Annotated in this window: 51 protein-coding genes and 1 tRNA gene (1 of these 52 running past the window's edge); 25 read left to right on the forward strand and 27 right to left on the reverse strand. The window is 47.4% G+C overall.

Annotation, left to right across the window (positions count from 1 at the left end):
- Nucleotides 1-113: 113 nt before the first annotated feature.
- From GWG06_RS22510 to GWG06_RS22540, 7 genes are all read right to left on the reverse strand, one after another.
- Nucleotides 114-3494, reverse strand: a complete 3381-nt coding sequence (locus GWG06_RS22510; RefSeq protein ID WP_127036086.1) for an ATP-binding protein — start codon at nt 3492-3494, stop codon at nt 114-116.
- The gene (locus GWG06_RS22515; RefSeq protein ID WP_160716163.1) at nt 3472-4065 is read right to left on the reverse strand and encodes a DUF4194 domain-containing protein; all 594 of its coding nucleotides are present in this window, start codon (nt 4063-4065) and stop codon (nt 3472-3474) included. Before GWG06_RS22515 ends, GWG06_RS22510 begins: the two co-directional genes overlap by 23 nt.
- A gap of 4 nt (nt 4066-4069) precedes the next feature.
- Entirely contained in the window at nt 4070-5533 is a 1464-nt protein-coding gene (locus GWG06_RS22520) for a DUF3375 domain-containing protein (protein ID WP_127036082.1), read from the reverse strand.
- 132 nt (nt 5534-5665) lie between these two features.
- A complete protein-coding gene (locus GWG06_RS22525; RefSeq protein WP_160716165.1) occupies nt 5666-6574 on the reverse strand; it encodes a bestrophin family protein in 909 nt (302 codons plus the stop codon).
- Nucleotides 6575-6584: 10 nt separating this feature from the next.
- The gene (locus tag GWG06_RS22530) at nt 6585-7286 is read right to left on the reverse strand and encodes a LytR/AlgR family response regulator transcription factor (protein ID WP_160716167.1); all 702 of its coding nucleotides are present in this window, start codon (nt 7284-7286) and stop codon (nt 6585-6587) included.
- Complete coding sequence (locus GWG06_RS22535; RefSeq protein ID WP_160716169.1) at nt 7283-8302, reverse strand: sensor histidine kinase; 1020 nt, start codon at nt 8300-8302, stop codon at nt 7283-7285. The genes GWG06_RS22530 and GWG06_RS22535 overlap by 4 nt, the downstream gene beginning before the upstream one ends.
- A 10-nt stretch (nt 8303-8312) precedes the next feature.
- Nucleotides 8313-9488 (reverse strand): hypothetical protein, encoded by a 1176-nt coding sequence (locus GWG06_RS22540; RefSeq protein WP_160716171.1) that lies wholly within the window; start codon nt 9486-9488, stop codon nt 8313-8315.
- Nucleotides 9489-9738: 250 nt separating this feature from the next.
- Here GWG06_RS22540 and GWG06_RS22545 point away from each other — a divergent pair, with 250 nt between their 5' ends.
- Entirely contained in the window at nt 9739-10362 is a 624-nt protein-coding gene (locus GWG06_RS22545) for a redoxin domain-containing protein (RefSeq protein ID WP_160716173.1), read from the forward strand.
- Here the strand turns inward: GWG06_RS22545 and GWG06_RS22550 are convergent, their stop codons facing one another.
- A complete protein-coding gene (locus tag GWG06_RS22550; protein ID WP_160716175.1) occupies nt 10363-11646 on the reverse strand; it encodes a serine hydrolase domain-containing protein in 1284 nt (427 codons plus the stop codon).
- A gap of 550 nt (nt 11647-12196) precedes the next feature.
- Between GWG06_RS22550 and GWG06_RS22555 the strand changes: the two genes are divergently transcribed.
- From GWG06_RS22555 to GWG06_RS22570, 4 genes are all read left to right on the forward strand, one after another.
- Nucleotides 12197-12886: a helix-turn-helix transcriptional regulator gene (locus GWG06_RS22555; protein WP_127036069.1), complete on the forward strand. Its 690-nt coding sequence runs from the start codon at nt 12197-12199 to the stop codon at nt 12884-12886.
- A 78-nt stretch (nt 12887-12964) separates the two neighbouring features.
- Nucleotides 12965-13867 carry a helix-turn-helix domain-containing protein gene (locus GWG06_RS22560; protein ID WP_160716177.1) on the forward strand — a complete coding sequence of 301 codons (903 nt, stop codon included), beginning with the start codon at nt 12965-12967 and terminating at the stop codon, nt 13865-13867.
- A gap of 78 nt (nt 13868-13945) precedes the next feature.
- On the forward strand, nt 13946-14398 hold the full coding sequence (locus GWG06_RS22565) for an SRPBCC domain-containing protein (RefSeq protein ID WP_160716179.1): 453 nt from the start codon (nt 13946-13948) through the stop codon (nt 14396-14398).
- Nucleotides 14399-14403: 5 nt separating this feature from the next.
- Nucleotides 14404-14643: a hypothetical protein gene (locus GWG06_RS22570; RefSeq protein ID WP_202183097.1), complete on the forward strand. Its 240-nt coding sequence runs from the start codon at nt 14404-14406 to the stop codon at nt 14641-14643.
- Here the strand turns inward: GWG06_RS22570 and GWG06_RS22575 are convergent, their stop codons facing one another.
- Both GWG06_RS22575 and GWG06_RS22580 read right to left on the reverse strand, forming a co-directional pair.
- Entirely contained in the window at nt 14644-16275 is a 1632-nt protein-coding gene (locus GWG06_RS22575; protein ID WP_160716181.1) for a sodium/sugar symporter, read from the reverse strand. It lies immediately after the preceding gene.
- Nucleotides 16276-16412: 137 nt separating this feature from the next.
- Complete coding sequence (locus tag GWG06_RS22580) at nt 16413-17300, reverse strand: inositol oxygenase family protein (RefSeq protein WP_127036059.1); 888 nt, start codon at nt 17298-17300, stop codon at nt 16413-16415.
- Nucleotides 17301-17404: 104 nt separating this feature from the next.
- Here GWG06_RS22580 and GWG06_RS22585 point away from each other — a divergent pair, with 104 nt between their 5' ends.
- Entirely contained in the window at nt 17405-18418 is a 1014-nt protein-coding gene (locus GWG06_RS22585) for a LacI family DNA-binding transcriptional regulator (RefSeq protein ID WP_160716183.1), read from the forward strand.
- Between the two features lie 29 nt (nt 18419-18447).
- Here the strand turns inward: GWG06_RS22585 and GWG06_RS22590 are convergent, their stop codons facing one another.
- A complete protein-coding gene (locus GWG06_RS22590; RefSeq protein ID WP_160716185.1) occupies nt 18448-19161 on the reverse strand; it encodes a hypothetical protein in 714 nt (237 codons plus the stop codon).
- 282 nt (nt 19162-19443) lie between these two features.
- Here GWG06_RS22590 and GWG06_RS22595 point away from each other — a divergent pair, with 282 nt between their 5' ends.
- A complete protein-coding gene (locus GWG06_RS22595) occupies nt 19444-20304 on the forward strand; it encodes a sigma-70 family RNA polymerase sigma factor (RefSeq protein WP_160716187.1) in 861 nt (286 codons plus the stop codon).
- Between the two features lie 9 nt (nt 20305-20313).
- Here the strand turns inward: GWG06_RS22595 and GWG06_RS22600 are convergent, their stop codons facing one another.
- Complete coding sequence (locus tag GWG06_RS22600) at nt 20314-20943, reverse strand: hypothetical protein (protein ID WP_160716189.1); 630 nt, start codon at nt 20941-20943, stop codon at nt 20314-20316.
- 748 nt (nt 20944-21691) lie between these two features.
- Here GWG06_RS22600 and GWG06_RS22605 point away from each other — a divergent pair.
- Entirely contained in the window at nt 21692-21961 is a 270-nt protein-coding gene (locus GWG06_RS22605; RefSeq protein WP_160716191.1) for a hypothetical protein, read from the forward strand.
- A 150-nt stretch (nt 21962-22111) separates the two neighbouring features.
- Here the strand turns inward: GWG06_RS22605 and GWG06_RS22610 are convergent.
- The 4 genes from GWG06_RS22610 to GWG06_RS22625 all read right to left on the reverse strand — a co-directional run bounded on the left by GWG06_RS22610 (nt 22112) and on the right by GWG06_RS22625 (nt 25000).
- Nucleotides 22112-22198, reverse strand: a tRNA-Ser gene (locus GWG06_RS22610).
- Between the two features lie 89 nt (nt 22199-22287).
- Nucleotides 22288-22980, reverse strand: a complete 693-nt coding sequence (aqpZ, locus tag GWG06_RS22615; RefSeq protein WP_127040667.1) for an aquaporin Z — start codon at nt 22978-22980, stop codon at nt 22288-22290.
- 166 nt (nt 22981-23146) lie between these two features.
- Complete coding sequence (locus GWG06_RS22620; protein WP_160716193.1) at nt 23147-24187, reverse strand: asparaginase; 1041 nt, start codon at nt 24185-24187, stop codon at nt 23147-23149.
- 42 nt (nt 24188-24229) lie between these two features.
- Nucleotides 24230-25000 (reverse strand): TatD family hydrolase, encoded by a 771-nt coding sequence (locus GWG06_RS22625; RefSeq protein WP_160716195.1) that lies wholly within the window; start codon nt 24998-25000, stop codon nt 24230-24232.
- 98 nt (nt 25001-25098) lie between these two features.
- On the opposite strand from GWG06_RS22625, the gene GWG06_RS22630 reads away from it, so the two are divergent.
- Nucleotides 25099-25995: a hypothetical protein gene (locus GWG06_RS22630; protein ID WP_160716197.1), complete on the forward strand. Its 897-nt coding sequence runs from the start codon at nt 25099-25101 to the stop codon at nt 25993-25995.
- A gap of 141 nt (nt 25996-26136) precedes the next feature.
- On the opposite strand, the gene GWG06_RS22635 is transcribed toward GWG06_RS22630, so the two are convergent.
- Nucleotides 26137-26760: a polysaccharide deacetylase family protein gene (locus tag GWG06_RS22635; RefSeq protein WP_127040655.1), complete on the reverse strand. Its 624-nt coding sequence runs from the start codon at nt 26758-26760 to the stop codon at nt 26137-26139.
- Nucleotides 26761-26828: 68 nt separating this feature from the next.
- Between GWG06_RS22635 and gltX the strand changes: the two genes are divergently transcribed.
- A complete protein-coding gene (gene gltX / locus GWG06_RS22640) occupies nt 26829-28358 on the forward strand; it encodes a glutamate--tRNA ligase (protein WP_160716199.1) in 1530 nt (509 codons plus the stop codon).
- Nucleotides 28359-28547: 189 nt separating this feature from the next.
- Here the strand turns inward: gltX and GWG06_RS22645 are convergent, their stop codons facing one another.
- Entirely contained in the window at nt 28548-30215 is a 1668-nt protein-coding gene (locus tag GWG06_RS22645) for a glutamine--tRNA ligase/YqeY domain fusion protein (RefSeq protein WP_160716201.1), read from the reverse strand.
- 109 nt (nt 30216-30324) lie between these two features.
- Between GWG06_RS22645 and GWG06_RS22650 the strand changes: the two genes are divergently transcribed.
- The 6 genes from GWG06_RS22650 to fumC all read left to right on the forward strand — a co-directional run bounded on the left by GWG06_RS22650 (nt 30325) and on the right by fumC (nt 36243).
- Nucleotides 30325-30744, forward strand: coding sequence for a cobalamin B12-binding domain-containing protein (locus GWG06_RS22650; protein ID WP_127040646.1), 420 nt, complete (start codon nt 30325-30327; stop codon nt 30742-30744).
- A gap of 86 nt (nt 30745-30830) precedes the next feature.
- Nucleotides 30831-31628: a hypothetical protein gene (locus GWG06_RS22655; protein ID WP_160716203.1), complete on the forward strand. Its 798-nt coding sequence runs from the start codon at nt 30831-30833 to the stop codon at nt 31626-31628.
- Between the two features lie 102 nt (nt 31629-31730).
- Complete coding sequence (locus GWG06_RS22660) at nt 31731-32498, forward strand: porin family protein (protein ID WP_160716205.1); 768 nt, start codon at nt 31731-31733, stop codon at nt 32496-32498.
- A 29-nt stretch (nt 32499-32527) separates the two neighbouring features.
- Nucleotides 32528-33709 carry a S41 family peptidase gene (locus GWG06_RS22665; protein WP_127040637.1) on the forward strand — a complete coding sequence of 394 codons (1182 nt, stop codon included), beginning with the start codon at nt 32528-32530 and terminating at the stop codon, nt 33707-33709.
- 180 nt (nt 33710-33889) lie between these two features.
- A complete protein-coding gene (locus GWG06_RS22670) occupies nt 33890-34666 on the forward strand; it encodes an enoyl-CoA hydratase/isomerase family protein (protein ID WP_127040634.1) in 777 nt (258 codons plus the stop codon).
- Nucleotides 34667-34842: 176 nt separating this feature from the next.
- Nucleotides 34843-36243, forward strand: coding sequence for a class II fumarate hydratase (gene fumC, locus GWG06_RS22675; RefSeq protein WP_127040631.1), 1401 nt, complete (start codon nt 34843-34845; stop codon nt 36241-36243).
- A 140-nt stretch (nt 36244-36383) separates the two neighbouring features.
- Here the strand turns inward: fumC and GWG06_RS22680 are convergent, their stop codons facing one another.
- From GWG06_RS22680 to GWG06_RS22710, 7 genes are all read right to left on the reverse strand, one after another.
- Entirely contained in the window at nt 36384-39248 is a 2865-nt protein-coding gene (locus GWG06_RS22680; RefSeq protein WP_160716207.1) for a TonB-dependent receptor, read from the reverse strand.
- A 337-nt stretch (nt 39249-39585) separates the two neighbouring features.
- Nucleotides 39586-40236, reverse strand: coding sequence for a lipoprotein signal peptidase (locus tag GWG06_RS22685; RefSeq protein WP_127040625.1), 651 nt, complete (start codon nt 40234-40236; stop codon nt 39586-39588).
- A 60-nt stretch (nt 40237-40296) separates the two neighbouring features.
- The gene (locus GWG06_RS22690) at nt 40297-42807 is read right to left on the reverse strand and encodes a bifunctional UDP-N-acetylmuramoyl-tripeptide:D-alanyl-D-alanine ligase/alanine racemase (protein WP_127040622.1); all 2511 of its coding nucleotides are present in this window, start codon (nt 42805-42807) and stop codon (nt 40297-40299) included.
- Between the two features lie 56 nt (nt 42808-42863).
- A complete protein-coding gene (locus GWG06_RS22695) occupies nt 42864-43802 on the reverse strand; it encodes a TerC/Alx family metal homeostasis membrane protein (RefSeq protein WP_160716209.1) in 939 nt (312 codons plus the stop codon).
- A 182-nt stretch (nt 43803-43984) separates the two neighbouring features.
- Nucleotides 43985-45691, reverse strand: coding sequence for a gliding motility-associated ABC transporter substrate-binding protein GldG (gene gldG, locus GWG06_RS22700; protein WP_127039593.1), 1707 nt, complete (start codon nt 45689-45691; stop codon nt 43985-43987).
- A 153-nt stretch (nt 45692-45844) separates the two neighbouring features.
- Nucleotides 45845-46582: a gliding motility-associated ABC transporter permease subunit GldF gene (gene gldF, locus GWG06_RS22705; protein WP_127039596.1), complete on the reverse strand. Its 738-nt coding sequence runs from the start codon at nt 46580-46582 to the stop codon at nt 45845-45847.
- A 63-nt stretch (nt 46583-46645) separates the two neighbouring features.
- The gene (locus GWG06_RS22710) at nt 46646-47863 is read right to left on the reverse strand and encodes an IscS subfamily cysteine desulfurase (RefSeq protein WP_276529322.1); all 1218 of its coding nucleotides are present in this window, start codon (nt 47861-47863) and stop codon (nt 46646-46648) included.
- A gap of 112 nt (nt 47864-47975) precedes the next feature.
- Between GWG06_RS22710 and mce the strand changes: the two genes are divergently transcribed.
- Entirely contained in the window at nt 47976-48377 is a 402-nt protein-coding gene (gene mce / locus GWG06_RS22715) for a methylmalonyl-CoA epimerase (RefSeq protein ID WP_127039599.1), read from the forward strand.
- 688 nt (nt 48378-49065) lie between these two features.
- Here the strand turns inward: mce and GWG06_RS22720 are convergent.
- Nucleotides 49066-50340 (reverse strand): UDP-N-acetylmuramoyl-tripeptide--D-alanyl-D-alanine ligase, encoded by a 1275-nt coding sequence (locus tag GWG06_RS22720; RefSeq protein WP_160716211.1) that lies wholly within the window; start codon nt 50338-50340, stop codon nt 49066-49068.
- A gap of 94 nt (nt 50341-50434) precedes the next feature.
- Between GWG06_RS22720 and GWG06_RS22725 the strand changes: the two genes are divergently transcribed.
- The 5 genes from GWG06_RS22725 to apaG all read left to right on the forward strand — a co-directional run bounded on the left by GWG06_RS22725 (nt 50435) and on the right by apaG (nt 53114).
- The gene (locus tag GWG06_RS22725) at nt 50435-50800 is read left to right on the forward strand and encodes a hypothetical protein (RefSeq protein ID WP_160716213.1); all 366 of its coding nucleotides are present in this window, start codon (nt 50435-50437) and stop codon (nt 50798-50800) included.
- A gap of 18 nt (nt 50801-50818) precedes the next feature.
- Nucleotides 50819-51367, forward strand: coding sequence for a YceI family protein (locus GWG06_RS22730; protein ID WP_127039608.1), 549 nt, complete (start codon nt 50819-50821; stop codon nt 51365-51367).
- A gap of 18 nt (nt 51368-51385) precedes the next feature.
- Nucleotides 51386-52330, forward strand: coding sequence for a DUF5777 family beta-barrel protein (locus tag GWG06_RS22735; RefSeq protein WP_160716215.1), 945 nt, complete (start codon nt 51386-51388; stop codon nt 52328-52330).
- The gene (locus GWG06_RS22740; protein WP_160716217.1) at nt 52318-52644 is read left to right on the forward strand and encodes a DUF4157 domain-containing protein; all 327 of its coding nucleotides are present in this window, start codon (nt 52318-52320) and stop codon (nt 52642-52644) included. The genes GWG06_RS22735 and GWG06_RS22740 overlap by 13 nt, the downstream gene beginning before the upstream one ends.
- Before the next feature lie 83 nt (nt 52645-52727).
- The gene (apaG, locus tag GWG06_RS22745) at nt 52728-53114 is read left to right on the forward strand and encodes a Co2+/Mg2+ efflux protein ApaG (RefSeq protein ID WP_127039616.1); all 387 of its coding nucleotides are present in this window, start codon (nt 52728-52730) and stop codon (nt 53112-53114) included.
- A gap of 8 nt (nt 53115-53122) precedes the next feature.
- Here the strand turns inward: apaG and gldB are convergent, their stop codons facing one another.
- A complete protein-coding gene (gene gldB / locus GWG06_RS22750; RefSeq protein WP_160716219.1) occupies nt 53123-54142 on the reverse strand; it encodes a gliding motility lipoprotein GldB in 1020 nt (339 codons plus the stop codon).
- Between the two features lie 236 nt (nt 54143-54378).
- On the opposite strand from gldB, the gene GWG06_RS22755 reads away from it, so the two are divergent.
- The 3 genes in view from GWG06_RS22755 to serS are tightly spaced (at most 47 nt apart) and all read left to right on the forward strand, a layout consistent with a single transcriptional unit that may run on beyond the window.
- Nucleotides 54379-55062: a porin family protein gene (locus tag GWG06_RS22755; RefSeq protein ID WP_160716221.1), complete on the forward strand. Its 684-nt coding sequence runs from the start codon at nt 54379-54381 to the stop codon at nt 55060-55062.
- Between the two features lie 31 nt (nt 55063-55093).
- Nucleotides 55094-56761, forward strand: a complete 1668-nt coding sequence (locus GWG06_RS22760) for an NAD+ synthase (RefSeq protein ID WP_160716223.1) — start codon at nt 55094-55096, stop codon at nt 56759-56761.
- 47 nt (nt 56762-56808) lie between these two features.
- Nucleotides 56809-57671, forward strand: the 5' portion of a protein-coding gene (gene serS / locus GWG06_RS22765) for a serine--tRNA ligase (RefSeq protein WP_160716225.1). The gene runs 406 nt beyond the window's last position; only the first 863 of its 1269 coding nucleotides appear in the window; it begins with the start codon at nt 56809-56811; the stop codon falls past the right edge of the window.

Genomic DNA, 57671 nt, shown 5'->3' on the forward strand with positions numbered 1-57671 from the left:
GATCTGCGAATTACGAATGAGGAGCGAAGATCTAAGCGGATAAAGAATTTACTTCTTCGCTTAGATCTTCGCTCCTCATTCGTAATTCGCAATTCGTAATTCGTAATTCCTGCCTAAGCTAGTTGCTCAAACTCTTTCTTCTTCTCTCCGTATTCTTCCATGGTAAAGTTGTATACCACGGAGTCGCGTTTGTTTTTGTTGGAAACGAAGTGACATGCATGGATATACGGTTCTGCGATGTTGAGTTTATCCAGCGGGGTTACTACCAGGAGTTGCAGGTTAAGCTGTCCGCAGTATTCCATGAGGTAGTGACTCTTTTCAGGGTCAAGTTTGCTGAAGGCTTCGTCTACGGTGATAAAGCGCAGGCTCCGGTGTTGCCTGTTGGATTCATTGATACCGAACTGGTAGGCGATGGCCGCGCCGAGAATGGTATAGGTGAACTGGGCTTTTTCGCCCCCGGAGAGGCTGGCAGTATCTTCGTAATACTTGAAGGCTTTGTTATCAGCGATATAATACTCCTTGGCGCCGAAATCCAGCCAGTTGCGGACATCAGTTACCTTGCGGCGCCATGCCTCGTTTTGCTGCAGTTCGGTGATCAGTAATTTGATGTTTTCAAAGAGTTGTTCACCGTAGGCGTCATCTTTTTCGAGGTGATATTTCAGGGAGTCGGGTACGGCACTGCTGAGTTTGTCCTTGAAGTTCCTGATCTCCACATCCCTTACATGGCGGCATTCCAGCTGCAGGTAGGTATCCGGATTTTTGTTGAAGGTAATGTTACGCAGCGGTTCGTTCAGGTCATCCATTACTTCCCGGATGAGGTCTTCCTGTCCGTATATCCATGCCCGGTAGTTAGTGATGGCATTGAGCATGCTGGTGTCCATGTATTTACGGAAGCGTTCCTTGTGTTCAATGAGGCGCTGGTATTTGATGTTCTCGTAGAGAGAGGTGAATTCATCCAGGTATTTTACATGCGGCTGCAGGTCGCTCACGTCACCGAGCCAGTCAGGATATTCATCGTGGATGGCTTTGGAAGGCATGACAAAGGTGGCCAGCTGCCGTGTAATTTCGGATTCTTTTTCAGCGGATTGCCGCATGGCGTCGTGCAGCGTGGTTTTCAGGCTTTCGTCTGCACGTTTGCGTTGTGTGGCGAGTTCCTGCATGGTTTGTGCAGGGTCGGTGATAGCCAGATCTGACAGGTAATCCAGGGCACGTTGCAGGGAGATGTCATCCAGCTTGTTTACTTTCAGCAGTTTGAAGTAGCGTTGCTTTTCAGCCGCTTTATCGTCCAGGCGGCCTTTTTCCTGCAGTATCCTTTCCTTCTCTTTTTCTTTGCCGTAGATCTGGGCGGTGGCATCGTCCAGCTGCTGGCAGATCACCTGATATTTATCGCTGGTCTGCAGCAGTTGTGTTTTCTCGCGGGAGATGGTTTCGATGATACCTGCGTGCGACTGCCAGCTGATCTCGCTGTAGTTACGCAATGATAAGAATGCGCTCAGCAGTGAGGTGATGCCGGCAATATCCCGGCGTTTGTTTTCCAGTGCGGAAATGCTGTGCTGCAGGGAATCTATGTTTTTATTGCATTCATCCTGTTCATCTTTGAGCAGGCGTAATTTGTTTTTGTTGTTCCAGCCAAGTACGTAATTGTTTTGCTGGGAGCGGTTCGGGCGGTCATCTTTCTCATGGCGTGTAGCCTGCCGCGTTAATCCTTTGGAGGTAACGGCCTTGCGTGAGCGGTTGAAAACGGCCATGTCGTCCGTACAGGTATAATCAAACTGGTCGAGGAGTTGTTTCATCAGCCAGTCCTTGAATTCCGTACCCGGTTTAATATCTATTTTCTGCAGCAGACTTTCCTTTTCGCCAGGCATCCGCAGCATCGTATATGTTTCCTCTTCAATTTTATGATATACGAGCCTTGTCTGCAGATTGTTATCATTGATATACCTGTTGATGTCAGTGATATAATCTTCCGGTACCAGCAGGCGCAGGCCGAAGTTGTGCAATACTTTTTCTATGGCGTTTTCCCAGTGGCTTTCCTTATCTTTTACCTTGATGAGTTCACCGGCGAAAGGAAGATCTTCTTCGGCAATATCCAGCATATCCGCGAGTTGCTGCCGGATACGGATCAGTTCATAGGGGATGTTGTTTTTGCGGTGGAGATAGGAATCTATCTCTTCTTCCAGGCGGGTAGCCTGTGTGCGTTCGGCAGCAAGACTGCTTTTATAGTGAAATGCTTCTTCCTGGAGGGTATCCAGTTGTTTATCGTGTGCGGCCTTGAGCTGTTCTGCACCCGCGATGTTGTCATGAAACTGTTGTTCATCGGGGTTGGGAGCCAGTTCAAATTTTTCTGCCAGCACGTTGTATTCTTCCATCTTGTTACGTTTCACTTCGAGTGATTTCTGTTCGTAGTGAATCGTTTTTTCGATGGAGCGTAGTTGTTCATCCACGCTGTTATTGGCTTTCTGCGCAATGAGTTCGTCTTTGCGGAGTTGCAGTGTTTTCAGCTGATCATTCACGGAGGCGAGGGTGCTGGCAGTTACTTCCTGCTCTTGTTGCAGTACCTGCAGTTCTTTTTCCAGGAGGTCTTTTTCCTGTTTGTTAAACCAGGCGGGAAGGATGTCCTGTACAAGTTGCAGATCGCGGTTTTTATCCTGCAGTTCCTGCCAGGCGGCGCGGTTCTCTATGATGGGTTCCAGCATCTTCAGCTGCGTTTCATCCTTGCGGATGGCGCGGTGGCTGGTAAGCAGGCTGTCATAGTTCTCCCGCAGTTTGAGAAATTCTCCTTCCGCATCGGTTTCTTCCAGCATCTGGCTGCGGATGAAGGTATTCAGATCACCGAGTACCTTGATACCTACGGTCTGGTTGAAGAGGGAAAGGGCTTTCTCGCTTCTCAGTCCGAAGATATTGCTGAACAGGGCGGCATATTCCTTAAAGCTGTCGGTGATTTCCGTTTTCGGATATTCCAGCCGCAGTTTCTTTTTCCAGTCTCCTTTCAGATCAAATTTACCATTGCCGAAATGGTCGTTGATATTGAGTTTATGGGGAGAAACGATATATTGTCTTTTCAGTTCTCCGGAATACCATCTGACCTGCACGAGGGTGATCTGGTGCATGGTGGCGGCATTGTAGAAATAGGCCAGCAGCACCGAGTACGGATTGTTTTCCTTGTGGCGGAGCTGTTCTGTTTTTGACTGGAGGGATTCTTCGGAGAATGTTTTCCCGTAGTATCCCCAGAAGTAGGATTCTTCTCCACGGTCTTTCCGTTGTTCTGTACCGGATGACTGGTTGTAGAAGCGTTTTCCGGCTGGCACCAGGAGTGTCAGCAGCGCATCGATCAGCGTGGTTTTGCCGCTGCCGTTGGCGCCGGTGAGCAGGGAGGTGTTGCCGTTGGTATTAAGTCTGTATATTTTATTATGAAACGTGCCCCAGTTGTATATCTCCAGGTATTGTAACCGGAACCCGCTTTCCTTTGAATCACTGTTGAACAGGGTTGACATGCAGTTTTAATTTTGATTTTATTTCTTCCAGTTTCTCGTTGTTGACCAGTGCCTTGATGATCCTTTTTACCTCGTACTGATGCAGTTCCTTGTTGGCTGCGTCTTCCCGGATGGCTTTCAGAATACCTATGTTCAGCAGGCTGTTGATAGGTTTGTTAAGATCTTTGAGCAGTTTGGATTTATTGTTGCGTTCTTTGAAGAAAAGGGTGAGTCTTTCCTTGATTTCTCTTTGTGTCATGAACAACCGGGTACCGTTGCCCTTGATATCGAATTCATCGAGGGCTTCGCGCAGAACAATGCAGAGGAGCGTAGCTTCGTAGGTAAGCCTTGTTTTGCGCATGAGGCGCGGCAGCGGCTTCTCGTTATCCTCGGAGGCTTCCGGCTGTGCGATGCGTGCAAATCCGTCGCTTTCATTGATAATAAGCTGCAGACCTACCTGCTGCAGGTATTTGCTGAGTTCTGTCTGCCATCCCAGGAGGTCTTTCCAGTAAGTTTTATCTTCTTCATAAACAGGTCCCTGCATGAGTTTGAGGAACACGTGTGCAAAGGGAGATATATTGGTGTTAGTCATACTTCTAGTTTTGATTGTTTGTGAACAGTACCATCGGCATGTTGATGGTACGGTTGCCCAGCGATACCGGGTCCTGTGTTTCCAGGATGATATGGCTGGAGGACTGGCTGGCGATGGAGAAATAGGTAATCAGTTCGGTAAGACCTTTTTCTGCGCCATAGATTTCTACCAGTTCCTTCAAACTGATCTGTTTTTTGTTTTGCAGTTGGGTGTTGATCCGGTTTTCCAGCATCGTGCGGTCGATGTTGAAATGATTGAAGAGCGAGTTCATATCTTCGGCGGAGAACTCGTCGCCACCGATGCCTTCGGGGAATTCCACATCCGGGAAGGCTTTCTTTTCTTCTGCCAGATCCCAGCGGTCCAGCAGGTCCAGCTCGGGATCGCTTTCGATGTCAATAAAAAATTCTTCGCCGGGGGCATTGTCCAGGGCCTGAAAGGCCAGCTGCCGTATTTCGTTAATCAGCTCTACCGCCTTGCGGTGGTCGGTGAGATTTTTTTCACTGAGTACGCGGCTGAGTTTATCGCTGAGTTTTTTATTGGCGTCGATTACTTTTTTCCCCGACGCGTGGAGGAACTGTTTCAGCTTTTTGAGGAAGCGGTCGTTTTTGTATTCGATGTTACGGTCTTCCAGCAGTACATAGAGCTTTTCTATCAGCTCCCGCATTTCTTCCTGTTTATTTTCATCCATCAGGAACTGCCAGAAGGAATAGAAGCTTTTGCCCTGGTCTTTTTGGCGCAATGCCTCGAAAGAATCGAGGGTATAGGCCAGGAGTGCTCCTTTGGCAATATCCCGTTCACTTTGTTTGCGGTATATTTCCTGAGTGATCTGTTCGAAGTTCTGTTCTACTTCCTTGAAATCGCTGAGCAGTTCGCGGGCCATCCGGTTTACATCGTAGAAGCGTTCTTTGATCTGGGTATCGTCAAACACCTGTACTTTACCGGTAATGGTAATGGCTTTTATCTCCTGTTCTATCTCAAATTTCTTTTTTTCCAGCTCCTGAATCCTCTGTTGCGGGTCTTTGTTGCTTTGGTCTATCAGCTCCTTGAGTTTGGAGAAAATGTCCTTAAAGCGGCTTTCGGTGCCCACAAATTCGCGTTTCTGCAGGGTGGATATCCAGTGCATCACCTTCTCCATGTCGCTGCTCAGCTCATGGATGTCATTGCCGTCATCGTCCGGATATTTGCGCAGGAAGCCTTTATTGCTCCATTGCTCAATATATTTTTTAGCCTTTTCGTCATCATGTTCAAAGAGGCTGGTAGCGTCTATTTCATCGTCTGCGGCCCTGTACCCGGTAGCTCCCAGGTAGTCGGACAAACGTGTCACCAGTTCCACATTGGAAATGGTGGTATGGTTTTTTTCCTTGAATGTTTGGTGAAAAAATGACAACATCATTGGCGCGCTACGTGCCCGAAGTATCTTTAACGTGACAGACTGGGCATATAGATTACATAATTGATCATAAGTCATGGGGGTAAAAATAAGGAATTACGAATTACGAATGGCGAATTACGAATGTGGAGCGAAGATTTAAGCGAAAACCATGCTTTACCCGCTTAAATCTTCGCTCCACATTCGTAATTCATCATTCGTAATTCGTAATTACATGATATAAAGTCCGTCTATCTTCGGTTTCACCGGTTGCGGCACCGGTTCGTCACCCATCAGTTCAATCAGGTTAATTTCTATTGTCCGGGCGATGCTGTCCAGCGGGGTGCCCAGTGGATGATATTCGAAGGGGTTCATGAGAGAAATACCGTTCAGGTGGGTGACGTGGTAAACGAAGCCGAATCCCCAGCCGAACAGGATAGACCAGGGGCCTATGGCTTCGGTCATCATGAGGGTGTTCATAATCACGTAAAACCAGATGAAGACACGGGTGAAATATACGTAGCTGGGCGGGAACACGGTATTTTTAATACGTTCGGATTTGCCCATTTCGTCGCAGTGTTTGACAAGGAGTTCGTTCAGCTCTATGAATGCAAAGCCGTCGATGGCGCCGGATTGCCGCAGCTGCTGCAGGTCTTCGGACTGCAGGTTGAGGAGTGCGTTGGGGATATTCTGTTGTTCCTGTACGCGGTCTATTTCCTCTTTGGTCAGAAAACGGGTGTAGTAGTTATCGGGCAGCTTGCGCAGCGCGGCTTTCAGGGCATATACAAATGCCAGGTGGCGGTAAATCATGTGCCTGACCTGTGCGCGCAGCTCCAGGTCGCCGTTGGTATTGGCGTAGTGCAGCAGTGACCTGCCCCAGGAACGGGAATCGTTCACCAGTGCGCCCCAGATGATACGGGCTTCCCACCACCGGTCGTAGGCCTGGTTGTTATTGAAGCCGATGAAAAAAGCGATGGCCGTACCTAAAACGGCCGATACGGAAACGGGGATGGCAATGTGATCGGAGAGCCAGTAGGTGTCCAGGAGATAGACGAGGGTACAACATAACAGCAGCATAATATCTACCTTCCAGGTGAAGGTAAAGATCTGGTGCAGCGAAAGCCTGTGTTTCAGCAGCATATTTCAGGGTTTATTTCTTCAGCAATTTATCTCTGATAATTCTATTCATGACAAAATCCTTCATTCCCCTGGAAACCGGTACGGTGGCCTTTCCTATCTCGATGATGTTACCGTCTATACTGGTAATCCGGGTGGCGTTTACTACGAAAGATTTATGTGTTTGTACAAACTCCGGGCCGTTTATATTTTCTATAACAGATTTTAATGTGGTGTGGGTAGTATGACGTCCGCTGGTCGTATATATATGCACGTAATTTTCCATAGCTTCCAGGTACAATATATCATCCAGTGGAATTTTTACCAGCTTCTCGGCTGATTTTACAAAGATAAACCTGTCTTCCCTCCCGGCAAGGGGTTGCAGTATATCCCTGGCCCGGTTGGCCGATTTCAGGAAACGGTCGAAGGATACGGGTTTTAGCAGGTAGTCGATGGCTGCCAGTTCAAACCCTTTGATGGCGTACTGCTCATAGGCAGTAGTGAAAATGACTTTCGGCGGGCTGGCAAGGCTCTGCAGCAGTTCCACCCCGCTGATGTAAGGCATTTCTATATCCAGGAAGAGAAGATCCGCCGGTTTGCTGCGTAACAGGTTGTTGAGGGACAAGGCATCCTCGCAGACGCCCGTCAGTTCCAGGAAATCAATTTTTTCCACATATCCTGCCAGTCCTTTCCTTGCTACAGGTTCATCGTCTGTAATGATACAGGTGATTTTCATAAAGCTATTTTTAAACCGGCTGTGAAAGTATCCTGTGTCTTACTGATTTCCAGCGCATGTTTACCGGGATAAAGCAGGGCCAGTCTGCGACGCAGGTTCTCCAGCCCGATGCCTCCCTTTTTGTGTTTCATTTCCATGGGCGGAATGGCATTGCTGACCCTGAAGTGCAGCCACCCGTTCTGGTGCTGTGCAGATATATGGATCCAATAGTCGCCGCCGGCGTATTTAAAGGCATTTTCTACCAGTGGTAATAACAATAACGGATATACGCTTTGTTTGTTTAACAGGGTATCCATTTCCACCTGCAGCTGCAGATGATCGTTCATACGGGTTTTCTGCAGGTCTATGAATGACTGCAGGTATTGTAATTCTGCACCTATGGCCACCGTTTGCTGATGGTCGTAAAGCTGGTAACGCAGCAGTTCGGAGAGCTTTTCTACCGTATGTTTGGCCACGCCTACGCTTTCATCCATCTGGAAATATACAGTATTGAGTGCATTGAACAGAAAATGGGGGTGAAACTGCGCTTTCAGGAAACGCAGTTCTGTTTGCAACTGATCGTTACTGATTTTCTCCAGCAGCAGCTGTTGTTCGTAGCTTTTGCGGAGAGAAGCATTGGCTCTCCTGATAGTATAATACAGGAGATAGAACAACGTAGGTATGATGGTCAGGTTGACCACATCGTACCAGTCGCAGCCACCGGTATCAAAGAAGAAAAAATGCTGCATCGGGAGGATGAGGCCATCAGAGATGAGCAGGATATTAGCGGTAACCACCATATATTCCCTGGCGGTGGAATGCGGCTTTGTTTGCTGCTGATAGTGCTGCAGCAGGCGGTTGAGCAGGTACATGTACAGATAGCCGACGGAAAGCAGTATCATTTCAGCACCGGTATCGTACCAGGGCCTTTCCCAGAATCTGAATCCGGTCAGTACCGCATTGATCAGCCGCAGACTGAGATAAACAATGAATGCATAAACTAAGGGGAAGATATATTTTCGCCAGAACCGTTCCATCGGTGTCAAATTAGTAAAAAAAATCGGCCGATGGTAACTGTACCTTTATGACTTTGCCGGTAACTACCGGCGGTGTTTTGGGTTTCACGCCGAAGAGCAGCCGGGTGAGGATAAAGGGCCTGATCAGCAGATGAATAATCAGCGCCGAAGCCATCCAGGATGAGGAAGCGATGAGCAGGAATTTCAGCTCCGGTCCGGCCGGCAGCCGCACAATGAACCAGGCTGCCAGCACGGTAACCGTTTGCTGGAGTATAAAGAACGGCGACATGAAAATGGTGGTGTATCCGGAAATGCCCTGGTAGCTGTCCAGGTATTTTTTAGCGTAGCCGGTAAGGGTGAAAAGCAGGAACCAGACATGTAAAACGGTGAGGAGAGAAAGCAATGGTGTATGATGAATAGCCATAGTACGTATAATGATGCCTGTTAGTATACAGGTTAGCAGTCCTGCCAGTGAGGCGCGGCGGTTGCGTACCAGGCTGTCTGCCAGTATGGGTTGCATGGCGAAGAGGATACCGGTTACGAGGAAGATGCCCCAGCAGATGAAATCAGCTGTATGCAGGAGGCGGCCGGCGTTGTCCGGAAAGGCGGACGGGGCGCAGCAATACCATATGATACCGGGAATGGCCAGCAAGTAAATCCTGTATCCGCGGTAGAACCATGCCAGGCGGCGGATGACGTTCCTGGCCTGAAACGAGGCCGCCCGGGACAGCAACGGCGCCAGCATGGCTTCGTATATCGCCAGGCAGGCAATTACCCGGAGATGATGCCAGCTGGTGTTGCCGCCCGGATACGGCCTGCCTTCAAAGAACGAAGGAAGGAAGTCGGTAAAACGGCCCTGGTAGCCGCTGTTGAGTCTTTCTATATATATCTGCGGCGGCAATACCAGCAAGATGCCTGCCGTTAGTGGTATAAAGAGGCGGCGCAACCATAGCAGTATTCTTTTGCTGTGGTCCCGGGAGATGGTCATGTGCCAGGTGGCTGCGCCGGACACAAAGAATAATAAGGGCAGGCACCAGGTGTTCAGCCATTGGGCCATTTTAGTGAGCAGGAGGCTGGTATCGGTATTCTTCACCATCCAGGTGCTGTCTCCCATAAACGGCCGGGCAGCGGTGTACCCGAAAATGCCGTAAACGGCTGCTGCCCGGAGCCAGTCGATATATGCCTGTCGAGAAGTGGTCAGGTGCATGGTCTGTCTGTTTTTTACAAACCTACATCCTGCATTTCCTGCTTAATGGCCGGCTTTGACCACCTGCCTGTTTCCGGTGACAAAATGCAGTATGCCTAAAAATCAATCTTTTATGATTTTAAATATATTTAGTCTATAGAATTAGTAGGATATTATTTTTTTTGCTGTATATTTGCTCCAGGATCTATAACTGTAACAAAATATACACCTGCAACGGCCGTTTTATCAGCCATTAACTAAATCAGCGAACATGTCTACTTTACACAGATACGCAGACTACCTGCCCCAGGAGATACCGGAGAGTTTCCCCAGCCCCGTAAGAAACCGCGAGCGCATAAAACCCCTTGCTACCGGAGATTTTTTCCCCGATTTTTTTATTGAAGAAGATAAGGTAATCAGCAGTGCGCAGCTGTTGCAGCACCTGAAAGCGGGAACGTCCCTGCATCTGCTGACAGGGCAGCCGTTGGTGATTGCGTTTTATTCGGTTAACTGGAATGAGTACGGAGATCACCTGCTGGCGCAGCTGCAGGAGCATCATGCGGCTATTGAAGCTACCGGCGCACGTTTGCTGGTACTGTCCAGCGAACAGCGGAAACACTTTACCGCCTTTAATAAGGAACAGCTTCCGTTTGATGTGGCCTGGGATGTACAGCACCGCATTGCCCGCAAGGCAGGTATTTATAAAGAGTCAGATCCTATCTGGGGCCGCGTTTCCGGCGTCAATGCTGATGTGCCGGTACCGGCAGTATTTGTGGTAACGCCATCACTGGAAATTACCTACAGCTTCACGGATACCTTCATGCAGCGGACGTTTCAGGCAGACGAGCTGCTGGCAGCCCTGATGGAAAAAAAGAACCTGGCTATCAGTGCATAATTAATCGTTGATAGCCTGGTATACCAGCACTTTATATTTATCATTCAGCTCCCCGTGAGTGGTGGGCCAGATGTTTTTATAAATAATCCCGATGAGTTTTTCTTTGGGATCAGCCCAGTAGGCGGTGTTAAACATGCCGCCCCAGCTGAAAACACCCGCGGGCAGCAGGCTTACGCCGCTGCTTTTTTCATTGACCACCGCAAAGCCCAGTCCGAAATTATCCTGGCTGTTCCAGCCTGTAGGAAGGTCCCCGGTCTGGTTCATTGTCATAATCCTTACGGTATTGCGGCTCAGTATTCTCACACCGTTATAGCTGCCTCCGTTCAGCAGCATCTGCAGAAAAATGGCATAGTCGTACATCGTGGATGAAAGTCCGCCTCCGCCGGAGAAGTAACTGCCTTTCATTTTCGGGTAGTCCGGTATCAGCCTGGCTCCCTGTAATTCAATATCCGCCGGCATGGGCGCTATCAGCTTCGTTTTTTTGTCTTCCGAATATAAAGTAACCAGCCTGCCTTGTTTTTCCGGGGGAAGATAGAAATAGGTATCCTTCATGCCCAGCGGGGTAAAGAGGCGATCGCGCAGGAACTGATCCAGCGGTTTACCGGAAAGCACTTCGATCAGGTATCCCAGTACGTCGGTGTTCAGGCCGTAGGTCCATTTTTCACCGGGGTTATGGAACAGCGGCAGTTTGCCCAGGATCTTCATTTTATCCGCCAGCAGGGCATCTTTAACGCCGATACCGGCTATCACACCGGCTTTGGCATAGATGGCATTTGCTTCCTTGCTGCCTATCTGGGCATACCCGATACCGGAGGTATGGGTCAGCAGGTGACGGATGGTAATTTCCCGTGTAGCCGGCTCCGTGGTCCAGGAGCTGTCTGCCGGGTTGAATGTTTTCAGCACCTGCGGCCGGGCAAATTCCGGGATGTATCTGGAAACAGGGTCGTCCAGGAGGAATTTACCTTCTTCATACAGGGTCATCAGCGCCACGCTGGTAATGGCTTTGGTCTGGGAGGCAATGCGGAAAATGTTATCGGTTTTCTCCGGTGTTTTCAAGGCGGTGTTATCATAACCGAAAGCCTTGTTATACACTATTTTACCATCACGTATAACCATGGCCGTTACTCCGTTGACATATCCCCTGCTGATATATTCAAGAATGAGGGTATCTATCCGGTTCAGTCTTTCGGCTGACATGCCGGCGGCGGCAGGGGCAGCCGGACGGAGCAGCTGGGCGCGGGCTGCCAGGGGGAGCAGGGCCAGCAGCAACATATATTTCTTCATAAATATGCTTTAAATCAGATGAATGTAGGATGCCGGAGGCAATATAAGATAAGCTGAATTATGTTGACTTGCAAGTTATTGTTAACTGCGAATTACGAATTGCGAATTATGAATTACGAATGTGGAGCGGAGGTCACTGCTTATTCCTGCCTTATTTGTAAAATCGATTTTTCTGAATGAAACCTTTGTGTAGCAATGGTTTGGGGTTTTGTGTATGCTGACTAACGCTGACGTATACACTGAGAAAGGTGGTCATCCGGCTTGACCAAATGACACCCGTATTTTTCCCGTTTTCAAAAAATACCCACTACTAGGTATTTTCTGACTGCAGTGATTCTGCTATCTTTGTTCCGCAGAATATTATCATTATTCTATACATCGCATAAGCTAATACTGTTCCGAAGATCATCATATTTTTACCCCCAAAAAAAGGTCTCTTTCACACAGGAAGGGACCTTTCTGTTTTTTTATATACATTTGCGGTCAGAGCAGATGCGCTATCAACCATTATCTTTTACCTATACATCTTTATACATCTTTTTCGCAGGACATGAGTACGTATTCCGAATTGCCACAGAATGCCGGTTTTGAGGACAAGCTGCAGGCACTGCAGGCCATAGAACATGAGCTGCCCGCTGTATTTATTGTCATGAATGTGGAACAGGGATTTGTGGAATACATGTCCCGTAAAGGCCGCCAGCAGCTGGATGTAACACTGGAAGAACTGAAAGCAATGGGTACCGCCTACTTTGATACCTACTTTAATCCGCACGACGCAGCTGATTACATTCCTAAAATAACCGCCATGCTGGCCGCTCCGCAGGAAGAAGACCTGACGGTTTCCTTTTTCCAGCAGGTAAGACTGGCGCCCTCCCGAGACTGGGTATGGCATCTGAGCACCACCCGCGTATTCATGCGCAATGCCGCCGGCATACCTACCCATGCTATCACCTGCGCCATTCCTATCGATCCGCTGCATCATGTTACCAGCAAGGTAAACAGGCTGCTGGAAGAAAATAATTTCCTGCGCCGCAACCAGCACATCTATGCAGCCCTGACCAAACGGGAAAAGGAAATATTAAGGCTGATGGCACTCGGCTTCAGCTCCGGTGAAATAGCAGAAAAAGTGCATATCTCCGAGAAAACCGCCGTTACCCATCGCCGTAATATCAAAAGTAAAATCGGCGCACAATCCGGATACGATCTTACCAGCTTCGCCCAGGCGTTTGACCTGATTTAACAAATCAATTTATGTTTGTATTTTTAACAGGTGAATAACCGCCGCAGCCGGACAGTAAAGACGGCCGCCGGAACTTATATGGAAGAGAAAAAGGTTCAGACCTACAACAACGGAACAATCACCAGTACTGTCTGGGAATGCGATGGCATCAGGATGGGACATGCGCTCTCCTCCTTCAATGAATGCTTTACCTTTCCCGCCCACAGTGATACGGATGTGATCAGAATGCACTTCGGACTGAAAGGCGATTATATCTTCGAATACAAGCAACTCAATACCACGTATGATCTGAACGGCGGGCATCATAATATCATGTACTCCCACCCTTTCGATATTATCATTCAGAACAAAACCCTGTCACTCGAAACCTTTGGCATACAGATGCCCAGGGAGATGTTTATTGAATTCACCCAGCAGGCTACTGACCAGCTGAAGCGCTTCTCTGAAAACATTATCAACGGGAAACCCTGTATGCTGTCAGAGAAATGGGGCCCGCTGGAAACCGGTATCCAGCAGGCGATTGCACAGATTATTCATTGTAAGTACGCGGGGCATTTCAAGAAATTATTCCTGCTCTCCAAAAGTATAGAGCTGCTGGTATTGTCCGCCGAATCCTGCCAGGCCGCTACCAGCAAGGAAAATGTGTTTCTCAAAAGAAAAACCGATAAGGAAAAGATTGTGGCGGTGCGCGACCTGCTGATAGAGCGGCTGGATTCGCCTCCCAGCCTGTCTGAAATTGCCCGTGCTGTAGGATTGAACGAATACAAACTGAAACGGGGTTTCAAGGAAGAATTCAATAATACTGTTTTCGGCTACCTGACCGATCAGCGCCTGCAACTGGCACACCGGTATCTCCGCGATACCGGTAAAACAGCGGCTGAAATATCGGCTGAGCTGGGCTATTCCACACCGCAGCACTTCAATAATGCTTTCAAGAAAAAATTCGGGTTCACTCCCTTTTCGGTTAGAAATAATCCTTAAAATGCAATGCCTTCTTTTCCAGCTCTCATAATTTTGGGCTGTCATCACCTATCTGATTACCTTTAAAACACATTTAAAATGAGCAAAGAATTATTCGTAAGAAATAATATCACCATCAATGCGCCTGCGGCAGCAGTATGGGACGCGCTGGTAAATCCGGCCAGGACAAAGCAGTACATGTTCGGTTGCGAAACTGTGTCAGACTGGAAGAAAGGCAGCGAACTGTTATGGAAGATGATACATGAAGGAAAAGAACTGATTGCGGTTAAAGGAAATATCGAAGAAATTATTCCGGGCAAACGGTTAATTTATACCACCATTGACCCGAACTCCGATATTGACGATACTTCTGAAAAATACCTGCAGGTAACCTATGACCTCACGGAAGATAACGGACAGACCCTGCTGCAGGTCAGCCAGGGCAATTATGCCACCGTGAATGAAGGTGAAAGAAGATTCCGGGAAGCGGAGGAGGCCGGTGGCTGGAGCGCTTTGCTGGAAGAGATTAAAAAACTCGTTGAGGCAAACTAACTGAAATGACTATACGTTATTTTCCGGTGCTGTTTCAACCAGTACCGGAAAATATTGTAACTGCACTAGATGGAACGTATGAGCTGGAACCTTTATCTGGCGGCATTTGCAGACTGCATCTCTATAGTCATTTCAAACTGGCCACCAGCTTTAACTTTTATGCCAGCTGGTGGGCGTCGTGGATCATGAAGGACATTCAGCAGAACATCCTGCAGGTAATCCGGCATCGTGCCGAAGGGCAGTAATTACCAGAACACGGTATATAACGCGGCAAGAATACCAATAATAATCACGGAGGCTACTACAAATCCGGCGGAAGTCCGGAACAGGGAAGTATCTACTTCTATTGTATGCGCATCATCGTCCTGCCTTGGTTTCAGTAAACTCATCACTATCATGATAGCCACAATTAATCCGAATGTTATCGACATCCTGTCGAGGAACGGATAATCGGGAAAGGCGCCGTTTGTCCATACGGGCAGGAATTTGAGCACGGTAGAAACAGGGATGGTCAGCAATGCGCCGGTGAGGGCAGCCGCGGCAGTAGTGCGTTTCCAGAAGAATCCCAGCAGGAAGATAGCGAGTACGCCGGGAGAAATAAAGCCCACATATTCCTGAATGAACTGATATGCCTGATCCAGGGAACGCAGCAGGGGCGTAACAATGGCGGCGAGCAGCATGGCAACGATCACCGCCCATCTGCCTACCCTGACAAGCTGCTGTTCTGATGCTTCCCGATGAAAGAACTTTCTGTAAATATCCAGTGAAAAAATAGTGGAAATACTGTTGGCCTTACCGGCAAGCGAAGCGACAATAGCGGCGGTGAGCGCCGCAAAGGCAACGCCTTTCAGTCCTGGTGGTAAAAGATTCATCAGCGTAGGATAAGCGTGGTCCGGTTTGATATGACCTGCAGCATCTGTCATCTCCTGCTGGAACATCCCGTTTTTATGCAGTACATACATAACGATACCGGGCAATACTGCAATGACAGGTACGAGTAATTTAAGGAAGGCGGCAAACAGGATTCCTTTCCGAGCGGTAGGCAGACTGGCTCCCAGTGCGCGTTGTGTAATATATTGATTACATCCCCAGTAGGCAAGATTGTTGATCCACATACCGCCGATCAATACAGAAAGGCCGGGAAGATCTTTATAGTAGGGATTACTTTTATCAAAGATCATATGAAAATGCGTGGGCGCTTCTTTTCTCAGTACAGATAACCCTTTGATGATATTGCTGCCATGACCTGTTTTTTCTGCCAGCAGTGACAGCGCAAGATAGGTGGTTACCAGTCCGCCGATAATCAATACCAGTACCTGCACAACATCTGTATAACCGATTACTTTCATGCCTCCCAGCGTAACGATCACGGCAAATATGCACAGGCCCGCAATACACCATTCAAAGGGAATGGCGGAGATGGAAGCAATGGCCAGTGCACCGAGATAGATGATGGAGGTAAGGTTCACGAAAACATATACCAGCAGCCAGAATACCGCCATTACGGTACTGACCTTATCATTATACCGCTGCGCCAGGAACTGCGGCATGGTATAGATTTTATTTTTGAGGTACACGGGAATGAAGAATACGGCAACGATGATGAGCGTGGCGGCCGCCATCCATTCGTAGGTGGAAATAGCCAGCCCGAGTGCAAATCCGGAGCCGGACATCCCGATAAAATGTTCTGCTGAGATATTGGAAGCAATCAGCGAGGCACCGATAGCCCACCAGGTAAGGGAGCCTTCCGCGAGGAAAAAATCTTTGGAACTGGTGCTGGCGGCTTTCTTCCGTTGATATACGTAACAGCCGTAGGCTGCAATGGCAATAAAGTAGATGAAGAAAACGATGTAATCAGCTAGTTGCAGCTTATTCATGTAAGTTGGATAAGTGGTGGAATTCAGTTGATGGTTGATATGGATAAGATACACTTATTTCTCCGTTCCCCCAAAGGGGGAACACACTTGCACTGTCAGAAAAAAATAAAGGTGACGGGTTTTTCAGATAAGAATAGTCAGAATTTTAAGGTGTCGGGTAAATATTTGGCTACAAGATCTTCGTAGTAAGGACGCAGCTTATTCCAGTCCGGCGGCACCGGGTTTTTGGAATACAGGTCGTATGGGTTGAAGAGTTTCACCCATTTGAGCATTTCGCGGTCGTGGTCATCGAGCAGGTATTCGTAGGCGCCTTCGCGGTGCCAGGCGTAGAAGGAGTGATAGCGCAGCATGTACAGTCCCTGTTCGGGCAGGTGATTTTTCATCATCTGGTACACGTATTCATCGTGCCCCCAGGAGAGGTGTACGTTGCGGAGGCCGCAGCCGCTGGAATATATGCCGGTGCCTTCCTGGTATTCCGGTTTGTTATAGTCGGGGTTGTTGCGGAAATATTCCGGGTAAACCACTTTATCGGAATAGGGGCATCCAACGGGGAAGGTATCACCCACAACGGCCCATTGTGGTTCTCCGAAGAGGCAGAGTACTTTACCCATATCGTGCATCAGGCCGGTAAGCACCATCCAGTCGGGGTGGCCGTCGTTCCGGATGGCTTCCGATGTTTGCAGCAGGTGCTGGAACTGATCCAGGTCGGTATCCGGATCGGAGTCGTCTACCAGCTGGTTCAGGAAGTTGAAGGCATCCCATACGGGCATTTCCTTTTTATTGAACTGCAGAAAATCTGCTCTTTTCTGTGTTACAAAATCGTATGTCTGATAAGTATGGTTCAGGCGGTAGAATTCGCGCACGGTATCTCTTTCCGGGTTGTCGTAGTTCCGGTATTCATCTGTGGATTTCCCGGCAGCAATGCTTTCAGGAGACGGGTATCTTTCCAGTACGGCATCTTCCCACTGGTCAAGGCTTTCTAACGGATTGATTTCTTTTTCTGAGAATGAACGTGGCTGCTCCATGGCGGACTGGTTTTATATTTCACTTTAAATTTCGGCAATTCAGGCAGAAGTTTCACCGAAAGCGCGGGTTTTATTTACGAAACCGGTTTCGTAGATTTAGTACGATGAAAAAGGTGAATATAAAAGCGTTGGCGCAGGAGCTGAACCTGTCCTCGTCTACCGTTTCCAAAGCATTGCGCGACAGCTATGAGATCAGTGCGGCTACCAAGCAACGGGTGCTGGAGATGGCCGCCCGGCTGCAGTATACGCCTAATGCCTATGCCAGCAGCCTGCGGGGAAAGAAAAGTAAAAATATAGCCGTGATTATTCCGGAGGTGGCAGACAGTTTCTTTTCGCTTGCTATCAACGGAATAGAGGCTGCTGTGAAGGCGAAAGGGTATCATGTGCTCATTTACCTTACCCATGAGAGTTTTGCCGCAGAATCGGCTATAATGAAGGAATTCTACAGTGGCCGGGTGGATGGTGTGCTGATGTCGGTATCCCGTGAAACAACGGACGGGCAGCATATCCGGCAGCTGATGGCACAGGATATTCCTGTGGTATTTTTTGACCGTGCCCTGGAAGAACTGCCGGTAGCGAAGGTATTGACGGATGATTATCACAGCGGATATACCGCTGCCAGGCACCTGATACAGAACGGATGCCGGCGTATTGCCTTCCTGGGAATGTCTGAAACACTGTCTATCAGCCATCACCGCAGGGCTGGTTACCAGCATGCCCTGCAGGAATACGGGCTTGCTGCTACCCGGAAAAATATGATCTCCTGTACCGCTGACCCGGCAGTAAATTATAAACTGGTGAAGAAGCTGTTACAGCAGGCAACACCGCCGGACGGTATTGTGGCATCTATGGAAAAACTGACAACTACCGTATACCAGGTATGCCAGGCATTGCAACTTCGTATGCCCGCTGACGTTAAGCTGGTATGTTTCTCCAACCTGGAAATCGCGACTATTCTGCAGCCTTCGCTGACAACCATTACACAGCCTGCATTTGAGATGGGGAAAACTGCAGCCGAATTACTGTTAAGGCAGCTGGAAAAGAAGCCGGTCCGGCAGGCGGAAGCAGTAGTTATTCCTTCAGAGCTGGTCATCAGGGATTCAACAAAAAAATCCTGACCTGCGGAAACAGGCCAGGATAAATGATTTTACTGTGGTACGACTTTGCCGTTTTCGTCCAGCACTTCTAATTTCGCCTGATTGTTTTTGTCGATATAGATTTTTATTCTTGGCTTTCCTTTTTCATCCCTGATGAACAGGCCATAACTGCCGGCAACGGTTTTGCCTACAAATAAGCGCTCAGTAGGCAGCAGACCGGCATCCCGCAGTTTTTTTACTTCCGCATTCATGACAGCCTCATTTTTCAGGGCTTCGAGAGAATCGAATACATGCACGAGTTTAGCGATCGGAAAATCGTCTGAGCGGTCCCACATTTTCAGGCCATAGCTACGCTGTTTGTCTTTTCCTTCCATGTCCTGGGAATACTGCAGCTGCATAATCTGGTCATTCTTATACTGATCCACAGAGTACACCATACCGGCGCCTTCTTTCTTATCGGCGCCATATACGAGGCCCCCGCATTCATCGCCCTGATCGTTGAAGAACAACAGCCCAGCCTGCCGGCGGCGTGGAGCATTTTCCTTGCCGTCCATGGCGCCGGGATGTTGTCTTTCTGCATTGGAGAGCACCAGGCGGATGGTGCCGTCTTTTTCACGGACATTGATACGTTCCACATCAATTTCCTGGAAGCGCTGTTTAGCATAGTCAGCGCGGAAAGACATGAAAATGAAGAAGGCGAGAACAGCAGTGAGCGTCAGCGAGTAGATTTTGAGGAAGCGGACTTCTTTTAATAACTTTTCCATGGTTGAAATAATAAATGAGAATGTAATGTTAAGTGATATTTTTCTAGATAATTTAATTTTTTCCCCTGCCATCTTACTGCCGGCAGGATAGCTGGAGATTTTTCTTAAAGACGATTGAAAAAAGAATTTGTGTATATTTTTTACCTGCAGCACCGGAATTGGTATACCGCCGACAAGAATCGCTTTCCGTATATGCAGAAGTTATAATACTGATCTCTGAAAAAAAATCTGCATTCTCACCGATAATCAGCATTAGTTTTGATATCAAACCAGTTTAATAGTATGACACAACATCGGGATCACCTGTCATTTTTTTTGGAACAAAAGTCCGGATTGCATGGATTAGCATATAAAATGACGGAGAGTGCATGTGATGCCGAGGATATTCTGAATGATGTATATCTCTCTTTTTCCATGCAGCCGCTTAACCAGATCCTGGAGCCGGAACGGTACCTGGTTCGTTCCGTGATTCACAGATGTTTTGCGGTATTAAATAAAAGAAAGGGTATTTCATATCCCGGAATTAATCTTCCTGAACCTGTTATTTATGAACGTTTTCCGGATTTACAGCAGCATGATGTCTCCTATGCGCTGTTGGTGCTGTTGCAGAAACTCAATGCCACAGAAAGGGCTGTTTTTTTACTGCGTGAAAGTTTTGATTACGATTACGATGAAATCGCTTCGTTGGTAAACATCAGCCAGGATAATTGCCGGCAGCACCTGCACCGTGCAAAGGAAAAGCTGCAAACAGGTAAAGTCAGATATAGCCCGTCCCGGCAGGACCAGGAAGAAATGACCAGGGCTTTTCTGACAGCATGTGCCACCGGAGATGTTAAATGGCTGGAAACATATCTCTCGAAGGAGATCACCATTTTTGCCGATGGTGGCGGTAAAGTCGCGGCCGCACTTAAACCTGTTGCCGGGCAGGCTGGTGTTATTGCTTACCTGACAGGCATTGCCAATAAATTCGGCAACGCCTTGTCTTACAGCATCAGAAAGGTGAATCTTGAAACAGGGGTTCTGATAGAGAATTCAATGACCATCAGCCTTGATACAGTCATGATTCCACTGTTTGATGATAGTAACCGCATCAGCGAAATATATATGATCAGAAACCCCTGCAAGATGAAATTTGTGGTATGAGTGCGTACATTATCCCTTCCCGGAATATTTTTCTATAAATGCCCGATATTCAAAGGGGATTTCCCACCACTTGAAGTTATTGGTATGTGCTACAATGATGAGTAAAGCAGCTGTAAGACCAGCCGCGCCTATCAGTCCGGCACTCCATCCGGACTTTGTTTTCAGGTAGTGCAGGGAGGCAATGTGCAGACTGATAGCGCAAACGCTGAGAAAGTAGTAGGGTATAAAGAATAGGTTGACGGGATATAGATTAAGTCCTGCCCCCGAAAAATAGAAATTAGTATCCAGGTGTGCCATGAGCCGGCCTGCGATAACGGCAGAGACGTGAACGATTAAAAAGAATGAAAGATACATGCCTGAATAGATTTGTATGCTTTCGGCCATTAGTTTTCTTTGCCGGTTAAACAGTAATCTTATACCCGATACTACCTGTGTCAGCACTGCCAGCAACAGTATGGTTTCAATCACAGGGTGCCGGTACACTTTTCTTAATTTTTCCATTAAGGCTATATGTGCCGTCGGACCAGCCAGTGCAAACAGGTGGTTTAGCAAGTGAATGGAGATGAACAGAGAAAGGGTTATACCGGAAATGTAATGCAGTTTCCTGATAGCTGATCCTGAAATAGTTAATTGTTTCATGAGTATGCCTTTTCAGGTATAGAGAGATAAAGGCAGGTTTTGTGACAGTGATGCGAGGGAAAATCTGAAGGGCTGCCACCAGAGGTACAAGTTTAACCAGGATGCTAAATTCTAATGGTTATACAACAAAGACAGCTTCTTAATTTTTTGGATGGGGAACTAAAACAAATTTGACAAAATCTATTTCTGATTTTACTAAAAGAAGAACTATTAAATAATAGATGGACAAAAGGAAAGGTAGTCGAATTAACAAGAGCTTATAATGATCAAATTGTAAAAACCCAATTAAATTGAGCGTTTAACCCAGCAGCTATTGTAAGAAGAAACCCAGCAATTAAATTAGCAAGAACTTTTTTAACAATTAATGATATTTCAAATGAATCCAAAAACAAGTTTTAAGATTCTAAATAGTTCTGATACCGAAATGGAGATAATACACGAGCCGGAATGTTTTACGTTCGATCTCCCAATTAAGCAGGAGGTACTTATTGAGACCAGGGCTAATTTGGAAACTGTTCAGTTAAGAATAACTATGGATGAAGGTAAAATTGTTGTTTCCATTCTGGATGAAAATAGCCCTTATAACGTTCTGTATAATGGTGAAGACATTTTTAAAAAATATCTTTAAATATGAATCAATAATGGCTAACGTTATAAGATTACTCATACTTTGCCAAATGGTAATGCGGCAAGTAGGGGATTAGACGGAACTTTCATAGGTTTTAGAGGAATAAGATGATTTGATTCTATGAAAAATATAAGAATAGAAAAAATTGGGGATGTTAATGCTGATTATCCCTATTTAGAAGTCTTTTTAAAAGATAGTACAAAGCCTTTTTTAGAGGTAGCCATCTCAGGCGATAAAGAAGTATCTTTTAAATTCTACGCTTCAGGTAAAGATATTGAAATAGCTGTAGAAGATTGGGAATATATATTATCTACTGCAAAGGACTATCTGCCTAAAGCATTGAAAAATGAGGATGATTTTCTGAATTTTACAGACGAACAGGCTAGATAAATTTCCTGTAATGACTGATTATTCTGCCATCCACCAAGCTAGTGATGGTTACTTCCCCACTATGAGCAACTGTATTGCCTGAATTCAGGCTTTCCTGCCCCCAAAACAAAAAAGCCCTGATAACTTGCGTTACCAGAGCTTTAAAGCTTGCGGAGAAGAAGGGATTCGAACCCTTGATAGGCTTTCACCTATACACACTTTCCAGGCGTGCCAGTTCAACCACTCCTGCACTTCTCCGTGATTATCTCTGAAACATTGATGGAAGGGTTGAGTTTCCGTTTCAGGGTTGCAAAGATAATCCTTTCATTAATATTTCCAAGAATTTTTTATGCTTTATCGTACATCTTCCAGATCCATCCGCCAATAACCCCGCCCACTATGGGTCCTACGATAAATACCCAGAGATGGGAAAGGGCGTCGCCACCGGCAAAAAGGGCTGGTCCGATACTGCGGGCCGGGTTTACGGATACGCCGGTAATGGGGATACCCACGATATGGATCATGGTCAGCGACAGACCGATAGCTACGCCGGCCAGCGCGCCGTTGCCGTTACTTTTGCTGGTAGCGCCATGTATAACCACCAGGAAGATGGCGGTGAACACAATCTCAAAAGTAAGGGCGGCCGCCAGGGAATATTTATCGTTGTAGGCGTCGCCATAGCCGTTCTGTCCCAGGCCGTTGGCCGCCAGGGTATATTCGGCTCTGCCCTGGGCTATAAAGTACAGCACTGCCGCAGCAGCGATAGCGCCGGCTATCTGGGATACAATATAACCGCCTGCATCCTTACCGGAAATTTTGCCGGTAGTGAGCATGGAGATCGTAATGGCCGGATTGATATGACATCCGGAGATGTGCCCGATAGCGTATACCATCGTAAGCACCGACAAACCGAAGGCGAAGGCAATGCCTAAAAAACCTACATGTGCACCCGCCAGTACGGCACTGCCGCAACCAATCAACACCAGCACGAACGTACCAATAAATTCAGCAAAACACTTTTGAGATAAGGAAACCTGCATAGCAATGGATTTTGTGGTGAATTGAAATATTTGTGTATCAGGGATAATAGGGGTTATCAACTACTTAGCACTCAACAACATGACCAAATAAATTTACCGTAAAATATTTGAAAATAAAAAAGCGGAAGACAAAGATCTTCCGCTGATTCATCATGGTTATACTGCTTCAATATGTTTCTATCGGTGTTAACTCCCCTCTCAGCGGAGTTTCTATCAGTCGTCTGGTCTCTTCCGGCGATAATCCCTGACCCAGTACAAACATCAGTTTGGTGACTGCTGCCTCAAAGGTCATATCGTGGCCGCTTACTACGCCTATGTTGGTGAGGTGCTGACTGGTTTCGTATTTACCCAGTTCCACGGAGCCGCCATCACACTGGGTGATGTCCACAATGATAGCCCCGTTGTCTATCACCTTTTTCAGGCTTTCGGTGAACCAGGACTGTGTGGTGGTGTTACCGCTGCCAAAGGTTTCCATAATAACGCCTTTCAGCCCCGGTACGCTCAGTATGGCTTCCACTGCCTTGCGGGTAATACCCGGAAACAGTTTCAGCACGGTAATGTTTGTTTCCAGCTCCTTGTGCACTTTTAACGGCGCTTCGGGCTGCGGGAGTATAAACTGGTGCTTGAATTTAATATCGATGCCTGCTTCTGCCAGCTGCGGATAATTCATGGTATAGAAGGCCTCAAATTTTTCCGCATTATATTTTTTGGAACGGTTGCCGCGGAACAGGGAGAAGTCGAAATAAATACATACTTCCGGCACCATAGAAGCCTTGCTGCCATTGGCATGGCGGGAGCAGGCTATTTCCATGGCAGTGATAATATTTTCCTTGGCATCTGTACGGATTTTTCCGATAGGGAGCTGTGAGCCGGTCAGGATAACGGGTTTGGAGAGGTTCTCCAGCATAAAGCTCAGTGCCGACGCGGTAAATGCCATGGTATCGGAGCCATGCAGAATCACAAATCCGTCGTAGCGGTCGTACCGGTCTTCAATAATGCTGGCCAGTTCCACCCATATTTCCGGCTGCATGTCAGACGAATCAATCGGCGGATTGAACGCATATACGTAGAAGTCTATGCCCATCCGGTATAATTCCGGCAGGTTGTTTCTGATTTCATTAAAACCAATCGGACGGAGGGCTTTCGTCTTATCGTCGTAGATCATACCTACTGTACCGCCCGTGTAAATAATCAATATTTTACTCATTGTGCTTACTGCCAGTTGCCTGCAAAGGTATCTACTAAAAGGTTAGAGCATTTTGAATAATTTCTGGGCATTACTGCTTGTTATACCGGCTACTTCTTCGATTTTTAGATTTTTTATATCCGCTATCTTTTCACCTATCAGGGGGATATAGGCACTTTCGTTTCTTTTGCCGCGGTAAGGTGTTGGCGCCAGGTAGGGTGCGTCTGTTTCCAGTACAATATTTTCCAGCGGAATATGTTCCAGCAGCTGGTCCAGCCCCGATTTTTTAAAGGTGACCACGCCTCCTATGCCCAGGTAAAAGCCCAGGTCTATGATTTCCCTGGCTTCTTCCAGCGTGCCGGAGAAGCAATGGAATACGCCGCTGAGCCCTCCGTCCTGCAGGGCTTTTACTTCGTTTATGCATTCCCGTGTAGCCTCCCGGCTGTGGATGGAAACAGGCAGCTTATACTCTTTGGCCAGCTGCAGCTGTACCCTGAAGGCATGCAGCTGTTGTTCGGTAAGGCTTTTATCCCAGTAGAAGTCCAGCCCTATTTCCCCGATAGCCCTGAACGGACGTTGTTTCAGCCAGTCTTTGATCAGCCGCAGCTGCGGTTCCACTTCTTTCCGCACATAACACGGATGCAGCCCCATCATGGCAAAACAGTTTTCAGGCCATGCCGCTTCCAGCATGAGCATCCCGTTGATGGAAGATTCATCTATATTAGGCAGCAGCAGCCTGGTCACCCCCGCATCTATAGCGCGTTGGATCATGGCCTGCTGGTCAGTCAGAAACTCATCCGAATATAAATGTGCATGCGTATCGATCCAGAACATGATAATTTATTTATTAAATTCCTATTTTTTTTAATGTTTAATGCCTACCTTTAGCGATACAAAGAAAGCCTGAAAAACCTAATTTAAAAAACTATACTATGAAAAGCTATTTCAGTACAAATCGTGTGCTGGCATGGACCATCGCAGCAGTTGCCATCGCAACTATTTTCTTTGCCTGTAAGAAAGAAGTGACCACCGATACAGCAGGGGCCAATGAAAACGATAATAACACCCTCCTGGTGGCCTCGCATGAAACACAGATTAACGCTATCTACGGTGATATGTTCACGTCAATGGCCATCATAGCCAAAAGTCAGGGGCAGGTGATTACCGGCAGACAGGCATCTTTCACGGAAGATTATGCCAATCAGCTGGCATGCCCGTCTGTTATCATCAGCAGTACCGATGTTAACGTGTGGCCCAAGCGCATCTCCGTAGACTATGGCGATGCCTGCAAGGATAATTTCGGCGTTACCCGCAGCGGTAAGCTGATTATCTACATGTCCGGCAGGCTGTTCGCGCCCAACGCCCGTATAGGCATCCACACCGAGAACTACAAATACAACGGTATCCCTGTATCCGGCAAGGATTCTATCTACGATATCACCCTGGATCTCACCTCCGGCGTTCAATACACCACCGAAATCACCGGCGGTAAAGTAAGCTATGGAGACTCCCTCATCGTAGGCTACAACAGCAAAAAAACAGTGAAACAGGTACAGGGAATAGGCTCACCTACCCCTGATGATGATACTTACAACATCACCGGCAGCGCTTCCCTCAGCTACGAAAAAGGCGGACCCGCCGGTTCTGCTACCATCGCCACCCTCAGCCCCCTCCTGAAAGCCGCCGCCTGCGCCTGGATCAGCCAGGGCCAGCTGAAAGTCGAATTTAACAGCATCAGCGCTGTAATAGACTACGGTAATGGCGTGTGCGATAATAAGGCGACGATTGTGGTGAATAGCGATAAGGTGAAAGAAATCAGTTTGAAATAATTACGAATTACGAATTGCGAATTACGAATGAAGAAGCGAAGAGCTAAACGTAGATTGAGGAGGATGATTTTTAGTTATCGCCTTTAATCTACGTTTAGCTCTTCGCTTCTTCATTCGCAATTCGCAATTCGTAATTCGTAATTATTTTATCCCCGCCATTTCAAACTTCATCTTCCTGCAATATTCCAATACACGCGGCAGCGCATACGACATCCTGTCCCAGGCTTTGGTGCTGTCATGGAAAACGATGATGGAGCCGGGCTGCATTTTGAATACTACATTTTGCACACAGGTTTCCCCGTCTATCTCCTGATCGAAGTCAGCGCTGAGTACATCCCACATAATAATTTTTACTTCCGGAATGGTTTTTTTCAGCTGTTTGATCTGGAAAGGGGTAATTCTGCCGTATGGCGGGCGGAACAGGTTGGAGGTAATGTATTTTCTGGCTTCCAGTATATTCTCTATGTATTTGTCTGTGCCGGTTTTCCAGCCGTTGACATGATTATGGGTATGATTACCGGTACTGTGTCCGGCTTCCAGGATCTGCTGATAGATAGCAGGATGTTCCACAACATTTTTCCCGATACAGAAAAAGGTACCTTTCGCCTCATATTTTGCCAGCTGTTCCAGGATGAAGGGAGTGGCTTCAGGATGCGGGCCGTCATCGAAGGTAAGGTAGACGGTATTTGCCGCCGGAGAGAAGTTCCAGATACAGCTTTTGTACAGGGCTTTCAGTATGCCGGGAGTTTTGGTAAGATAGAACATATAGCCTGATTAGATTGCAATATACGAAAGCGCTGAAAGCTAATGGCGAATTCCTATATTTGCGGTCTATGGATCACAAAAAAGTAAGAGTGCGTTTTGCCCCCAGCCCTACTGGTGGCCTACATCTTGGAGGTGTGCGCACTGTATTGTTCAATTATTTGTTTGCAAAGCAGCACAAAGGCGATTTTGTACTGCGTATTGAAGATACAGACCAAACCCGCTATGTACCCGGCGCGGAAGAATACATCAATGAATGTTTGCGCTGGTGCGGTCTTACGCCTGATGAGAGCCCTGCGGCGGGCGGCCCTTATGCGCCTTACCGCCAGAGTGAACGCAAAGCGCTGTATCGTCAGTATGCTGAGCAGCTGGTACAATCCGGCCACGCCTATTATGCATTTGATACCCCGGAAGAACTGGAAGGCATGCGCGAACGGCTGAAAACGCCGGAAAACCCGTCGCCGCAGTACAACCATGTGGTAAGACAGAAAATGCGTAACTCTCTCACTCTTCCTGACGCGGAAGTGCAGGAGTTGCTGGCAAAGAATACGCCGCATGTTATCCGTATTAATATGCCTGCCAATGAAGAACTGATCTTCACCGATATGGTACGGGGAGAAGTTACTTTCAATACTAATCAGGTAGATGATAAAGTTTTGCTGAAAGCTGACGGTATGCCTACCTATCACCTCGCGGTGGTGGTTGATGACTACCTGATGAAAATCACCCATGCTTTCCGTGGGGAGGAGTGGCTGCCATCAGCTCCTGTTCACCTGCTGCTGTGGAAATACCTCGGCTGGGAAGCAGATATGCCGCAGTGGGCGCATCTGCCGCTGATCCTGAAGCCTGACGGCAACGGAAAGCTCAGCAAGCGCGATGGCGATCGCCTGGGATTCCCGGTGTACGCTATGAACTGGACAGATCCCCGCAGCAACGAATTTACCAAAGGCTTCCGTGAGCTGGGCTTCCTGCCGGAAGCATTCATCAATATGCTGGTGATGCTGGGCTGGAACGATGGTACCGAACAGGAAATATTCTCCCTGGAGGAACTGATCCGGAAATTTTCTATCGAACGGGTACATAAGGCCGGCGCCAAATTCGACTTCGAAAAGGCGAAATGGTTCAACCATCAGTACCTGGTGCGCAAAGACAATGAAAGCCTGGCAGCCCTTTTCCAGCCGGTACTGGCAGAAAAAGGTATTACTGCCGATCCTGCCTACGTAGCCACCGTTGCCGGTCTTGTAAAAGAACGCTGCCACGTGATCAACGAAATATGGGACCACGGATTCTTCTTCTTCCAGACTCCGCTGAGCTATGATGAAGCCTCCGTGAAACCTAAGTGGAACGCCGATAAAGAAGCCTTCTTCACTGCCTGGTCTGAACAGCTGGCCAGCCTGTCATCCTTTACTGCTCCTGAGCTGGAAGCCAGCTTCAAAGCACTGGCTGCAGAAAAGAATATCAAAATGGGCGAACTGCAGCTGCCATTCCGCATTATGCTGACCAGTGGCAAATTCGGCCCTCCTGTGTTTGACATTGCTGCCACCTTAGGCATAGAAGAGACGAAGGCGAGGATTGCCAAGGGATTGGAGGCTTTTAAGTAATTACGAATTGCGAATTACGAATTACGAATGATAAGCGGAGATAGAAGCAAAGATTTCAACGTATAGCATTCACATAAAATTAAAAGCAGAAGCCGTTTGGACTATCCAAACGGCTTCTGCTTTTATCTTTTATTACGCTTACCCTTCGCTTCTATCTCCGCTTATCATTCGTAATTCGCAATTCTTCTCTCAGCTTTTCGCTTTTTCCTTTGCCCACGCATCCTTCAGTGTCACTGTCCGGTTAAAGACAACCTTTTCAGGCGTGCTATCGGCATCTACGGTGAAGTAGCCTTTGCGCATGAACTGGAAGCGGTCGCCGGGGCTGGCCTGCAGCAGTGCGGGTTCTACCATGGCGTTGCGGATAACCTGCAGGGAGTCCGGGTTGATGAAGGTTTTGAAGTCGCCTTCTTCGCTGCCAGGGTTCTCTGAGGTGAAAAGGCGGTCGTAAAGGCGTACTTCGGCGCTGGCGGCGTGTTCGGCGCTTACCCAGTGGATGGTACCTTTTACGGTCATGTTGCTGTTTTCTTCACCGCTCTTGGTGCCAGGCAGGTAGGTAGCGTAGATGGTGGTGATGTTGCCATCCGCATCTTTTTCCACGCTTTCTCCCTGGATGACGTAGGCGTTTTTAAGGCGTACCACCAGGCCGGGGCCGAGGCGGAAGAATTTTTTAGGAGGGTTCTCCATAAAGTCTTCCCTTTCAATGTAGAGCGTATTGCTGAAGTACAGCTGACGTGATCCTGCGCTTTCGTCTTCCGGGTTATTTTCAGCAGTAAGTATTTCTACTTTGTCTGCCGGGTAGTTGGTGATAACCAGTTTAACCGGATCCAGCACGGCCATGACGCGGTTGGCGCTTTTGTTCAGTTCTTCCCGGATGCAGAATTCCAGCAGGCTGAAGTCAATCATGTATTCGCGTTTCTGCAGGCCCACGCGTTCGCACAGGTTGCGTATGCTGGAAGGGGTGTATCCCCGGCGGCGCAGTCCACTGAGTGTTGGCATGCGGGGGTCATCCCAGCCGGCCACAATTTTTTCTTCCACCAGCTGTTTCAGTTTTCGTTTACTCATGACCGTATAGGACATATTGAAACGGGCAAATTCGTACTGGTGGCTGGGGAATATTTCCAGTTCATTGATGAACCATTCGTAGAGCGGCCGGTGCGGTATAAATTCCAGTGTACAGAGGGAATGTGTGATCTGTTCGATGCTGTCGCTCTGCCCGTGGGCGAAGTCATACATCGGATAGATACACCATTTGTCGCCGGTACGGTGATGGTGTGCATGTTTGATGCGGTACATGAGCGGGTCGCGCATGTGCATATTCGGAGAGGCCAGGTCTATTTTGGCTCTCAGGGTTTTTTCGCCGTCTTTGAATTCGCCGTTGCGCATACGCTGGAAGAGGTCCAGGTTTTCGGCTACGGATCTGCTTCTGGCAGGAGTAGGTGTACCGGGGGTGGTAGGGGTGCCTTTGGCGGCAGCTATTTCTTCCGCGGTAGCGTCTTCTACATATGCCAGTCCTTTTTCGATCATTTTTACAGCAAATGCATACAGCTGCTCAAAATAATCGGAGGCATACAGTTCTTTATCCCAGGTGAAGCCCAGCCATTTGATATCTGCTTTGATAGATTCCACATATTCTGTGTCTTCAGTAACGGGATTGGTATCATCGAAGCGGAGATTGGTTTTGCCATTGTATTGCTGCGCGATACCGAAATTCACGACGATGGATTTGGCATGGCCAATGTGCAGATAGCCATTAGGCTCCGGAGGGAAGCGGGTAAGTACCCGGCCGTCGTTCACGCCATTGGCGATGTCTTCTTCTACTATTTGTTCAATAAAGTTGAGTGACCTTTCTTCGCTCATAAGAAATTTTAATATGTCTGCAAAGATAGATAAAATTAGCCTTTGGCCTGAAACGTTGACCTTTTTAATAGTGAATCCCCTATCTTTACTACCTTAATTTTTCAAGATAATGGTCAACCCGTTAAATCGTCCTGTTCGTGTGCTGGTTGCTAAAGTGGGGCTTGATGGTCACGATCGTGGCGCTAAAGTTATTGCAGCCGCTCTCCGGGATGCGGGCATGGAAGTAATCTATACCGGGTTAAGGCAAACCCCGGAAATGGTGGTGAATGCCGCTCTCCAGGAAGACGTAGACGCTATTGGTATCAGTATCCTGTCTGGTGCACATATGACTGTTTTTCCTAAAGTGATAGCCATTATGAAAGAAAAAGGGCTGAACGACGTACTCCTCACCGGAGGCGGTATTATCCCTGACGCCGATATGCAGGAACTGCAGGAAATGGGCGTTGGTAAACTGTTTCCGCCGGGAACCAACACCAAAGATATTTCTGAATACATCACCGGTTGGGTAGCCTCCCACAGAAATTTTTAAAAAACTTTTCGTGTAACCGTAACATTTGTATTTCCTGGTCGTCTTTTGTGGGATATGTACTTGATAAAACCACAACCGTCCATTTTATGAACCGAAAAATATTAGCGGCCCTGTTCCTGATATTGTGTACTGCAACCGTTTATGCACAGGAAAAAGATTCCACTGCCACCACCGGCACTGATAAGTTAACTATCTCTTTTGGCAAGTATCCGAAACACCGGCAGAAAATGTATGTCACCACCAACTTATCTGGTATGGTGTCATTTGCATCGATGAAAGATAATGGAGAATACCTGCGGAATATACCCCGGTTCAGTTTCGTTTTTAACTACTCGACAAATTTCAATAAGGATTTCTCGCGCCATTTCGGGGTATTTACCGGCTTCGGTATAAAAAATATCGGTCTGATATCAAAACCAACGGACTCCCTGAAGCTGAAGCAACGCGTGTATACCATTGGTATACCGGTAGGCTTTAAAATAGGCGATGTTACCGGCGGCACCTTCTTCTTTTTCGCAGGCGGTGAAATTGATATGGCTGTCAACTATAAGGAAAAACAGTTCGTAAACGGCAGGAAAGAGCACAAGTTCAACGAATGGTTCAGTGACCGTACTCCCCTGCTGATGCCTTCTGTATTCGCAGGATTCCGAATCAACCCCGGTTTCGGTCTGAAAGTGCAGTATTACCCGCAGAACTTCTTCAACCGCGACTTTAACTACAGTGATAAAGGCACAAAAGTATATCCCTACAGGAACCTGGACGCCAATATGGTACTGGTTACGCTGGGTTACAATTTTGATGGGGTGAATTATTTCAAGGTAAAGAAGAAAAGACACTATCTGAAGATGAAAAGTGGCAAGACGGAGTTTGAGGTGAACTACTAGTTGCCAAATTCATTATATTACATTACATTTTCCCGTAGCATCCTTAAGCTACGGGATTTTTTTTATTTATCAGCCGAACCAAAAACTCCAAACCACTGCTTTATGAAGAGAACACTAATTGTTTTTGCCACACTCTTAGCAAGTTGCAGTCTGCTAACCCAAACCACCCAGGCACAGTTTGAAGTAGGTATCTCCGGAGGTTATACCCGGAACTATCTCAAAACAAGTGCAGGGTACCGCTCCTTTACCCAGTACCACGAAAAAAGTGGATTTGTTGCAGGCCTTGTACTGCAATATCATTTCAATGACTGGCTTGCTATTCAGGCCGACCCATCGTACATTCAGAAGAATTACGAATTGCGCCGCGATCATTTCTTTGAAGGTATCTATCAGACAAGTATCAACAGCTACATCCAGCTGCCGTTGATGGCACATTTTTCTTTTGGCGGTACTAAATTCAAAGGCTTCTTCAATGCCGGCGGATATGCTGCCTACTGGGCTTCCGGCCGCGTAAAGGGCGCCATGGCCAATGTAATGGATCCCGGAACAGGCGTGCCGGATAACCAGCAGTCGTACAATTATTTCCAGTACAACAATGCCTATCGCTACGATGAGAAATACAGCTTCGACAGCCGCCGTGACCGCCGTATGGAATTTGGTCTCGTAGCAGGCGCTGGTGTGGAATACCTGCTGCATAAAAAATTCCGCATCTTCGCGGAAGCACGTTACTACTATGGTTTATCAGATCAGCAGAAAAACTATATGATTAACCAGATTCCGCGCTACAACGATACCTATGTTTTACAGGCCGGCTGCCTCGTTAATTTCCGCCAGCTCTTCCCTGCCAAAGCCAAAACTGAAGCACAATAAACTTTCATTCACTGTTTAATAAGATCAAGATGAAACATCTGTCTCCATATAAATATATGATAGCACTGGTACTGCTGTTCTCTGTAACATCATGCCGTAAAGACATTCCGCAGATCAATGACCCGGGCCAGTACGTAGAAGCCAACTTTAATGAAATATTTGACGCCTACTGGAATGGTATGAATAACAACTATGTTTTCTGGGATATTGATACCGTTGACTGGGACCGCGTTTACAGAACCTACAAACCCCTGTTTGCCAAACTCAACGCCAACGATTCTGTTGATGTTCAGAAAGCATACACCTATTTCAAACAGATGACTTCCGGACTGGTAGATTCGCACTATGACCTTTCTTTCAATGATACCTGGCTGGCAGATTCTGCCTCTATCAATCCGGCTTACCAGCGTAAAAGAGCTTCCCCGAATTATCATCCCGGTATCAGCATCCTGCATTTCTATAATGTAATCACCTCCAAATACCTGGACCCGGACCGTGTTCGCGGATTTACCAACTTCCCCGATGGTTCCCAGTCTGTAGCCACTTCCGGCACTATCAACGGTAATATCCTGTACTTCTATTTTAAAGATTTCCGTTTGAAGGGCTTATTCAACACCGACACCATGAATGGGGTGAAAAGAGTGGAAACCTGGTTCTTTGACAAACTGAAGAATAAAACCGATATCAAAGGTCTTATCATTGATGTGCGCGGTAACGGCGGCGGTGCGCTGGAAGACCTGGATTTCCTGGTGGGCCGTATGATTGATAAACCTATCACTATCGGTGCTACCCGTTCCAAAATGGGTATGGGCCGCCTGGACTATTCTCCCTGGGCGCCCGCCTATGTAAGGCCGCATAAAGATGCCCGTGCTATCACCGTGCCTATCGTTATCCTCGCAGACGCCTGGTCTGTTAGTATGGCTGAAATGACCACCATGGCCATTAAAACCTTACCCAACGGGCATTTCGTAGGAGAACGCACCTGGGGCGGGAACGGTCCGCTTACCGGCAACAAATTCTACAATGGCGGCAGATTCGGAACCGCTTTCCTGAACGAAGTATATACTTCTTCCCTGACATTCAGATACAGGGACAATAAGATATATGAAGGTATAGGCTTCCCTCCTGATGTAGAAGTAAAATATAACAAAGCAGAACTCGATGTGCAGATAGACCGGCAGCTGGAAACAGCAATAGGACTGATTAAGTAATTACGAATTACGAATTGCGAATTACGAATGTAACCCGAAGATAAAAGCGAAGACCGAAGCGATATACTTTTATGTATTTGCTTCGGTCTTCGCTTTTATCTTCGGGTTACATTCGTAATTCGCAATTCGTAATTCGCAATTATTTAAAACACTTAAATTGCAGTGATAAACCATATAATTATGTACCAGACATTAACCACGCAACTGGAAAAAAATATACTGATCATTACTATCAATCGTCCGGATAAGATGAATGCGCTTAACCAGCTGATGATGCAGGAATTGGGTTTGGTAATGGATGAAGTATACAGTAACAGGAATATTAAGGGGGCTATTTTCACCGGCTCCGGTGAAAAGGCTTTTGTGGCGGGCGCTGACATCAGCGAGTTCCTGAGTTTGTCGCCCAAACAGGGTGGTGAGCTGGCCAAGAGCGGCCATGTGGTTTTTCATCATATTGAAAATTCTCCCAAGCCCATCATAGCAGCAGTAAACGGCTTTGCGCTGGGCGGAGGTTGTGAGCTGGCAATGGCATGTCATTTCCGGATAGCCAGCGAAAATGCCAAATTCGGCCAGCCGGAAGTGAACCTGGGGCTTATCCCCGGCTATGGCGGTACTCAGCGCCTGACACAGCTCATCGGCAAAGGCAAAGCCATGGAGCTGATGATGACCGGCGATATGATCACTGCCGCAGAGGCATTGTCATGGGGCCTTGTTAACCACGTTGTAAAACAGGAAGAGCTGCTGCCTAAAGCTATCGCTATCCTGCAGAAAATACAGGCAAAAGCCCCACTCGCGGTAGCCCGCGTGGTTAAATGCGTCAACGCCGCCCTGGACAAGGATCAGGACGGATACGAAGCAGAAATCCGTGAATTCGCCGCCTGCTTCTCCACCAAAGACCTCCAGGAAGGCGCTGCCGCCTTCGTCCAGAAAAGACAGGCCAACTTCACCGGCGAATAAGCCCCTGCTATTTTATTATTTTATTATTTGAGATTTGGTCATTTGAAATGCAGCGAAGATATAAGTGATGATCTATAAGGATTTTTGCTTATGTCTTCGCTGCATTTTAAATGACCAAATCTCAAATAATAAAATCTCAAATGACCTTATCTTTGTGGCAACTTAAAAGTTAAGCTATGGAATTTAGAATAGAGAAAGACACAATGGGCGAAGTAAAAGTGCCTGTGAATGCTTATTATGGCGCTCAAACCCAGCGTTCCATTGAAAATTTCAAGATAGCTCAGGATATCAACAGGATGCCTAAAGAGATTATCAAGGCATTTGCCTACCTGAAGAAAGCAGCTGCCCTCACCAACCTGGAAGCAGGTGTACTGCCTGAAGAGAAAAGCAACCTGATAGGCCGGGTGTGCGATGAGATCCTGGAAGGTAAGCTGGATGACCAGTTTCCGCTGGTGGTATGGCAGACCGGTTCCGGCACCCAATCCAATATGAATGTTAACGAAGTGGTGGCATATCGTGCACACGTACTGCACGGCGGCCAGCTCACTGATAAAGATAAATTCGTTCACCCGAACGATGACGTGAATAAATCACAGTCTTCCAACGACACTTTCCCTACCGCTATGCACATTGCGGCATATAAAATGCTCCTGGAAACCACTATTCCGGGCATTAAGAAGCTCCGCGACACGCTGGCAGCAAAAGCCAAAGCGTTCATGCATGTGGTGAAAATTGGCCGTACGCACTTTATGGACGCTACCCCGCTTACCCTGGGTCAGGAAATCAGCGGTTATGTAGCGCAGCTGGATCATGGTCTGAGAGCTATCAACAACTCCCTGCCGCACCTGAGCGAACTGGCGCTGGGCGGTACTGCCGTAGGTACAGGCATCAACACCCCTAAAGGTTATTCCGAAAACGTAGCCAAAAATATCGCTGCTTTAACCGGTCTGCCTTTCGTGACTGCTCCCAACAAGTTTGAAGCACTGGCAGCTCACGACGCTATCGTGGAAGCACATGGCGCATTGAAAACAGTAGCCGTAAGCCTGATGAAGATAGCAAATGATGTGCGTATGCTCAGCTCCGGCCCACGTGCAGGTATCGGCGAAATCCACATCCCGGACAACGAACCTGGTTCTTCCATCATGCCGGGTAAAGTGAACCCTACCCAGTGCGAAGCCCTCACGATGATAGCTGCACAGGTAATGGGCAACGACGTAGCCATCAGCATAGGCGGCGCTAACGGACACTTCGAACTGAACGTGTTCAAGCCTGTAATGATCTTCAACTTCCTCCACTCTGCCCGCCTCATCGGCGAAGGCTGTGTGAGCTTCAATGATAAATGCGCAGAAGGTATCGAGCCTATTGAAGCTAATATCAAAAAGCACGTAGATAACTCCCTCATGCTGGTTACCGCGCTGAACACTAAAATCGGTTACTATAAAGCTGCCGAAATAGCCCAGAAAGCGCATAAAGAAGGTACCACCCTCAAAGAAATGGCAGTGAAACTGGGTTACGTAACCCCGGCTGAATTTGACGAATGGGTAGTGCCGGGTAATATGGTGGGAGAGATTAAGTAGTTTAATTACGAATTACGAATTGCGAATTGCGAATGTAGCGCGAAGATAAAAGCGAAGACCAGAGCTTACTCAATGTAAATGCTCTGGTCTTCGCTTTTATCTTCGCGCTACATTCGCAATTCGCAATTTGTAATTCGTAATTATTTTTTCTTAAACACATTGTCATACGTGATCGTAAAGTAGTACAACCCGCGTATGGTAGGGCCGCCTACATACTGGAAGTAAGCGGTGTTGAACAGATTGGATGCTCCCAGTTTAAAGGAGGTACTGATCTTCGGAACGCGGTAGGTAACCTGTGCATCTACAGTGCTGTAGGCTGGTACATCGCCGTTGCCGAAGAGGTTCTGCCAGTAGAAGGTATCCTGCCAGTGCCATACTACGTTGAAGCCAATGTTCTTGTATACGTTACGGTTACCTATGCTCACGTTGGTGAACCATTCCGGAGTGTTGAAACCCGGAATCAGCGCATCGTCCTTTGTTTTGTCCTGTGCCAGTTTGTTGAAGTTGGCATTACCGCTCACGGTGAATGTTTTGTAAATATCGTAGGTGACAGCGAGGGCAAAACCATAATTGTTCACGGTAGATTTACTGTTGGTCCACACGCGGTACCTGTTCTGCAAAGACTTGTCCAGCATCTGATTCAGCACAGCCTGATCGGGGTTGCTGATGTTACCGGTTTGCGGAACCACAGTTTCAATCTGACCAATGAAATGCTTGTACGAGCTGAAGTAGCCATCCACGTCAATGAAGAGTCTGTTTTGCAGTAGTACGGCTTTATAGCCTGCTTCGAAAGAGGTAATTTGTTCCGGTACTATGGGGTCCAGGTTGGCAGCTTTCAGTACGCCGGCATTTTTGGCTGCAGCGGCTTCCTTGCTGATATGCTCCGCGTTGATGGTTTTGTTTACGGCAACGTTAAAGGCATCAACGGAAGAAGTGAGATAGGAGTTTTTGAAATAACCCAGCCCATCTTCTATGAATGCCAGTCCGCCTACACGCCTTACCTGTCCGTTGTTAACAAAGGAGTATGCCTCAAACAGTGACGGGAAGCGGAATCCATTCTGCCAGGAAACCCGGAAATTGTGCTTGTCCTTGATACTATATACAACGGCTATACGCGGATTTATTTTACCGGCAAACTGTTCGTTTTTATCATAACGCAGCGAGCCGGTGAGCTTCAGCGCATCGTTGAAAAATGCTTTGCTGATTTGCGCAAAGCCACCTGCTTTGCCGTACCAGATGTGCTTTCCACCTGATTGATTACGTTTGTCCAGCGGCAGGGAGAAATCCACAAAGTTGTTGCCATCCGGAATGATTTCATAGGTGCGGTAATCTGCGCCTACGAGTACATCTGCAAAATGGATGTATTTACGCAGGTTCCAGGTACCTTCTGTATGATAGAAACGGCTCTTCTGCAGCAGGGCAGCGCCACCGGAGGTGTTGTCCGGGTTTTTGGAGGTAGGGTAAATATCCCAGTCATTGATGCCTTTTATTTTTTCGCGTTGCGCTTCAAATTCAGGCGTGCCGGGCGTCCATCTGCCGGCATCCGCAAAGGTGCGGGCAGCCTGATGTGCGGCTACCAGATCCTTGCCGGCGGTGAGTGCATTATTCAGCCCGGTAGTATAATCTTTCTGCCAGGCTTTATCTGACTTGAAAGATTTCTCCAGGTTGTCTGCCAGCGGATTCATGTTATAGGAGTCGCCGGTATTTTCAATGGATACGTAAGAGCGTACCGTGAAATCAGGATGGGTGATTTCAAGTTTATGATTGGATACGGTTACACCTTTCAGACCAATGCGGTTACCACGCTGAAAGAAGCCGTCCATCTTACCATAGCGGTTGGACAGGGAGATCTCGATCTTATCCCTGATACGGAAGTTAAAGGAGTTGTCGATCTTGGTATTTCTCACGGTATAATCTCCTACAAGATCTTTTTCCCAGTAGCCGGTGCGATGCACGGTATACGCGCGTCCGTCCTTATCAGTGATGGCGATATTGCCCTGGTCTGCATATTTATTCCAACGGTCGTTGGCAATGTTGTTTTCGCCGCTGAGCTGCGGAAAGTCAGGATTGATCTTGCTTTGCGGGGTGAAGTCATCATGACTGTCTGCATACCAGTCAGTACCCTGCATGTAGCTGGCATTTATTTTCCAGGCGAACCATTTGGAGTATGCCTGTGCGTAGCGTACAGCCGTTTCCGTTATAGGCTTCGGACTGCTGCCGCTGCCATCGAAATGGTTGAATGCTATTTTCTGATAAACGCTTACACCCTGGTACTGGAAAGGGTTTTTGGTGATGAGGTTGGACATGCCGTTGATGGCGTTCATACCATATAATGCAGAGGAGGCGCCCGGTGTTACTTCCACGCTGAGGATATCCAACTCCGTAGGTCCGATGGCGTTACCCAGCGGTACACCCAGGGTAGCTGCCTGATTGTCTACACCATCTACCAGCTGCATGAAACGGAAGTTATTGGGTACGTTAAATCCGCGGGTGTTGAATACCTTGAAGGTCAGGCCGGCAGTGGTCATCTGAACGCCTTTGAGGTTACCTAATGCATCATAGAAGGTAGAAGAAGGCGTTTCTTTCAGTGCCCTGATATCCAGCTTTTCTATGGCTACGGGTGACCGCAGCAGCTTCTCCTGCTGCCGGGAAGCGGATACTACCACTTCATTTACCAGGAGGGACTGGGTAAAAAGCTGGATGGCCAGTTTGCTGTTACTGTTTTTTACTTCAAATTCCTGTGGCTGATAGCCGATAAGCCTCACTATCAGTTTCAGTGGGAATTTGCTGTTGGTAGTCACCTGAAAGTGGCCGCTGGTATCTGTCTGCGCGCCAAAGGAAGTGTTTTTGATCTGGATGGAAGCGCCGGGCAGGCCAATGCCGCGGTCGTCGGTAATTTTACCCTCAATGACATAGGAGCCATTAAGTTGTGCCTGTACTACTACCGGACTAAAGAACAGTATGAGCCATACGTATTTAGCCAGTATAGGTAAGAACTTTTGCATGATGATGTTATAGAATTATAGATTCTGGAAAGAAAAAATGATCGCCTGATGGGGTGCGGAAAGCCGGTGTTGTGACTCAACATCGTTTAGCAACAGTTATATCATCTGTAAATTTAAAAGCCATATAGTCTATAGAATTAGTAGACAAATATAAAACGGGTATTTTTCATTTCAAAGGAAAAAGAAGAAAAAAAGATAATAGGTTGATAATGACAGGGGAAAGAAAACAGTAACTGCAGTGGGAAAGGCAATATGGACGCGGAAATACGGCTATTACAAAAAAAATCCCCCGGTAAGATGATTACCGGGGGACTGCATAATATATAGAATATCGTTGTTATACGGCCTGGTCTGCCTTTACTTCTTTTACTTCCTTCACTTCCAGGTGCCTGCCGAAAAAGCGCTTCTGAAAAAGGAGAATAGCAATAACACCGGTAGAAATAGCAGCATCGGCTATATTGAATACCGGGCGGAAGAACACGAAATAATCGCCGCCTTTGAAGGGCACCCACTTGGGCAGATAGCCTTCATAGATGGGGAAGTACAGCATATCTACCACGCGGCCGTGCAGGAAACTGCCATAACCGCCGCCGGCAGGCAGGAATTTGGCTACCTCATATCCTATGCTGTCATTGAAGATAATACCATAGAACATACTGTCTATCAGGTTACCGGCAGCGCCAGCCAGTATCAGCGAACCGCAGATCAGCAGTCCGTTACTGTACTTTTCGCGCACCAGTTTTTTCATATAGAAAAAGCCCACCACTACCGCCACCAGGCGGAAAGTGGTCAGTAATATCTTGCCAAAGTCGCCACCAAATTTAAGCCCATAGGCCATACCCTCGTTTTCAATGAAATGAATACGGAACCAGTTGGGGAAAATGATGAACTCCTGCTGCATGAACATATGGGTCTTGATCCAGAACTTCAGCGCCTGGTCAATTACCAGGATAAGGATAACGATAAGTACTACGTGACGATATTTCAATTGATATTAAAATTTTATCAAAAATAACAGATTATTTCAAAGTCGGAACCTGCAATATCATTATTCCTGAAAATATACCCGTTTTACCCGCTGTGAAATTCCTGTTAATATTTCGTAGGGAATAGTCTCCGCCCATTGTGCCACCTGCTGTACGGCAAGGTCCTGGCCGAATACAATCACTTCATCACCTTCCATGACATCGGGAATATGGGTTACATCCAGCATAATCATATCCATGGCCACCACGCCTATTACCGGCGCCAGCTTGCCTCGGATCAGCATCTTGCCCTTGCCCAAGCCCAGCCTGCGCGGATAGCCGTCTGCATACCCGATCCGCACGGTAGCGGTAACGGAAGGCGCATGCGCTTCCCACCTGGCGCCGTATCCCACGGTATCGCCGGGTTGCAGGTATTTCAGCTGTGCGATGGTTGTTTTCAGGGTGCTTACATTTCGCAGCTGCTCCTGAATACCATTGCTACTGTCTATTCCATACATACCGATGCCCAGCCGCACCATATCCAGGTGCAGGTCGGGGTACCGCGTAATAGCCGCACTGTTGGCAATATGCCGGATCACCGTGTATCCCAGCGCCTTCTGCAGTTCATGGCTCATTTCATAGAAAAGACGCCCCTGTTGCTGTGTCAGCGCATCTTTGGAAGGATCTTCACTGGCGGCAAGATGACTGAAGATAGACTGTACCTTCAGCAACGGGGCCGCAGTGAGTGCCTGCGACAATGCCGGAATATCGCTTTTTACAAAACCCAGCCTGTGCATACCGGTATCCAGCTTAATATGTACCGGGAATTCCGTTTTGCCCGCCGCACTTACTTCTTCCATAAACTGCAGCAGTATATGCATGGCATATATCTCCGGTTCCAGGTTCCAGTGCAGGATAGCGTCGAAACTGGCCGGCTCCGGGTTCATCACCATGATAGGCATGGTAATACCCGCCCTTCTCAGTTCCACTCCTTCGTCGGCGTAGGCTACCGCGAGGTAATCCACCCCGTGAAACTGCAGCAGGTTAGCTATCTCAAAGCTGCCGCTGCCATAGGAGAAGGCCTTCACCATCGCCATCAGCCGGGTATCAGGCTTCAGCATGGACTGATACAGCTTTACATTGCTGGCCAGTGCGGTGAGGTTAATTTCCAGGATCGTCTGGTGCGCTTTCTGCTCCAGCACCTTACCGATCCGTTCAAACTGAAATATGCGGGAACCCTTTACCAGTATAGTTTCGTTCTCAAAATCATCTGCATTGAACTGCTGTATGTATTCATCGGTGGTATTGAAAAACTGTGTTTTCAACCCTTCTACCTGCTGAAAACTTTTCTTTTCGCGGGTGATGTTTTTACCAATGGCAATCAGTTTGTTGATACCTTTCTTCTGCAGCAGGTCTGCCACTTCCTCGTACAGGGTGGCATCGCTTTTACCGCTCTGCAATATATCGCTGAGTATAACAGTACGGGTAGCATGCTGCTGCTGTTGCTGCAGGAAGTCCAGTGCAATGGTCAGCGAGCCTAAATCCAGGTTATAGCTGTCATTGATAACGGAGCAGTTGTTGATACCCTGCTTCAGTTCCAGGCGCATGGCAATGTTGCTGAGCAGATCCATACGTTGCTGAATCACCTCCTGTTCCTTACCCAGATGCAGCATCAGCGCCCAGCAGTGAATGGCGTTTTCAATGGAACCCTCATCCACAAAGGGGATCGTGATGTGCAGCGTCTCCTGTTTATACAGGGCTTCAATGCGGGTATGATGATCATGCTTTTCTGTGCTGACGATACGCAGGTCGGCATCCGTTTTCCGGGACCAGGAGAAAAGCTCCGGCCCGCCGCCGCCTTCCTGGTTATCCTTCTTCCCTACCTGGTTGTGGAAAGATAATACACATTCGTTCAGCGCAAGATAATCCTTGCAGTAAATCAGAATATCGCTTTTCGCAAATAATACCAGCTTCTCATTAATCTTCTGCCTGATATTCAAAAAACCTTCGCTGTGTGCTTCTCCGATATTGGTAAAGATGCCGATAGTAGGACGGATGATCTTTTCCAGGTTCACCATTTCACCAGGTTGTGAAATACCGGCTTCAAAAATTGCCAGCTGGTGTTCCGGTTTCATCTGCCATACAGACAAGGGCACGCCTATCTGAGAGTTGTAGCTCTTGGGGCTGCGCACAATGTTGTAATCTTTTTCCAGCAGCTGGTATAACCACTCTTTTACAATGGTTTTTCCGTTACTGCCGGTAATACCAATCACCGGAATATGAAACTGCTGCCGGTGCGATGCCACCAGCGTGTGCAGCGCATGCAGCGTATCTTTTACCAGTATGAAATTTGCTTTAGGATATTTTTCCAGTGGCACAGGCTCGCTCACAATAAAGTTGCTGACGCCTTTGCGGTACAATTCATCAATGTACTGATGCGCGTTGCGCCGTGGGCTTACCAATGGTATGAACAGTGATGTTTCCGGGAAGCTCAGCTTCCGGCTGTCCAATAAGAGATGGTCAATTTCAGAAAATCCTGTCTCTTGCAACAATTCCCCTTTGAGAGTTTTGTTGATGCTTGCTGCGTTATACACTTTAATCAGGTTTGAATAATCACTTAGCAGCTACAAAATTAATCTGGAGCTGCTTTTTACTTTACTTCACCTTCCGGCAATCCTTTTTTCTGATGATAGAGGGAATAAAGAATGGAACCTCCAAGGCATAATACTATTACAATTAAAGACACATATACTGGTATATGTATAAAATAATCTGCCAGCATTTTTAAGCCTATGAATATAAGTACGACGGCAATACCCTGCGGCAGATAATCAAATTTATCCACGGCGCCTCTCAGCAGGAAGAACAGGGAACGTAAGCCCAGTACTGCAAAGATGTTGGAGGTATATATCACCACCGGTTGCTGCGATATGGCAAATACCGCCGGTATGGAGTCCAGCGCGAAAATAATATCGGTTACGGCCAGCATGACTACTACTACAGATAACGTTGTAAGATATACCTTATTATTTCTCCTGATAGTAAATCTTCCTTTAGGCTCTTCCGTTGTCACCCGCATATACCTGTACATAAAACGGTAAGCCATATTCTCCTCCGGTTTGAATTCATCTTCCGGATTCGCTTTAAACATCTTTATACCGGTATATAACAGGAAAAGCCCGAAAATATAAAGTATCCAGTGGAACTTGTTAATCAGCACCACGCCCACACTGATGAAAATGGCTCTGAATATAAGCGCCATCAGAATACCTATCAGCAGCACGCGGGAATAATTCTCTTCCTTTACCTTGAAAAAACTGAATATGAGAATGAACACAAAAATATTATCCATGGATAATGACTTCTCCATAAGATAAGCACTCATAAAGCTGACAGCTGTATTGGCACCATCCTCAAACCACATGAACCCGAAGAACAGAACGGATAGCCCGATCCAGAATATACTCTGCCAGAAGGCTGTTTTTAGAGATGTTTTTTGACCTTTCTTACTGAATAATCCAAGATCGAAGATTAAGGCCAGGACGATCACTATGCCGAAAATGAGATACGTCCACTGAATGGGTGTCATGTGACTGTTTTTTTTATGAGCAGCAAAGATATGTAAAAGGAATTTACGGATTTTTTGATTTCGTGATTTACGAATTTTAAAATGCAGCGGAGATTGTTATTTGATATATGAATAAATTATAATCTCCGCTGCATTTTAAAATTCGTAAATCACGAAATCAAAAAATCCGTAAATGAATCATTTTATTCGCTGTACCTGCGTTGGCGTACAAACTGGAATACCATGGCAAAAAGCAGCACCATACCGATGGGTACAATGAAGCAGATGATCTGCCATTTGGTTTTTTCCTGTTTTATCTTTTCTCCGTTAAGCAGGCGGAGCGTCAGTTCTTTATTACGGCTTTCCATGATGCCGCCGTTACCGCTGAGGTATTCAAGACAGTTGAGGAAAAACTCCTTATTGGCAAAGGCATAGCCGGGATTGAATTCATTGATGCCCATCTGCAGCGGACCTTCTTTGCGGGAAACAGCGTTCGCAATCAGGTCGCCGTCGCTTACCACAATCATTTTATTCGGGCCGGTGCCGGTTTCCCGGAAAGGCTTTCCCGAAGCGCGTTGCAGCGTATTCATAGTTTCCTGGTCCAGCCGGTTGCGGAATAGTGAACTGAATTGTCCTTCCAGCAAAACCGCTGCAGGCAGGTTTTTCAGCCGGTATTCACGCATATTGGGTTTGGTTTTTACAATATCCCAGCTGATCTGTGCTGGTATGCGTACGGTGCGGCTGTTGCCGGAAGTAGTCAGTAGTACGGTTTTCCGGATGCCTTCCGCTTTAACGGTGTCCAGCGAGCTGACAAACCTGCTCAGCACCATATCCATATTTTTTACAATGGGATGCGCGCCGGTGGGTGTCAGCATCGGAAAATACGGGAACGGAACGGGTTGTATCTGCGGTCTGTTACCGACGTTACCTACAATCAGCGGCACTATATCGCATTGTATATCCTGCATCAGGTCCTGGTTGATACGCACGCCATAACGGAAAAGCAGGTCTTCCAGATTCAGGCCGCGGTCAAATGCCAGGTACTCCGGATGCCGCTGCAGGCTGTCCAGTGTAGCATTGGTTTCATCAATAAACCACAGCACCTTTCCGCCATTCATCACATACTGGTCTATCTTCAGCTTATCAAGATCGCTGAAAGCGGCCGCCGGCTTCGCAAACAGCAGTATGTCGAAATCTGCCGGAATATGAGAGGTGGTCTGTAAAGTAAGCGTATCCAGCCCGAAGCTGGTCTGCAGCGTATTTAATGCATCGTATACTTCTGCACCCAGCGACTCGCCGTTGCCCAGCATATATCCTATCAGTGGTTTTTTATCTTCCTGCAACTTGCTGATAGCATTGGTGAACTGGTATTCCAGCAAGGCTTCGGAATTGTTCATGGTTTGCATCGGATCCTGCCCTCCCTGATTTTTCAGGAGGTTTACACCGATCGTTTTTCCTTTGTAATGCACCAGCGCTCCGGGGAAAATCAGTTTCTGGGCAAATCCTTCACCGGCATCTTCCTGCACTTTCATATTGAAAGGCATAATGCCCTGCGCCGTCAGCTCTCCGAAAAATTTCATGCGGGCAGAGTCAGAAAGCCCCTGGCCGGGATTGACAAAGGTGAAACGTATATTTTGTTTACCGTATTCCCGGAATTCTTCCAGCAGCTCCCGGGTAGACTGTGCCAGCTGCCGGAAACTGGCAGGATAATCGCCTTTCAGGAATACTTCAATATCCACCGGACTGTCCAGATGACGCAGCAGCTGCCGTGTATTTCCTGTAAGGGTATATCTTTTTTCAGCAGTAAGGTCCCATCTGCCATGCAGGTACGCCGCCGCTATATTAACGCCTACCAGCGCCAGTATTACCAGCAACGCACTTTGTATATATTTCTTTCGTGTAGCCACCATAGTTAGTCGTTGAGTATTTTTTTATTTTATTATTTGAGATTTGAAATGCAGCGGTTGCCTGCATTTATATTTTTATCTGAGATGTATGCATTAGCGGAAAACCATTCATAGCACCAATAACCGAATCTCAAATAATCAAATAATCAAATAATTTCAGGTTTGCCAGAGCTTTCTCTGGAGGGATAGTTTGGTAAGGTATAGCATCAGGCCGATGAGACTGAGAAAATAAATGATGTCCCTGCTGTCAATAACACCACGGCTGATGGAGGTATAGTGAAATTTGATGCCGGCCATCTGCAGGTAAAAGTCTGCACTGCCACTGAAGGCAGGTATTTTACTGAGCGCATCAAAGCCGTTGTAGAAGATGAAGCTGGTGAAAACCGCTATGAGAAAGGATATCATAGCATTAGCCGTTAATGAGGAGGCCCATATACCGATGGCGGTAAACACGGCGCCCAGCAGCAGCAATCCGAGGTAGGAACCGATAATGCCGCCATTGTCGAGCTGCTGCGGGTTTACACTTAACTGCCTGATGGCAATATAATAAACAAGGGTAGGTATCAGGGAGATGACAACAATCAGGAAGCTCCCCAGGAATTTTCCTGTCACTACCTGCCACCAGCTAAGGGGGCGGGTGCTGAGCAGTTCCATGGTGCCGGATTTGAATTCATCTGCGAAGCTGCGCATCGTAATGGCGGGTATCAGCAGCAGGTAGATCAGTGGCGCCAGGTCGAAAAGCGGATCCAGATTGGCGTAGCCGGTATCGAGCAGGCTGGTTTCCGGAAAAACGAAGAGTAATAAGCCGTTGGCAAGTAAAAAAAGAATGATGGCCACATAGCCTGTTACGCTGCTGAAAAATTGATTTATCTCTTTCTTAAAGATGGCAAGCATGGACAGTTTTGTAAGGATTAGGATACATAATGATACAAATATATAGGAAAAGAAAATCAGCCGTTATATGTGTGGCTTCAGGACATTTTCAGGATAGGTGCCGTCTTTATACATTTCCCACAGCGGGCTTTCTGCCCGGAGAGTGTTGACAGTATCCGTAACGGTGCGGATGGTGTAGTCAATCTGTTCATCGGTGGTAAAGCGGCCCAGACCGAAGCGCAGAGAGGCATATGCAAGATCGTCCGGCGTATTCATGGCTTTCAGTACGTAGCTGGGTTCCAGGGAAGCCGCTGTACAGGCGGATCCGGAGGAGAGCGCAATGGTTTTGCTGAAGCCTGTCAGCAGTGTCTGTCCTTCTATATACCGGAAAGAAATATTCAGTACATGAGGCAGCCGGTATTTCGTATTGCCGTTAACGTAAGCCTGATCCAGTAGCAGTAATCCTTCCTGCAGCCGGTTGCGGAGGGCTTCCAGGCGGGGAGCTTCCGAATCCATTTCCTGCATGGCCAGCTCGCAGGCTTTACCCAGCCCTACGATTCCCGGAACGTTGAGGGTACCGGAGCGGTTGCCGCGTTCGTGGCCGCCGCCGTGTATCTGGGCAATGAGCTTTACCCGCGGGCTTTTCCGGCGGATGTATAAAGCTCCGGCTCCTTTAGGACCGTACATTTTATGGGCGCTGACTGCAAGCAGGTCTATGCCGTCTGTCTGCACATTCACCGGTATTTTGCCGGCTGCCTGTGTAGCGTCCGACAGGAAAATTACGCCGTGCTTTTTGGCTATAGCACCAATTTCTGCTACCGGATTGATGACACCGGTTTCATTGTTGGCATACATAAAGGCCAGCAGGATGGTTTGCGGTGTGATGGCTGCTTCCAGCGCCTGGAGGTCGGGCCGTCCGGTATTATCTACCGGCATGCAGGTTACCCGGGCGCCGTTTCTTTCCAGGTGTCTGCAGGTATCCAGTACCGCCTTGTGTTCGGTTGCTGCGGTAATGATATGGTTACCCTTGCCGGCATACATCTCAAAAACGCCTTTGATGGCGAGGTTGACACTTTCTGTTGCGCCGGAGGTAAAAATAATTTCCGTTGGTTCTGCCCCGATAAGTCTGGCTACCTGCTCGCGGGCATTGTCCACCGCTGCTTCTGCCGTCCAGCCAAAAGGATGGCTGCGGCTGGCAGCATTACCATACATCTCTGTAAAGTAGGGTAACATTTCCGCCACTACCCGCGGATCGCAGGGAGTAGTAGCGTTATTATCCAGATATACAGGCAGCTTCAACATATTTGTTTTAAAGTTTATATTATTCTCTAAACAATCCAAATCTACAACATAAGTTCTATTTTTAACTGGTCATAAATGACCTCATTTTATTGTACCAATTAAAATAATTCAGATGTTAAAAGTAGAGCATATAGGTATTGCGGTAAAGTCATTATCCGTTTCCATTCCATTGTTTGAAAAATTGCTGGATACGCCGTGCTATAAACAGGAAGCGGTGGAAAGCGAGCAGGTACAGACTGCCTTCTTTCAGCAGGGAGAAACTAAAATAGAACTGCTGGAAGCTACCGGCCCGGACAGCGCCATTGCTAAGTTCCTGGAGAAAAAGGGAGAAGGGATGCATCATATTGCCTTTGAGGTAGCAGATATTTATGCAGAAATGAAAAGACTACAGCAGGAAGGATTTGTTTTATTGCAGGAAACACCGAAAAAAGGGGCTGATAACAAGCAGGTTTGCTTCCTGCACCCTAAAAATACAAACGGCGTTTTGATCGAAATTTGTCAGGAAGTCAAGTAGAGAATTGCTTATATATGTCTAATTTAAATAATTAGATTTTTTTTAGTTTTTTTTCCATTTTAGCAATCCAAACGAATCCTTCTATACGTAGGTAAAGATGAGTGACCCCGGAAAGCAGATAAGAATGAAAAAGCGAACCAAAATTTTTTCTCTTTTTTTGAACAAAACTATTTTCCCGGACGTTATCTCTAAGTAAGAACTTTAAACAATCAAGAAATATTCAATACTCAAAATATTATAAGGCTTAAGTTTTACACATTAACAAACTTTAAGCTTTCACGATTACTCTAAAGTTGGCATAGGTTATGAACACCTGCGGGTTTTTTAGCTTGCAGGTCTTTTTTTTTAGCCAGCTCCATTGTCCAGTGGGTTTTCTTTCCGGTAATGCAGTACTTATACTCCGGTACTTTTGTACGCTTTTACACAGTACTTCAAGGCTCAGTTTTTCAATTCTCCGTTTCTTCGGTAAGGGAAAGTCATGTAATGTAGTCAGGTGGGACTATATTAAAACGGGATTAGGAAGGATTAATTGCATAATGAGGAAAATAATTACGAATTGCGAATTACGAATGTAGTAGCGAAGAGCTAAACGAAGATTAAAAGGTGATAACTATAAAATATCCTCCTTCATCTTCGTTTAGTTCTTCGCTACTACATTCGTAATTCGCAATTCGTAATTCGTAATTATTTAAGCGAGTACTTTTTCCATCCCCGTACTCCTGGATCCTTTAATAAGTATATAAGTATCCTGCAGTTGCTGTTGTTGCAGCCATTTGCCGGCTTCGGCAGAATTTTCCAGATATATATATGGGTGGGTAATTTTTTTGAAGTCGCCGCCAACAAGTACAACGGCGTCCCAGTGGGTGCGTTCCAGCATGGCTACCAGTGCTTCGTGTTCCCGGATGCTGTCTGCGCCGAGTTCCATCATAGCGCCGAGCAGGAGTACTTTCTTCGGAGCCTGGATGCCGGCGAAGTTATCGATCGCAGCCTTCATACTGGAGGGGTTGGCATTGTAGGCGTCCATGATGATGGTATTGCTGCCTTGCCTGATTACCTGGGAGCGGTTGTTGGAAGGTGTATATGCGGCAATAGCGGCGGCGGCTTTTGCAGGAGGCACTTTAAAGTGGCTGGCTACTGCTATGGCGGCCATTACATTCGGGAAGTTATAGGCGCCCACGAGTTGTGTCTGGATAAATCCGGCTTCGCCGTTTACCTGAACGCCGAGGAAAGCGGTGTCGGCAGCGGGAGTGCCGGTATAGTCCGCATCCTTGTTGCCATAGGTAATGATATGCGGAATGCCTTTGCTCATTTCCACGAGGTAGTTGTAATCATGGCAGACGAATACGGTGCCGTTGGTGGCGCGCAGGAAATCATAGAGTTCTCCTTTGGCTTTTTTAACGCCTTCTTCACCGCCGAAGCCTTCCAGGTGAGCCTTTCCGATATTGGTGATAATACCGTGCGTAGGCAGGGCTATTTTACAGTAGGAGGCGATTTCCAGCTGGTGGTTGGCGCCCATCTCAATCACGGCAATTTCCACATCAGGGCGGATGCTGAGGATGGTCAGGGGAACGCCGATGTGATTATTGAGGTTGCCTTCGGTGGCATATGTTTTAAGGCCGGCAGATAATGCAGCATTAATTAATTCTTTCGTAGTGGTTTTACCGTTAGTACCGGTGATGGCAAGAACGGGGATGTTCAGCTGCTTCCGGTGTTCCAGTGCCAGCTGCTGCAGGGTTTCCAGTGCATCGTCTACCAGCATCATTTTGTCCGGCCGGGTAAAATAGGCGGCTTCGTCTACCACGGCGAAGGCGGCTCCCATTTCCAGCGCTTTCGCTGCGAACTCATTGCCGTTGAAATTATTACCTTTCAACGCGAAAAATATATCGTTAGTTCTCAGTTTACGTGTATCTGTTTGTACGCCTGGGTTTTGCCGGTAAATCTTATACAGTTGTTCTATACTCACGGTAAGTGTGTTTGATACAAATGTATAAAAAACCGGAAATTCCAAAGCAACCCATCCAAGCCTTCTCCCGTAAACATATCAGCAAAATGGATCTATGAAACGAATAACCCTTCTGGTATCAGCCATTGCGCTGATAACGTCCTGTAAGAATGAACAGGCGCCAGCACCCGTCAGCGGTGGTCTTGACTGTAGCAAGGCAAAGATCGACAGCTCCTATGTGGCAGCTGCTATCCGCACCAATTGTACCAGCCGTGGATGCCATCGCGGAGGAGCATCCACGATCCCGGATTTTTCTTCAGTACTGAAACTGAAGCAGTTTATTAACAACAAGCCGGCAGTATTTGCCTTGCGGGTAACAGGTCCGCAGGCCAATATGCCGCCGCAACGCTTCCCCCCGCTGTCACAGGGTATGAAAGACTCTCTCGCCTGCTGGGTGGCGCGTGGAATGCCTGATAAATAACCTTTTAAACCCGCAATCATGAAGAACCTGCTGTTATTACTGGGATGTATGCTGCTATGCCTGCAGGCGGAATCGCAGGATATTTTTTCCTGCCGCAATGCAAATCTGTCTTTCTTCTCTTCCGCTCCGCTGGAAGATATAGAAGCCAAAACAGATAAGGGCGTATCTGCCATTAACATCAAGACAAAGGCCATCTATTTTAAAGTGCCTGTAGCTTCCTTCAAATTCAGGAAAAAGCTGATGGAGGAACATTTCAACCAAAATTATCTGGAGAGCGACAAGTACCCGTATGCAGAATTCAAGGGGAAAATTACAGAAGAAACTGATCTCACAAAAGACGGAACTTACCCGGTAACGGTAACGGGTACACTGAGTATTCACGGAGTAGAAAAGAACTACCAGGAAAAAGGCACCATTACGGTGCAGGGCAACAATATCAGGGCTGTCGCCACATTCAACGTACATGTAGCAGATCATCGCATACAGATTCCCACGATTGTTGTGAAAAACATTGCCGAAGTAGTTGCTGTAACGGTAAATGCAGGGTATACGCCTGTAAGCAAATAACTGAATTATTATCAACCCATGAAAATGATTGCTATCATGCTGCTATGCTGCAGCATCAGCGCCTGGTGTACGGCGCAGGACGATCTGTCCCGGATGTTCGATACCACCGGTCCCAAACACAAACGCGTGCTGTATACCTATAAGGGAACACGCATTATACTCGGACAATCCACCGAGATGCTCCGTAAACATGAGCTGGATTTCAGGATAGATCACCGCTTTGGCGATGCTGCCGGAGAATTTGGCGGTCCGAAAACCTTTTTCGGAACGGATAATTCCACCGATATACGCATTGCATTCGAATATGGCATCACCGATCAGCTGATGGTGGGCCTGGGCCGCTCCAAAGGCGGAGGCGTACAGCAGCAGCTGATAGATGCGCTCGTAAAATACCGGTTGCTGCAGCAGACAACGGATAATTATATCCCGGTATCGCTGGCCGTGCTCGGCAACGCAACGATCAGCTGCATGACTTCGGCTGATGATGAACATGAACCTACTTATTTCGGTACTACTGCAGATCGCCTCAGTTATGTGGCGCAGGCCATCGTGTCCAGAAAATTCGGCGACCGGCTGTCGCTGACATTGTCGCCTACCTATGTTCACCGCAACCGTGTAGGCTACCAGGATATGAACAATATGTTTGCGCTGGGAGCTTCCGGCCGCCTGAAGATCTCGAAAAGAGTAGGCTTCGTAATGGAGTACTACTTCCCTTTCCGGTCGCAGGAAAGCAAGGACTATTTCAAATCGCAGGGAATTACATTTTACAATCCGCTCGGCGCAGGTATAGAGATAGAAACCGGCGGCCATGTATTCCGTATCAACTTTACCAACTCCACCGCTATCCAGGAAAGTCAGTTTATTCCTGAAACGGTAAGCTCCTGGCTGCAGGGACAATACCGCTGGGGTTTCAATATTTCCCGTAGATTTACGTTATTCGGGAAAAAAGATTGGAAAAAATAAAATGCCATATACGTGTTAATTCACCCTTTGCCCGCATTGCGGCAAAGGTGATGGGCGTTAAGGGAATAGCCATGGTACTGGGGCGCACCATCCACTTATATGGTGCGTCCCGCCTGGAGTTTCTGTCCAATATAGCATGGCTGCGGCATGAGGCATGCCACCTGCTGCAGTACCGGCAATACGGTTACGCCGGTTTTATGTGCCGGTATCTCTGGGAAAGCGCCCGCAGAGGCTATTACAACAATCGTCTGGAAGTGGCGGCAAGGCTGGCAGAAAAAGATCAGCATATTTTAAACCGCATTGAAATTCTATAAAGAATCGTTAAAGTGTACCGTCCGGCATATTTTTTATACCGACTGCCTTTATTTTCCTTATTTTTACGTTAAAGGTTGATTTTATGGTTAAGAAGGTAACAGAGGGCATCACTATAAGCGTGGAAACATTTTACCAGCCGGATTATTCAAATCCTATTGGTGGCGAATTCATGTTTGCTTACCGTATCACCATTGAAAACAACAATACATTCCCCATAAAACTGCTCCGCCGCCACTGGTATATCATCGATTCGAACGGTACCCACCGGGAAGTGGAAGGAGAAGGCGTAGTGGGCGTTCAGCCGCTGCTGGCCCCCGGTGAAACCTATCAGTACGTCTCGGGATCGAACCTGCGTACGGAGATAGGCAAAATGTACGGTACCTACCAAATGGAAAACCAGCTGGACAAGAAACTCTTCGAAGTAAGGATTCCTGAATTCCAGATGATTGTTCCATTTAAACTGAACTAGAAAAGTTATTACGGTCTGTACTTAGCTTCCTTAAAGATTTCAAGTAAATTCTTCATCTCCATTAACTGTTGCACCGTTGTTTCGGGGTGTGCGTTCATGTATTTTTCTATAATACGGTAACCCACGAAGTAGCCTATTTTTCCAGGGGCGCCTTCGGGCATACCCTGAGTGGAGGGCGCATCTGTCATGAAATGGTTGATCTGCTGCCAGTCGGTATTATACAGCAGGTTGTTCTGCACAAAGAACTGCCAGATCATCTTTTCATTATCATGGCACCACTGCAGCTGATCTTTCGTATAGCCAAAACGGATAGTATCAGGCGTAGCGGGCAGTACGGCAGCCAGGAAATACTGCTGCTTGCCGGCCTCTATCATCTGCTCCAGCAGGCCGCCGCTGGTACGCGCCGCAGGATACAGCTGCTGCTGTAATACCTGCATACAGTTGGCGACAATGTACTCCGGCGCAAAACGATGAATCATATAATCCGGATAATCCGGTATACGGCTGTAGGGCGGAAAATCTTCTCCCATATACATATCCAGACCGATACCCAGGATAGAATCCACTGTGATGGCGCCATAATTGGCAATGGCAGAAATAAAGGTAATGACCTTCGGGGGCCGGAAAGAAGGAATGTAATATTTAGTATAGCGGAAAGCCTCTGTCAGACCCGTTTGCAGCTGCGATAAGTCGGCATACTTACGGGCCACATCCTTTTCCAGCTGCCGGAAATCGGGATTGGTCAGAAACCGTTTTAACTGCTGCTGTACGCCCAGGCTGCTATCTGAATATGCTCCCATATTCATGATCTCAGCAAAGTACACCGGCAGAAATACCGGATACGCCACATGCAGCCGCGATACCCCCGGTTGTAAATTGTTTGTATCCAACGCAAACAGCGCGGTATCAAACCGTTCAATACTAACGTGCACAGGTATCTGACTGACATCCGGCGCCTTTTTGCCCGACTTGCAGCCACCTGTCACCAACAATATGGCAACACAGCTTTGCAGAAAATAATGTTTCATTTGAATTCGCATCGCTGTAAATATATAATAAATAATAATTACGAATTACGAATTGCGAATTACGAATGTATAGGCGAAGATTAAAGCGAAGATTAAAACGAAGATTTAAGGAGATGTTTAATAGTTATCTTCTTAAATCTTCGTTTTAATCTTCGCCTATACATTCGTAATTCGCAATTCGTAATTCGTAATTACTTTTCATTTTGGTAATTTCATGTTTTAAACTGGACCTTAATATGAAACGGATTTTCCTTTTAGCACTGACATTGGGAATGGTGAAAATGGGGATAGCACAGCAGGGAATGGGTACATTCAGAAGCAGGGTACGCCTGGGTTTCAAGGTAGACCCCATGATCTCGATACTGAAACCGCAGGAATCGGGTGTAAATCGCAACAGCGCCAAAGCCGGACTGAGCTTCGGCCTCATGGCAGATTTCAACCTGAATGAAACCGGTAACTATGCCATTGCCTCGGGATTTCAGGTGGTACTGGCCGGCAGCAAGCTGAAATATGACGCCGGTAAAGGGCTGAGCGACTTTAAAGGAAATCCGGCCGAATATAATATGAAACTCACCTACGTGGAAATACCGCTGGCACTGAAGCTGAAAACCACTTCAAACGGCGGTCTGGACTGGTGGGGCCAGTTCGGTACCTTCCTCTCGTTCCCGGTAAGCGGCCGCGCAGATGTTATCTCCCTCAGTCAGACACATGACAGGGTGAACATCCTGAAGGAAATGAACCGTATCAATATAGGCATGCTCATTGGCGCCGGCATTGAATATCCGCTGGGTGAAACACTGACTGGCGTTGCTGGTATCACCTACCAGAACGGATTTGTAGATGTTACCCGGAACGGAAAATGGGATGACGGAAGGGTAAATTTAAATAGCTTTGCCCTGCGCCTGGGCGTGTTCTTTTAGCAGATAACTGTTACTTTAATTGGATCTAATTATGAAGATTATACTGGCACAACAGAATTACTATATAGGCAACTTCGAATATAATACACAGAAAATAATCGATGGCATCAAAGCCGCCAGAGCACAGGGGGCAGACCTGGTCGTGTTCTCCGAACTGTGCGTATGCGGCTACCCTCCGCGCGACTTCCTGGAGTTTGAAGACTTCATCGCACAAAGCCATGCGGCTATTGACCGCATTAAAGCGCATACACAGGATATTGCCGTGCTGGTAGGCGCTCCGGCCCGCAATCCGCAAAAAGAAGGAAAAGACCTGTTCAACGCTGCCTGGTTCCTTTACGAGGGAGAAGTAAAACAGGTGGTACATAAAACACTGCTTCCTACCTATGACGTATTTGATGAATACCGCTATTTTGAACCCGCCTACGAATGGAATGTCATTCCTTTCAAAGGTAAAAAACTGGCTGTAACCATCTGTGAAGATATCTGGAACCTGGGAGATAATCCGCTGTACCGCGTTTGTCCTATGGACCTGCTCATGGCGCAGGAACCAGACGTGATGATTAACCTGTCTGCATCTCCCTTTGACTACGATCATGATGAAGACAGGAAAGAGATCATCCTGGCCAACGTACTCAAGTACAGGCTGCCCATGTATTATTGCAATACGGTGGGTTCTCAGACAGAAATTGTATTTGACGGCGGCTCCCTCATTTATGATGCAAAGGGTAATGTGGTAAAAGAACTGCCCTACTTTGAAGAAGCTATGGGTGGTATGGAACTGGAAAAGCTTACCGGCAGCGGAGAAGCGCCGGTGCGGATGCAGGAGTTCACGCCGCTTACCAAACTGGTGTTTGACCATAACATCAACCGCATCTACGACGCGCTGGTGCTGGGCATCCGTGATTATTTCGGGAAGATGGGCTTTAAAAAGGCCATCCTTGGCTCTTCCGGTGGTATAGACAGTGCCGTTACCCTCGCCATTGCCTGCGACGCTCTTGGCAAAGACAATGTGAGAGCCATTCTTATGCCTTCTCCCTACTCTACTGAACACTCTGTAGATGATGCGGTAGCATTATCCAAAAATCTGGGTAACCCCTACGACATCATCCGTATCAATGATATTTACCAGAGCTTTCTGGATACGCTGGAGCCTTATTTTAAAGGGCTGCCATTCAATGTGGCAGAGGAAAATACGCAGTCCCGCATCCGCGGTAACCTGCTGATGGGCCTTTCCAACAAATTCGGATATATCCTGCTGAATACTTCCAACAAAAGTGAGCTGTCTACCGGCTACGGTACCCTGTACGGCGACATGGCCGGCGGCCTGTCTGTGCTGGGCGATGTATACAAGATGCAGGTATATGCACTGGCCAGGTATATCAACCGCGACAGGGAAATTATTCCGGTAAATATCATCGAGAAGGCGCCGTCTGCAGAACTGCGTCCGGATCAGAAGGACAGCGACAGTCTGCCAGACTACGCCGTACTGGACAGTATCCTGTACCAGTACATTGAACGCCGCCAGGGACCAAAGGAAATTATCGCTCAGGGCTTCGATTCGGCTTTGATTTCGCGCACCTTAAAGATGGTGAACACCAATGAGTACAAGCGAAATCAGTTTTGCCCTATCATACGCGTATCTTCAAAAGCCTTTGGTGTGGGCAGAAGGATACCTATCGTAGGCAAGTATCTTAGTTAGCTTTTGGCTAATTTTCTATCTTTGACCAAATTTTATACAAATTATACATGTTACAAGTACCGTTTATACGTCAAAATAAAGAGCTGGTATTGGAAAGACTGGCTGTAAAACATTTTAAGGAAACAGCCCTGATCGATGAAATAATTGCCCTGGATGACAGGCGCAAGAAATTAACCCTGGAGTATGATGAAACACAGGCGCAGGTAAACAGCCTCTCCAAAGAGATCGGGAAGCTGATGGCGCAGGGAAAGAAAGAAGAAGGGGAACAGCAGCGCGCTGCCGTTAATGCCCTGAAAGAGAAGCTCGGTCCTGTAAATGAAGAATTGAACGCTACTGAAAAAGCACTGCACGATACCCTGGCAAAAATACCGAACCTGCCCTCTGTACAGGTGCCTGCCGGCAAAACGCCGGAAGACAATGTAGAGGTGCGCAGAGGGGGTACCATCCCTACCCTGGATGCCGCAGCCGTACCACACTGGGATCTGGCTAAAAAGTACGACCTGATTGACTTTGAGCTGGGTAATAAAATCACCGGCAGCGGTTTCCCTGTTTTCAAAAACAAGGGCGCCCGCCTGCAACGCGCACTGATTCAGTATTTCCTGGATTATAACATCGGCAACGGCTACCTGGAATATGCGCCTCCCTACCTCGTTAACGAAGCCTCTGCATACGGCACGGGCCAGTTACCGGATAAGGAAGGACAAATGTACCACGCTACAGAAGATAACTATTACCTGATTCCTACTGCAGAAGTACCTGTAACGAACATCTACAGAGATGAGATCGTGAAAGATACAGACCTGCCTATCAGAATGACTGCCTATACGCCCTGCTTCCGCCGCGAAGCCGGCTCCTACGGCAAAGATGTACGTGGCCTCAACCGCGTACACCAGTTTGATAAAGTAGAAAT

Source organism: Chitinophaga solisilvae (assembly GCF_009928525.1).
Lineage (GTDB): Bacteria > Bacteroidota > Bacteroidia > Chitinophagales > Chitinophagaceae > Chitinophaga > Chitinophaga solisilvae.

Excerpts from the sequence above, each read along its gene's own strand:
- GWG06_RS22510 (WP_127036086.1), bottom strand. The coding sequence starts at position 3,494 with ATGTCAACCCTGTTCAACAGTGATTCAAAGGAAAGCGGGTTCCGGTTA.
- GWG06_RS22515 (WP_160716163.1), bottom strand. The coding sequence starts at position 4,065 with ATGACTAACACCAATATATCTCCCTTTGCACACGTGTTCCTCAAACTC.
- GWG06_RS22520 (WP_127036082.1), bottom strand. The coding sequence starts at position 5,533 with ATGACTTATGATCAATTATGTAATCTATATGCCCAGTCTGTCACGTTA.
- GWG06_RS22525 (WP_160716165.1), bottom strand. The coding sequence starts at position 6,574 with ATGCTGCTGAAACACAGGCTTTCGCTGCACCAGATCTTTACCTTCACC.
- GWG06_RS22530 (WP_160716167.1), bottom strand. The coding sequence starts at position 7,286 with ATGAAAATCACCTGTATCATTACAGACGATGAACCTGTAGCAAGGAAA.
- GWG06_RS22535 (WP_160716169.1), bottom strand. The coding sequence starts at position 8,302 with ATGGAACGGTTCTGGCGAAAATATATCTTCCCCTTAGTTTATGCATTC.
- GWG06_RS22540 (WP_160716171.1), bottom strand. The coding sequence starts at position 9,488 with ATGCACCTGACCACTTCTCGACAGGCATATATCGACTGGCTCCGGGCA.
- GWG06_RS22545 (WP_160716173.1), top strand. The coding sequence starts at position 9,739 with ATGTCTACTTTACACAGATACGCAGACTACCTGCCCCAGGAGATACCG.
- GWG06_RS22550 (WP_160716175.1), bottom strand. The coding sequence starts at position 11,646 with ATGAAGAAATATATGTTGCTGCTGGCCCTGCTCCCCCTGGCAGCCCGC.
- GWG06_RS22555 (WP_127036069.1), top strand. The coding sequence starts at position 12,197 with ATGAGTACGTATTCCGAATTGCCACAGAATGCCGGTTTTGAGGACAAG.
- GWG06_RS22560 (WP_160716177.1), top strand. The coding sequence starts at position 12,965 with ATGGAAGAGAAAAAGGTTCAGACCTACAACAACGGAACAATCACCAGT.
- GWG06_RS22565 (WP_160716179.1), top strand. The coding sequence starts at position 13,946 with ATGAGCAAAGAATTATTCGTAAGAAATAATATCACCATCAATGCGCCT.
- GWG06_RS22570 (WP_202183097.1), top strand. The coding sequence starts at position 14,404 with ATGACTATACGTTATTTTCCGGTGCTGTTTCAACCAGTACCGGAAAAT.
- GWG06_RS22575 (WP_160716181.1), bottom strand. The coding sequence starts at position 16,275 with ATGAATAAGCTGCAACTAGCTGATTACATCGTTTTCTTCATCTACTTT.
- GWG06_RS22580 (WP_127036059.1), bottom strand. The coding sequence starts at position 17,300 with ATGGAGCAGCCACGTTCATTCTCAGAAAAAGAAATCAATCCGTTAGAA.
- GWG06_RS22585 (WP_160716183.1), top strand. The coding sequence starts at position 17,405 with ATGAAAAAGGTGAATATAAAAGCGTTGGCGCAGGAGCTGAACCTGTCC.
- GWG06_RS22590 (WP_160716185.1), bottom strand. The coding sequence starts at position 19,161 with ATGGAAAAGTTATTAAAAGAAGTCCGCTTCCTCAAAATCTACTCGCTG.
- GWG06_RS22595 (WP_160716187.1), top strand. The coding sequence starts at position 19,444 with ATGACACAACATCGGGATCACCTGTCATTTTTTTTGGAACAAAAGTCC.
- GWG06_RS22600 (WP_160716189.1), bottom strand. The coding sequence starts at position 20,943 with ATGAAACAATTAACTATTTCAGGATCAGCTATCAGGAAACTGCATTAC.
- GWG06_RS22605 (WP_160716191.1), top strand. The coding sequence starts at position 21,692 with ATGAAAAATATAAGAATAGAAAAAATTGGGGATGTTAATGCTGATTAT.
- aqpZ (WP_127040667.1), bottom strand. The coding sequence starts at position 22,980 with ATGCAGGTTTCCTTATCTCAAAAGTGTTTTGCTGAATTTATTGGTACG.
- GWG06_RS22620 (WP_160716193.1), bottom strand. The coding sequence starts at position 24,187 with ATGAGTAAAATATTGATTATTTACACGGGCGGTACAGTAGGTATGATC.
- GWG06_RS22625 (WP_160716195.1), bottom strand. The coding sequence starts at position 25,000 with ATGTTCTGGATCGATACGCATGCACATTTATATTCGGATGAGTTTCTG.
- GWG06_RS22630 (WP_160716197.1), top strand. The coding sequence starts at position 25,099 with ATGAAAAGCTATTTCAGTACAAATCGTGTGCTGGCATGGACCATCGCA.
- GWG06_RS22635 (WP_127040655.1), bottom strand. The coding sequence starts at position 26,760 with ATGTTCTATCTTACCAAAACTCCCGGCATACTGAAAGCCCTGTACAAA.
- gltX (WP_160716199.1), top strand. The coding sequence starts at position 26,829 with ATGGATCACAAAAAAGTAAGAGTGCGTTTTGCCCCCAGCCCTACTGGT.
- GWG06_RS22645 (WP_160716201.1), bottom strand. The coding sequence starts at position 30,215 with ATGAGCGAAGAAAGGTCACTCAACTTTATTGAACAAATAGTAGAAGAA.
- GWG06_RS22650 (WP_127040646.1), top strand. The coding sequence starts at position 30,325 with ATGGTCAACCCGTTAAATCGTCCTGTTCGTGTGCTGGTTGCTAAAGTG.
- GWG06_RS22655 (WP_160716203.1), top strand. The coding sequence starts at position 30,831 with ATGAACCGAAAAATATTAGCGGCCCTGTTCCTGATATTGTGTACTGCA.
- GWG06_RS22660 (WP_160716205.1), top strand. The coding sequence starts at position 31,731 with ATGAAGAGAACACTAATTGTTTTTGCCACACTCTTAGCAAGTTGCAGT.
- GWG06_RS22665 (WP_127040637.1), top strand. The coding sequence starts at position 32,528 with ATGAAACATCTGTCTCCATATAAATATATGATAGCACTGGTACTGCTG.
- GWG06_RS22670 (WP_127040634.1), top strand. The coding sequence starts at position 33,890 with ATGTACCAGACATTAACCACGCAACTGGAAAAAAATATACTGATCATT.
- fumC (WP_127040631.1), top strand. The coding sequence starts at position 34,843 with ATGGAATTTAGAATAGAGAAAGACACAATGGGCGAAGTAAAAGTGCCT.
- GWG06_RS22680 (WP_160716207.1), bottom strand. The coding sequence starts at position 39,248 with ATGCAAAAGTTCTTACCTATACTGGCTAAATACGTATGGCTCATACTG.
- GWG06_RS22695 (WP_160716209.1), bottom strand. The coding sequence starts at position 43,802 with ATGACACCCATTCAGTGGACGTATCTCATTTTCGGCATAGTGATCGTC.
- gldG (WP_127039593.1), bottom strand. The coding sequence starts at position 45,691 with ATGGTGGCTACACGAAAGAAATATATACAAAGTGCGTTGCTGGTAATA.
- gldF (WP_127039596.1), bottom strand. The coding sequence starts at position 46,582 with ATGCTTGCCATCTTTAAGAAAGAGATAAATCAATTTTTCAGCAGCGTA.
- GWG06_RS22710 (WP_276529322.1), bottom strand. The coding sequence starts at position 47,863 with ATGTTGAAGCTGCCTGTATATCTGGATAATAACGCTACTACTCCCTGC.
- mce (WP_127039599.1), top strand. The coding sequence starts at position 47,976 with ATGTTAAAAGTAGAGCATATAGGTATTGCGGTAAAGTCATTATCCGTT.
- GWG06_RS22725 (WP_160716213.1), top strand. The coding sequence starts at position 50,435 with ATGAAACGAATAACCCTTCTGGTATCAGCCATTGCGCTGATAACGTCC.
- GWG06_RS22730 (WP_127039608.1), top strand. The coding sequence starts at position 50,819 with ATGAAGAACCTGCTGTTATTACTGGGATGTATGCTGCTATGCCTGCAG.
- GWG06_RS22735 (WP_160716215.1), top strand. The coding sequence starts at position 51,386 with ATGAAAATGATTGCTATCATGCTGCTATGCTGCAGCATCAGCGCCTGG.
- apaG (WP_127039616.1), top strand. The coding sequence starts at position 52,728 with ATGGTTAAGAAGGTAACAGAGGGCATCACTATAAGCGTGGAAACATTT.
- gldB (WP_160716219.1), bottom strand. The coding sequence starts at position 54,142 with ATGAAACATTATTTTCTGCAAAGCTGTGTTGCCATATTGTTGGTGACA.
- GWG06_RS22755 (WP_160716221.1), top strand. The coding sequence starts at position 54,379 with ATGAAACGGATTTTCCTTTTAGCACTGACATTGGGAATGGTGAAAATG.
- GWG06_RS22760 (WP_160716223.1), top strand. The coding sequence starts at position 55,094 with ATGAAGATTATACTGGCACAACAGAATTACTATATAGGCAACTTCGAA.